The sequence below is a fragment of the Myxococcus xanthus genome (assembly GCF_006402735.1).
Classification (GTDB): Bacteria; Myxococcota; Myxococcia; order Myxococcales; family Myxococcaceae; genus Myxococcus; species Myxococcus xanthus_A.
Map to the genome: position 1 here is coordinate 1,853,372 of NZ_CP017174.1, position 57,671 is coordinate 1,911,042.

Annotated in this window: 38 protein-coding genes (2 of these 38 running past the window's edge); 15 read left to right on the top strand and 23 right to left on the bottom strand. The window is 70.2% G+C overall.

The genetic code is table 11. From position 1 onward, the window contains the following. Positions 1–1,235 carry the 5' portion of a c-type cytochrome gene (locus BHS09_RS07900; RefSeq protein ID WP_140797564.1) on the bottom strand. The gene continues 307 nt to the left of window position 1, outside the view, so the window shows 1,235 of its 1,542 coding nt (coding positions 1–1,235); its start codon is at positions 1,233–1,235; its stop codon lies beyond the left edge, outside the window. A gap of 139 nt (positions 1,236–1,374) precedes the next feature. Between BHS09_RS07900 and BHS09_RS07905 the strand changes: the two genes are divergently transcribed. After that, on the top strand, positions 1,375–2,511 hold the full coding sequence (locus BHS09_RS07905) for an aminotransferase class V-fold PLP-dependent enzyme (protein ID WP_140797565.1): 1,137 nt from the start codon (positions 1,375–1,377) through the stop codon (positions 2,509–2,511). A gap of 11 nt (positions 2,512–2,522) precedes the next feature. Here the strand turns inward: BHS09_RS07905 and cysK are convergent, their stop codons facing one another. Beyond that, positions 2,523–3,443 carry a cysteine synthase A gene (gene cysK, locus BHS09_RS07910; protein WP_140788683.1) on the bottom strand — a complete coding sequence of 307 codons (921 nt, stop codon included), beginning with the start codon at positions 3,441–3,443 and terminating at the stop codon, positions 2,523–2,525. Positions 3,444–3,464: 21 nt separating this feature from the next. Further along, complete coding sequence (gene epsC / locus BHS09_RS07915; RefSeq protein ID WP_140788685.1) at positions 3,465–4,310, bottom strand: serine O-acetyltransferase EpsC; 846 nt, start codon at positions 4,308–4,310, stop codon at positions 3,465–3,467. Between the two features lie 208 nt (positions 4,311–4,518). Here epsC and BHS09_RS07920 point away from each other — a divergent pair, with 208 nt between their 5' ends. Then, positions 4,519–6,168: an AMP-binding protein gene (locus BHS09_RS07920; RefSeq protein ID WP_140788686.1), complete on the top strand. Its 1,650-nt coding sequence runs from the start codon at positions 4,519–4,521 to the stop codon at positions 6,166–6,168. Here the strand turns inward: BHS09_RS07920 and BHS09_RS07925 are convergent. Together BHS09_RS07925 and BHS09_RS07930 are read right to left on the bottom strand one after the other, a co-directional pair. Then, a complete protein-coding gene (locus BHS09_RS07925) occupies positions 6,155–6,556 on the bottom strand; it encodes a TfoX/Sxy family protein (RefSeq protein ID WP_140788687.1) in 402 nt (133 codons plus the stop codon). The two genes, BHS09_RS07920 and BHS09_RS07925, sit on opposite strands and share 14 nt — an antisense overlap. A 57-nt stretch (positions 6,557–6,613) precedes the next feature. Then, positions 6,614–7,549: a LysR family transcriptional regulator gene (locus BHS09_RS07930; protein WP_140788688.1), complete on the bottom strand. Its 936-nt coding sequence runs from the start codon at positions 7,547–7,549 to the stop codon at positions 6,614–6,616. Between the two features lie 70 nt (positions 7,550–7,619). Between BHS09_RS07930 and BHS09_RS07935 the strand changes: the two genes are divergently transcribed. Then, positions 7,620–8,993: an MFS transporter gene (locus tag BHS09_RS07935; protein WP_140788690.1), complete on the top strand. Its 1,374-nt coding sequence runs from the start codon at positions 7,620–7,622 to the stop codon at positions 8,991–8,993. Positions 8,994–9,010: 17 nt separating this feature from the next. Here BHS09_RS07935 and BHS09_RS07940 read toward each other — a convergent pair whose 3' ends face one another. Then, a complete protein-coding gene (locus BHS09_RS07940) occupies positions 9,011–10,201 on the bottom strand; it encodes a serine/threonine-protein kinase (protein ID WP_140788692.1) in 1,191 nt (396 codons plus the stop codon). A gap of 37 nt (positions 10,202–10,238) precedes the next feature. Beyond that, the gene (locus tag BHS09_RS07945) at positions 10,239–11,396 is read right to left on the bottom strand and encodes an oxygen-binding di-iron domain-containing protein (RefSeq protein WP_140788694.1); all 1,158 of its coding nucleotides are present in this window, start codon (positions 11,394–11,396) and stop codon (positions 10,239–10,241) included. 218 nt (positions 11,397–11,614) lie between these two features. Here BHS09_RS07945 and BHS09_RS07950 point away from each other — a divergent pair, with 218 nt between their 5' ends. After that, complete coding sequence (locus tag BHS09_RS07950) at positions 11,615–12,085, top strand: YqaA family protein (protein ID WP_140788696.1); 471 nt, start codon at positions 11,615–11,617, stop codon at positions 12,083–12,085. Between the two features lie 159 nt (positions 12,086–12,244). Then, a complete protein-coding gene (locus tag BHS09_RS07955) occupies positions 12,245–13,978 on the top strand; it encodes a lamin tail domain-containing protein (RefSeq protein WP_140788698.1) in 1,734 nt (577 codons plus the stop codon). Positions 13,979–14,053: 75 nt separating this feature from the next. On the opposite strand, the gene BHS09_RS07960 is transcribed toward BHS09_RS07955, so the two are convergent. Then, positions 14,054–15,241, bottom strand: a complete 1,188-nt coding sequence (locus BHS09_RS07960) for an AI-2E family transporter (protein WP_140797566.1) — start codon at positions 15,239–15,241, stop codon at positions 14,054–14,056. A 121-nt stretch (positions 15,242–15,362) separates the two neighbouring features. On the opposite strand from BHS09_RS07960, the gene BHS09_RS07965 reads away from it, so the two are divergent. Further along, positions 15,363–15,779, top strand: coding sequence for a DoxX family protein (locus BHS09_RS07965; RefSeq protein WP_140788702.1), 417 nt, complete (start codon positions 15,363–15,365; stop codon positions 15,777–15,779). Between the two features lies 1 nt (position 15,780). Here the strand turns inward: BHS09_RS07965 and BHS09_RS07970 are convergent, their stop codons facing one another. The 4 genes from BHS09_RS07970 to BHS09_RS07985 all read right to left on the bottom strand — a co-directional run bounded on the left by BHS09_RS07970 (position 15,781) and on the right by BHS09_RS07985 (position 18,916). Further along, positions 15,781–17,040, bottom strand: coding sequence for a threonine/serine exporter family protein (locus tag BHS09_RS07970; RefSeq protein ID WP_140797567.1), 1,260 nt, complete (start codon positions 17,038–17,040; stop codon positions 15,781–15,783). A 138-nt stretch (positions 17,041–17,178) separates the two neighbouring features. Then, complete coding sequence (locus BHS09_RS07975) at positions 17,179–18,039, bottom strand: hypothetical protein (RefSeq protein WP_140797568.1); 861 nt, start codon at positions 18,037–18,039, stop codon at positions 17,179–17,181. Continuing rightward, positions 18,036–18,464, bottom strand: coding sequence for a phage holin family protein (locus BHS09_RS07980; RefSeq protein WP_140788708.1), 429 nt, complete (start codon positions 18,462–18,464; stop codon positions 18,036–18,038). Before BHS09_RS07980 ends, BHS09_RS07975 begins: the two co-directional genes overlap by 4 nt. A 14-nt stretch (positions 18,465–18,478) precedes the next feature. Then, positions 18,479–18,916 carry a hypothetical protein gene (locus BHS09_RS07985; protein WP_140788710.1) on the bottom strand — a complete coding sequence of 146 codons (438 nt, stop codon included), beginning with the start codon at positions 18,914–18,916 and terminating at the stop codon, positions 18,479–18,481. 186 nt (positions 18,917–19,102) lie between these two features. On the opposite strand from BHS09_RS07985, the gene BHS09_RS07990 reads away from it, so the two are divergent. Both BHS09_RS07990 and BHS09_RS07995 read left to right on the top strand, forming a co-directional pair. After that, the gene (locus tag BHS09_RS07990) at positions 19,103–19,903 is read left to right on the top strand and encodes a pseudouridine synthase (protein ID WP_140797569.1); all 801 of its coding nucleotides are present in this window, start codon (positions 19,103–19,105) and stop codon (positions 19,901–19,903) included. Positions 19,904–19,935: 32 nt separating this feature from the next. Continuing rightward, positions 19,936–21,495, top strand: a complete 1,560-nt coding sequence (locus tag BHS09_RS07995; protein WP_140797570.1) for a hypothetical protein — start codon at positions 19,936–19,938, stop codon at positions 21,493–21,495. An 18-nt stretch (positions 21,496–21,513) separates the two neighbouring features. Here BHS09_RS07995 and BHS09_RS08000 read toward each other — a convergent pair whose 3' ends face one another. The 9 genes from BHS09_RS08000 to BHS09_RS08040 all read right to left on the bottom strand — a co-directional run bounded on the left by BHS09_RS08000 (position 21,514) and on the right by BHS09_RS08040 (position 33,990). Next, on the bottom strand, positions 21,514–22,338 hold the full coding sequence (locus tag BHS09_RS08000; protein WP_140797571.1) for an aminotransferase class IV: 825 nt from the start codon (positions 22,336–22,338) through the stop codon (positions 21,514–21,516). 17 nt (positions 22,339–22,355) lie between these two features. Continuing rightward, positions 22,356–22,925, bottom strand: coding sequence for an anthranilate synthase component II (locus BHS09_RS08005; RefSeq protein WP_140788718.1), 570 nt, complete (start codon positions 22,923–22,925; stop codon positions 22,356–22,358). Further along, entirely contained in the window at positions 22,922–24,376 is a 1,455-nt protein-coding gene (locus BHS09_RS08010; RefSeq protein WP_140797572.1) for an anthranilate synthase component I family protein, read from the bottom strand. Before BHS09_RS08010 ends, BHS09_RS08005 begins: the two co-directional genes overlap by 4 nt. A 225-nt stretch (positions 24,377–24,601) precedes the next feature. Beyond that, positions 24,602–28,075, bottom strand: coding sequence for a helicase HerA domain-containing protein (locus tag BHS09_RS08015; protein WP_140797573.1), 3,474 nt, complete (start codon positions 28,073–28,075; stop codon positions 24,602–24,604). A 20-nt stretch (positions 28,076–28,095) separates the two neighbouring features. Continuing rightward, complete coding sequence (locus BHS09_RS08020) at positions 28,096–29,205, bottom strand: hypothetical protein (protein ID WP_140797574.1); 1,110 nt, start codon at positions 29,203–29,205, stop codon at positions 28,096–28,098. After that, positions 29,192–30,415, bottom strand: coding sequence for an endonuclease domain-containing protein (locus BHS09_RS08025; RefSeq protein ID WP_140797575.1), 1,224 nt, complete (start codon positions 30,413–30,415; stop codon positions 29,192–29,194). Before BHS09_RS08025 ends, BHS09_RS08020 begins: the two co-directional genes overlap by 14 nt. Before the next feature lie 192 nt (positions 30,416–30,607). Continuing rightward, on the bottom strand, positions 30,608–32,185 hold the full coding sequence (mhpA, locus tag BHS09_RS08030) for a bifunctional 3-(3-hydroxy-phenyl)propionate/3-hydroxycinnamic acid hydroxylase MhpA (protein WP_140797576.1): 1,578 nt from the start codon (positions 32,183–32,185) through the stop codon (positions 30,608–30,610). A 39-nt stretch (positions 32,186–32,224) separates the two neighbouring features. Beyond that, complete coding sequence (locus tag BHS09_RS08035; protein ID WP_140788726.1) at positions 32,225–33,172, bottom strand: SDR family oxidoreductase; 948 nt, start codon at positions 33,170–33,172, stop codon at positions 32,225–32,227. After that, entirely contained in the window at positions 33,169–33,990 is an 822-nt protein-coding gene (locus BHS09_RS08040; protein WP_174259221.1) for a 1-acyl-sn-glycerol-3-phosphate acyltransferase, read from the bottom strand. The genes BHS09_RS08035 and BHS09_RS08040 overlap by 4 nt, the downstream gene beginning before the upstream one ends. Before the next feature lie 114 nt (positions 33,991–34,104). Between BHS09_RS08040 and BHS09_RS08045 the strand changes: the two genes are divergently transcribed. The 3 genes from BHS09_RS08045 to BHS09_RS08055 are packed head-to-tail and all read left to right on the top strand — an operon-like array spanning position 34,105 to position 37,594. Continuing rightward, positions 34,105–35,055, top strand: coding sequence for an ABC transporter ATP-binding protein (locus BHS09_RS08045; protein ID WP_140797577.1), 951 nt, complete (start codon positions 34,105–34,107; stop codon positions 35,053–35,055). Further along, complete coding sequence (locus BHS09_RS08050) at positions 35,055–36,080, top strand: ABC transporter permease (RefSeq protein WP_140797578.1); 1,026 nt, start codon at positions 35,055–35,057, stop codon at positions 36,078–36,080. Before BHS09_RS08045 ends, BHS09_RS08050 begins: the two co-directional genes overlap by 1 nt. A 14-nt stretch (positions 36,081–36,094) precedes the next feature. Next, the gene (locus BHS09_RS08055; protein WP_140797579.1) at positions 36,095–37,594 is read left to right on the top strand and encodes a class I SAM-dependent methyltransferase; all 1,500 of its coding nucleotides are present in this window, start codon (positions 36,095–36,097) and stop codon (positions 37,592–37,594) included. Between the two features lie 9 nt (positions 37,595–37,603). On the opposite strand, the gene BHS09_RS08060 is transcribed toward BHS09_RS08055, so the two are convergent. Next, positions 37,604–39,118 (bottom strand): class I SAM-dependent methyltransferase, encoded by a 1,515-nt coding sequence (locus tag BHS09_RS08060; RefSeq protein WP_140797580.1) that lies wholly within the window; start codon positions 39,116–39,118, stop codon positions 37,604–37,606. Positions 39,119–39,208: 90 nt separating this feature from the next. Between BHS09_RS08060 and BHS09_RS08065 the strand changes: the two genes are divergently transcribed. Genes BHS09_RS08065 through BHS09_RS08080 form a run of 4 tightly spaced genes read left to right on the top strand, consistent with a single transcriptional unit; the run spans position 39,209 to position 47,306 of the window. Then, a complete protein-coding gene (locus BHS09_RS08065) occupies positions 39,209–43,126 on the top strand; it encodes an SDR family NAD(P)-dependent oxidoreductase (RefSeq protein WP_261344756.1) in 3,918 nt (1,305 codons plus the stop codon). A 48-nt stretch (positions 43,127–43,174) separates the two neighbouring features. Next, a complete protein-coding gene (locus tag BHS09_RS08070; protein ID WP_140788733.1) occupies positions 43,175–45,223 on the top strand; it encodes an ABC transporter permease in 2,049 nt (682 codons plus the stop codon). Continuing rightward, the gene (locus BHS09_RS08075) at positions 45,220–46,530 is read left to right on the top strand and encodes an ABC transporter permease (RefSeq protein WP_140797581.1); all 1,311 of its coding nucleotides are present in this window, start codon (positions 45,220–45,222) and stop codon (positions 46,528–46,530) included. The genes BHS09_RS08070 and BHS09_RS08075 overlap by 4 nt, the downstream gene beginning before the upstream one ends. Then, entirely contained in the window at positions 46,530–47,306 is a 777-nt protein-coding gene (locus BHS09_RS08080; RefSeq protein ID WP_140797582.1) for an outer membrane lipoprotein-sorting protein, read from the top strand. Before BHS09_RS08075 ends, BHS09_RS08080 begins: the two co-directional genes overlap by 1 nt. A 9-nt stretch (positions 47,307–47,315) precedes the next feature. On the opposite strand, the gene BHS09_RS08085 is transcribed toward BHS09_RS08080, so the two are convergent. Beyond that, a protein-coding gene (locus BHS09_RS08085; RefSeq protein ID WP_140797583.1) for a non-ribosomal peptide synthetase crosses the window boundary here: on the bottom strand, positions 47,316–57,671 show its 3' portion. The gene runs 9,513 nt beyond the window's last position; 10,356 of the gene's 19,869 nt are visible here — the last part of the coding sequence; the start codon falls outside the window, past its right edge; the stop codon is at positions 47,316–47,318.

The window sequence follows — 57,671 nt, forward strand, 5'->3', positions numbered from 1 at the left end:
AGCGTCGAGGGGCCGGGCGCAACGGTGTTGGCCGCGTCGTGATTCGCGGACGGTGCCGATGCCGCGCTCTTGTGGGTGGCGCCGGGCCCTGTGCGCGTGGTCGCGCCGGAATCGGTCGTCGGGGCTGAAGATGTCACGCCGGCATGAGCGTCTTCTCCCGGTGTGTCCTGAGGGATGGCGGGCGTTTGCGCGAGGGGCGCTGGCGGAGCCGAGACTTCTTCCTCTGCTCCCTTCACGGAGGTCTTGGCACTGGGAACATCTCCCGCGCTCTGCTCCTCCGCGACCCAGTCCGGGCGCACCGACGCCGAGGTGAGCCGCGTCCGCGCGCCCTTCACCGCGTTCTTCCTGTTCGGCACCGAGCGCAGGTAGTCATAGAGCGCTCGCGCCTCCACCTCGTCCATTCCCCGGAAGCGAGGCATGGGCGAGCGCAGCACGGAGCCATCCGGTGCCAGTCCGTCACGCACCGCGCGGGTGAAGTCCTCCAACGTCCAGTGCGCCAGCCCCGTCTCGTGGAACGTGATGTTGCTGGAATGAACGTTCCTTCCCTCCGGGTCGACGAACGCCATGCCACCCGCGAATACGTCATCGCCCTCTGTCTTCCGGGGGCTGAAGCCATCCGTGTGACACGAGGCGCAGTCATAGACGTCATGCGCCATGTAGTGGCCGTATTCCCGGGTCGCCGCCTTGGGCGGCACGGGGATGCCCGAGGCGGGCCGTTCCACCGGCTCATTCCCGGTGATGAAGCGGAAGCCGATACCGCCGAAGAAGCTGAACTTCGACGGGGGCGCGGGCACTGAATCCGGCGTGAAGAGCGGGTGCCCGGAGCGCATGAAGCCCAGCACCGCCGCCAGGTCCGCGTCGCCCATGCCGTAGCTGGGCATCACCATCAACCGGCCGTCGCGGCTCACGGCGTAGCGGATGGCTCGCGCCAGCTCTTCATCCGTCATGGCGCCGATGCCCGCCTCGGCATGCGACGTGAGATTCGCCGCGTAGAAGCGCCCCATGTACGAGGGCAGCTCGCGCAGCGGCGCGCCCGACGCCGTCTCCGCGTCGCCCCCGCGGTGACATGACTCGCAGCTCGCGTGGAAGATGGCGGCCCCTCGCTCCAGGGCGGCGGGGGACAGGTCCGCGCGGATGGGCGGGTAGGGCGCGTGGACGGTTCCCGCGCAGCCCGCCAGCAGGGCGGCTCCCACGAACAACGTGTTCCTCATGGCGTCCAGGATGGTGCGGCGCATGGGTCCTCCGCGTCGAGCAAGACCCGACGCATATCGCATCCGCGAGGGGGACGGAAAAACCACCCCGTCTGTCCAGGGCGGACACCCGGCCTTCACGAAGTACGGCGCGGTGCGGCGACGTGGCTACACTCCAGGCACCATGACGCGCTCGCTCGAGTCCTACCGAGACCTCTTCCCCGTGCTGAGGGAGCAGCTCTACCTCAACCACGCCGGTGTGGCCCCCACCAGCCTGCGCGCCGCCGAGGCCGTGCGCGGGTGGATGGAGGACATCGTCCACCACGGAATCAAGCACGAGCGCGGCTGGGAGGCCCACTGCGAGCGCGTGCGGGGCCTGGCCGCCCGCCTCATCAACGCCGAGCCCGGCGAGATTGCCTTCGTGCGCAACACCAGCCACGGCCTGGGCCTGGTGGCCGAGGGGCTGGACTGGAAGCCCGGCGACGAGGTCGTCGTCGCTTCCTCGTTGGAGTACCCCTCCAACGTCTATCCCTGGCTGCACCTGAAGGACCGCGGCGTGACGGTGCGCGAAATCCAGACACCCGAAGGGGGCGTCACGCCGGAAGCCGTGGCCGCCGCGCTCACCCCGAGCACCCGGCTGGTGGCCGTGTCCTCCGTGCAGTTCGCCACCGGTTACCGCACGGACCTGGACGCCGTGGGCGCTCTCTGTGAGCGGGCGGGCGTCCTGCTCTGCGTGGATGGCATCCAGAGCGTGGGCTGCATCCCCGTGGACGTGAAGAAGAGCCGCATCCACTTCCTCAGCGCGGACAGCCACAAGTGGATGCTGGGCATCGCCGGCATCGGCTTCCTCTACGTGGCCAAGGACGTCCTGCCCAAGCTGCGGCCGGTGTTGGTGGGCTGGCGCAGCACCACCGACGCGTGGAACTTCAACCGCAGCCACTTCGAGCTGCGCCCGGACGCGGGCAAGCTGGAGGAGGGCAGCGCCGCGTACACCGGCATCTACGCCCTGGGGGCCGCGCTGGAATTGCTGCACGAGGTGGGGGTGGACGCCATCTCCGCGCGCATCCGCGAGCTGCTGGGTCAACTGGAGACAGGGCTGCGTGGGCTGGGCTGCGACGTGGGGCCCGCGCCGGAGCACCGGGCGGGCATCCTCACGTTCCTGCCTCCGGAGGGCGAGGCCCGCGCGCTCGGCGCGTGGCTCGCCGAACGGGACGTGGCCCTCTCGGTGCGCCGCGGGCGCGTCCGCCTCTCACCCCACTTCTACAACCTGCCCGAGGAGATGGACCGGCTGGTGGAGCTGGTGCGGACGCACCGCGGCTGAGGGGCCCGGGACTACTGGGCCGGGAAGAGCGGCTCGATGGAGAGGTAGCGCTCGCCCGTGTCGTAGTTGAAGACGAGCACGCGGCTGCCGTCGGTCATCTCGCCCAGCTTCTGATTCACGGCGGACAGCGCGGCGCCGGAGGAGATGCCCACGAAGATGCCCTCCTCGCGCGCGGCGCGGCGGGTGAACTCGAAGGCGTCCTCCTCGGTCACCTGAATCGCGCCGTCCAGCGCGTCCTTGTGCAGGTTCTTCGGGATGAAGCCGGCGCCAATGCCCTGGATGGGGTGCGGGCCGGGCTGGCCGCCGCTGATGACGGGCGACTTGGTGGGCTCCACGGCGAAGACCTTCAGCTTCGGCCAGACCTTCTTCAGCTCCTCGGCGCACGCGGTGATGTGCCCGCCGGTGCCCACGCCGGTGATGAGGTAGTCCAGCCCTTCCGGGAAGTCCTTGAGGATTTCCTGCACCGTCGTGCGGCGGTGGACCTCGATGTTGGCCTCATTCTCGAACTGCTGCGGCATCCACGAGTTGGGCACCTGCGACAGCAGCTCGTTGGCGCGAGCGATGGCGCCCTTCATGCCCTGCGCGCGCGGGGTCAGCTCGAAGGTGGCGCCGTAGGCGGCCATCAGCCGGCGGCGCTCGACGCTCATGGACTCCGGCATGACGAGCACCAACTTGTAGCCCTTCACCGCCGCCACCATGGCCAGGCCGATGCCAGTGTTGCCGCTGGTCGGCTCGATGATGACGCTGTCCTTCTTGAGCAGGCCGCGCTGCTCCGCGTCCTCAATCATGGACAACGCGATGCGGTCCTTGATGCTGCCGCCCGGGTTGGCGCGCTCGAGCTTCACATGGACCGTCACGCGGGACGGAAACAGCCGGTTGATGCGCACGTGCGGCGTGTTTCCGATGGTCTCCAGGATGTTGTTCACCTTCATGTGGGGCGCCTCGTCGGTGGGTCAGATGTGGAATTCGAGTGCGTCCATCGAGCCATCCGCGCCGCGCTGACGCACTTCGCTGCGGCGGGTAACCACGGATTGAGAGGGGATGCTCTGCGTGAGCCAGGCGTTGCCGGCGATGATGCTGCCCCGGCCCACCACGGTTTCTCCGCCGAGGATGGTGGCGTTGGCGTACACCACCACGTCGTCCTCGATGGTGGGGTGACGCTTCTTGTCCGTCAGCCCCTTCTCCACGACGAGCGCGCCCAGGGTGACGCCCTGATAGATTTTGACGTTGTCACCAATGAGCGTCGTCTCACCGATGACGACGCCGGTGCCATGGTCGATGACGAAGCGCCGGCCAATGGTGGCACCCGGGTGGATGTCCACGCCGGTTCGCTGGTGCGCGTACTCCGTGAGCAAGCGAGGCAGCAGCGGGAAGCCGAGGGCATGCAGCGCGTTGGCCACCCGGTAGATGGCGATGGCGGTGAAGCCCGGGTAGGTGAGGATGACCTCGTCCACGGTGCGTGCGGCCGGGTCCGCCTCGAAGATGGCGTCCGCGTCCTGTCGCAGCCAGTCGTAGAGGCCGGGCAGCCGCTCCATGAAGCGCGCCGGCAAGTCCCGTTCAATGCCCGGATACAGGGGCGCCAGCGTGTCCCGGATGCGGTGGAGGCTGGCCTCCACGGTGGTGACGTCGCGGTGGACGGCGGCGGCCGTACACTCCAGGCGCTCGGCGAAGTGGGGGAAGAGCAGGCCGAGCACCTGGCCTACGAATTCGGGGGCAGCGCGCCGTACGTCCGCAGGGAAGCAGTGGCGCTGCCGGGCTTCCAGCAGGGCCGCGACCAGCCTGGCGTTGGAGTCATCCATGAGCTCCTGTTTCTAACGCAGTGCGTGGGCTGGCTGCACGGCGTAATGGCTGATTCCAGGGTCGACTGTCGTTTCCCAGGAGGGGACTGGCCCCCGGGGGCCCTCGCTGGCGGTGCATGCCGCCTTCCCCCATGCCCCCCTGGCACGCGTTGGACAGCGGTGTTTCGCGGCGCTTGCCGCGTGTCCGCCTCGGCGGGACGATGACGCCATGTCCCAAAACCCGGTCCCTTCCTATGCCCATGGCACCAGCACCACCCCGCTGCTGGGGGAGACGATTGGCCAGAACCTGCGCCGCACCGTCGAGCGCCACGGCGACCGGGAGGCCCTGGTGGTGGCGTCCCAGGGGTTTCGGGCCACGTATCAACAGCTCTGGGCGCTCACCTCGCAGGTGGCTCGGGGGCTGATGGCCCTGGGCGTCCAGAAGGGGGACCGGGTGGGGCTCTGGTCACCCAACCGCTTCGAATGGGTGGCTGTCCAGTACGCCACGGCCCGTATCGGCGCCATCCTGGTCAACATCAACCCGGCCTACCGCACCTCGGAACTGGAGTACGCCCTCAACCAGTCCGGCGCCAAGGTGCTGCTCCACGCACAGGGCTTCCGGCAGACGGACTACCGGGGCATGGTGAAAGAGGTCCAGCCGCGCTGTGCCGGCCTGGCGACGGCGCTCGTCTTGGAGGACGACTGGCAGCGGCTGCTCGATGGCGCGAAGGATGTTTCAGAGGACGCGCTGGCCACCCGCGAGGCGTCGCTCCAGTTCGATGACGCCATCAACATCCAATACACGTCGGGAACGACAGGCTTTCCGAAGGGCGCCACGCTGTCGCACCACAATGTCCTGAACAACGGCTTCTTCATCGGGGAGGCCTTGCGCTACGGCCCCGAGGACCGGGTGTGCATCCCAGTGCCGTTCTATCACTGCTTTGGCATGGTGATTGGCAACCTGGCCTGTACCAGCCACGGCGCCACCATGGTGATTCCCGCCGAGGCGTTCGACCCGTTGACGGTGCTCCAGACGGTGCAGGCCGAGCGCTGCACGTCGCTGTACGGCGTGCCCACGATGTTCATCGCGGAGCTGGACCATCCGCGTTTCGGTGAGTTCGATTTGTCGACGCTGCGCACCGGTGTCATGGCGGGCTCGCCGTGCCCGGTGGAGGTGATGAAGCAGGTGCAGTCGCGCATGCACATGCGCGAGGTGACCATTTGCTACGGCATGACGGAGACGTCGCCGGTGTCCACGCAGAGCGCGCTGGATGAGCCGTTGGACAAGCGGGTGTCCACCGTGGGGCGCGTGCATCCGCACCTGGAGGTCAAGGTCATCGACGCGGGCACGGGGGAAGTGGTTCCTCGCGGCTCGCCGGGCGAGCTGTGCACGCGCGGGTACAGCGTCATGTTGGGGTACTGGGCCAACCCCGAGGCCACCGCCGCGGCCGTGGACGCCGCCGGGTGGATGCGCACGGGCGACCTCGCGGTGATGGACGACGAGGGCTACGTGAAGGTGGTGGGCCGCATCAAGGACACCATCATCCGGGGCGGTGAGAACATCTCCCCGCGCGAGGTCGAGGAGTTCCTCCACACGCACCCAGGCGTCAGCGAGACACAAGTCATTGGCGTGCCGAGCAAGAAGTACGGCGAGGAGGTCATGGCCTGGGTGCGCGTGAAGCCCGGCGCCACGCTCACCGGCGAGGAGCTGACGCGGTTCTGCGCGGGCCGCATCGCGTCCTTCAAGATTCCCCGCTACTGGAAGTTCGTGGACGCGTTCCCGATGACGGTGACGGGCAAGGTGCAGAAGTTCAAGATGCGCGAGGCGTCCGTCGTCGAGCTGGGGCTGGAGGACGCCGCGGCCATCAAGACGGCTTGACGCGCGAGGTGCGCTTCTTCGCCGGTGCCTTCTTTCGCGGCGTCTTCTTCGCTTTCTTCAACGCAGCCCGGTTCGCCGCGTCCACGGCCTTCCGGGCCCAGGGCAGGAGCGCGTAGGCGTCATCCGCCGCGTCCGCAGGCGGAGTCCAATAGCCCAGCTCCACCGGGGTGCTCATGCCTTCGTAGACGAAAGGCCGGCATCCGGCGGCCTGGAAGTCCGGCTTGGTGACGTCATCCACCTTCAGGAACAGTTGCCCGCCGCCGATGAGCCCGAACATCCGTCCGCCGAAGTAGAGCCCCCAGCCGCCGAACATCGACCGGGACTTCACGGGCCCCAGCTTCTCCAGTAGTTCCACCGTGTACTCAACGAAGCTGTCCGTCCGGGCCATGATGCGTCTCCGTGTCTCGATGGGCCTCGTGAAGGCGGCGCCACCGGCCGCGGCACGCTAGCGCACCCGAGGGCCTGGAGCGGCCTTCCTCGTGCCCCAGGGTTCCGGCATGGCGCGCACGCTCTCCACGATGAAGGACTTGAGCGCCCGCGCCGCGGCCGTGAGGTAGCCCTCTCCCCGGTGTATCAGCGCCACCTGCCGCTTCAGCCCGGCGCGCGCCAGGGGCACCACGTCGAAGCCCCGGGCATGGTGGTCGCGGGCCATCAACTGCGGCACCACCGCCACGCCCAGGCCGCGCTCCACCATGCGGCGCATGGCCTCCGCGTTGTCCGTCTCCACCGCCAGGCGGGGTGTCACGCCCCGCGCCTCACAGGCGGCCTCCATCGCCCGGGTGCCGCTCATGCCGGGGATGATGACCCAGGGCTCTTCCACGACCTCGTCCATCGTCACGGGCTTGCCTGACTTCGTCAGCCGGTGTCCACGCGGGACGGCGAGCACCAGTGACTCCTCCCACAGTCGCTGCGCCACCAGGTCTGCGCGCCGCACGGGGAGGGAGAGGATGGCCAGGTCCAGGGCCCCGCGTGCCACGCCTTCCTCCATGGCCGGTGCCAGTCCCTCGCTCAGCCGCGGCCGGACCTCCGGGAACTGGCGGGCGAAGGCTGGGATGATGTCCGGCAGCAGGTACGCCCCCACGGTATGCAGCGTGCCGAGCGACACCACGCCGTGTGGCGTCCCGGACAGCCGCTCCAGCTCCGAGGTGCCCGCCGTCAGTGCGTCCAGGGCGCGCTGGGCGTGAGGCAGGAAGCGCTCTCCCGCATCTGTCAGCACCGCGCCCCCAGGCGTGCGGACGAGCAAGCGCGTGCCCAGGGCGGCCTCGAGTGATTGGAGCTGCCGGGAGAGGCCGGACTGGGACAGACCCAGCCCACGCGCGGCGGTGCCCAGGCGTCCCGCCCGGGCGACTTCGAGGAAGGCTCGGAGCTGTTCGGAGGTCATGCGGATTCCGCAAGAAGTCTATGCGGAAGATGCGGTTTCCGCATGAGGACTTGGGGCGTACAGAGAGGTGATGGACGGAAGCGGCGTCACAGCGGAGCCCATGGTCAGCGCGCGTCCAGGCGTGGCGCGGCGGACAGCGACGGGCGCGGTGTTGCTGGCCCTGGTGGTCAGCGCGTTCGAGGGCACCGTCGTGACGAGCGCCATGCCCACCATCACCCGGGAGCTGGGAGGCCAGCACCTCTACTCGTGGGTGTTCTCCGCCTTCCTCTTCGCATCCACCGTCGGTGTGCTCGTCTCCGGGAAGCTGGCGGACCGGCTGGGCCGAAAGCCCGTCTTCTTCTCGGGCATGGGGTTGTTCCTGGTGGGCTCGGCGTTGTGTGGCCTGGCCGACTCGGTGCCGGGGCTCATCGCCTTCCGTGTCGTCCAGGGCTTGGGCGCGGGGGCGTTGCAGCCCACCACGCTCACCATCTCCGCCGACCTCTACACGCTGCGCGAGCGCGCCGCCGTGCAGGGGCTGTTCACGGGGGCCTGGGGCGCGGGCAACGTCGTGGGGCCGCTCATTGGCGGCTGGCTGGTGATGCATGCCTCGTGGCGCTGGGTGTTCCTGGTCAACGTGCCGGTGGGGCTGTTCGCCGCGGCGCTGCTGTACCTGTCGTACCGCGACCCGCCTCGTCGTCCCGAGGTCCGCACGGACCGGTGGGGGCCCGTGCTCGCGGGCTCTTCGGCGGCGCTGCTCCTCTTCTCCTTGGAGCCGGGCGCCGCGAGCCTGCGGTGGGCATGCGCGCTGGCCGCCGTGGGCGCGGGCTGGCTGCTGGTGCGGCAGCAACGCACGACGGTGTCGCCGTTGCTCCCGGCGGAGTTGCTGAGAGACCGTGCGGTGCTCAGCGGCGTCGTGGGCGGCATTGCGGGCGGCTCCCTGCTGTACAGCATGGCCGCGTGGGTGCCGCTGTGGATGACGGAGCAGGGCGGTCACACGCCGCTGGCGGCGGGACTGGCGCTGCTGCCGATGCTGTTGGGCTGGTCCGTGGGCTCCACCTTCGGCGTGAAGTTGCTGATGCGCGGGGGCATGAGATTGAGCGCGGGCGTGGGCTTCGCGGTGGCGGCGCTGGGGGCCGGGTGGTTGTCATTGGCCGCCGCGCGGGGCTGGGGTGTGCCCGCTGCGCTGGTGGGGCTGGCGGTGCTGGGCCTGGGGCTGGGGCCCGCCGCGAGCACGTCGTTGATTGGACCGCAGTCGCGCGCGCCCTGGCACCACCGGGGCATCGTCACCAGCGCGCTCTACGCCACGCGACTGCTGGGCGGCTCACTGGCGGTGGCGTTGCTCGCGCTGGCCAGCGGGCACTTCGCCTTGCAGTTCGGCATCGCCGCTGGACTCACGGCCGTCGCGGCGCTCGGGTTGGCGCTGCTGGCTCCGGGAAGGACGGAGCCAGCGGCATCGGGGGCGTGACGGCTGGCACGTTCCGCTCAGCCCGTGCCGCCTCCCGGGGCCGGTGCGCGCGCGTGGGGCGGCGTCGGTGCCCGTGCCGGCGCCGGGGCATCTCCGTTCAGCGCATGGGGCCACAGCTTCGCCAGCGCGGAGCGGAGCTCGGCCGCGGTCCGGTAGCGGTCATCGGGGCGTTTCTCCAGCAGCCGCAGCACGACGCGCTCGAAGGGATCCGGCAGTCCCGGCCGCAACGTGCGCGGCGGCACGGGGCGCTCCTGGACGTGCAGGAACATCAGCGGCACGGGCTCCGGGTGGCGGAACGGAAGCTGTCCGGTGAACAGCTCGTAGGCCACCACGCCGAGCGCGTACAAATCCGTGGCGGGTGACACCGCGGGACTTCCCGTCACCTGCTCGGGAGCCATGTACTCCGGCGTGCCGAGCACCGCGCCCTGGGCCGTCGTCCCCATGACGTGCGTGCTCTTGGCGAGTCCGAAGTCCATCAGCTTGAGCACGCCGGTACGGGTGATGAAGAGGTTGGCGGGCTTCACGTCGCGGTGGAGCACGCCCCGGCCGTGCGCGTGCTCCAGCGCCACCGTCGCGTGGGTGAGCCAGCGCAGCGCCTCCGCCAACGTGGCGCGCCGCTCCAGCAACCGCTGACGCAAATCCACGCCGTCCAGCAACTCCACGGTGAGGAAGTGCCGCTCGCCGTCCACGCCCACATCGAAGACACGCAGGATGTTGACGTGCTCCAGCGCCCGGGCGTGCTCTACCTCCTGGCGGAACCGCGCCACCATCGCGGCATCCGCGTGGGGCACCGCGAGGACCTTGAGGGCCACGCGCAGGTCCTGGTGGAGGTCGATGGCCTCGTACACGGTGGAGCTGCCCCCAGCGCCCAGCCAGCGCTCCACGCGGTACCGCTGGGCCACCGTCTGGCCGGGCACCAGGCCTCGCATGACGCTGGAGGCCGCGGGCACCACAATGCCCTGGAGCAGCGTGCCGTGCGGCGACATGGGGGTCACCGGGCGAAGTGTCTCCCCGAGCGACAGGGCCGGAGGTGGCGTCACCGGATGGAACGTCGCGTCGGGAGGGGTTTCCGTCCGAGGCGGGACAGGGGGGAGGCCGGCGCGGGGCGGCGGCTTCACGATGGCCGGCGGCGGGGTCACCCGCAAAAGTGGCTCCGGCGCGGCGTCCCCAAGGTACGCCACGCCGTCTTCGTCGTCGGTCGAGTGCACCTCGGCCTCCCTCGGCTGCTTCGTCGCGTCGTCGCTATCAGGGGTCGAGCAGCGAAACGTGGGACGGTGCCCCCACGCCCTCGATGTCCAGGTGCGGCGTGGGCAGGTTGTACTCGGACGCGGCGCTGGTGGCCTCGACGATGATGGGGCCGGCAATCTCCGGCGGCTCGCCGTGGCACAGCAGGTCCACCACGTGCTCCACCGTCCACTTGCCCAGGCGGCTCACCACCAGACGCGTGCCGTCGTACTGCGCCGTGTCCGACAGGTCCCGGCTCGCGGCCAGCTTGGCCTCCACGGAGTCGCCCAGGTAGCCGCGCGCCAGCGACACCACCCGGTCCAACACGGAGTTCCAGGCCTGCAGGTGCGTGCGGTCCTGCGCCTCGTCCATGATGTCCAGGCCCACCTGGAGTTTCTCCATGCGGTCCAGGAACTGCTGCACCAGCGGCCCGCGGATGATGCGGCCGTGCTGTGGTGCAATCATCTCCACGCCCGGCTCCAGCTTGCGGATGGCCGCCACCGTGCGCTGCAGCGCCGCGTTCACCGGCATGTAGATTTGATGGAAGGCGCGGATGCCCGCCCAGTCGGACTCATCCGCCCAGATGCCCTTGGCGTTGGAGTCCGTGAGCCCGCCGAAGAGGTCTCCGGTGAAGAGCACGCGCGTCTGCGGGTCATAGAGCATGACGGCGCCGCGGAAGTGGCAGAAGGGCGAGGGCACCGGCAGCAACCGGTGGCCCGTGGGCACGCTGAGGCCCTGCGCGAACTTCTCCGTGGGGATGAAGCGGTGGCGCGGCAGGTTCTGGTGGACGATGAGCCGCCAGGTGTCCTCCGAGCACAGCAGCCCGGCCCGGGGCGCGTAGCGCGCGGAGATGATGCTCGCCGACGAGCCCACGTCCGGGTCCTGGTGGTTGATGAACATGGCCGACAGCCGCTCCATGCCACCAATGAGGGACGTCACCTTGGTGTGGATGGTGGAGAAGTCGCTGCTCGATCCCGGGTCGATGAGGAGGTTGAACTCCGTGGGCCGCTGCGTCTTCTTGTCCGTGCCGCGGAAGCGCAGCAGATAGGGGTTGGCGTAGAAGATGTTGCCGGGCTCGCGCTTGCCCACCCAGAACGTCTCGGGGGCAATCTCCACCGGCACGAGGCGGAGGTCGGAGCTCTGGCTCGGGCTCGGGACTGGGGCAACGGTGCTGCTCATGGGCGCGGCGTTCCTTCCCTTTCGGGTGTATGCCCGTCCCCATAGCAAGCGCTGCGCCGTGGCCTTCTCTCCCCTGGGGCACGTGTCCGCGGGCGGGGATGGGGCGCAATTCCTGCGCGCGGGTGGGGTGGGGCGCAGCCCTTGCGCCCTGGGTGTCTGAGCGCGTGCGCCGCGGCGGGAGGCATGGCAGGCTTGGGGCTCTCACCTTCGAATCGTTGATGCCCGACCCGTCCGTCTTCGCCACCTGGGGCCTCCCGGGGCTGTTCCTCATCGCGATGCTCGCGGGCTCCGTGGTGCCAGTGCCGTCGGAGGCGCTGCTGGCCGCGCTCGTCTACGGCGGGACGGCGCCCGTCACCGCCATCGGAGTGGCCACCACGGGCAACGTGCTGGGCGCGCTGTCGCTCTATGTGCTGGGCCGGTGGGTGGCGGGCGGTGGTGGTGGCGCCTTGGGGCGCTGGTACGCGCGGCGCCGTGAGAAGGAGGGGCCTCGCATGCAGCGCGTGGAGGCCTGGACACGGAAGTGGGGCGCGCCCGCGCTCGTCATGTCCTGGCTGCCCGTGGTGGGTGACGCCTTCGTCATCGCCGGCGGCATGCTGGGGGTTCGCCCGCTGCCCTTCGTCTTCTTCGTCACGCTCGGCAAGGGCCTTCGTTACCTCGCCGTCGCCCTGTCCGCCGCCGCCGCGCTGTAGGGCCCGTCCCGGACGGTTTCACCGATGTCTCACGCAACGTGTCTGCGTTCCGCTCGATAAAGGAGACGGGTGAGCATCGCATTCCCCGTGAATCGGGTAGCGTGTGGATGTCTCATCCGACCACTCAACAGCTCCTTGTCAGGGGCAGGACCGGACATCATGCGTGACGACGCAACTCCTTCAAGCCATGTGCAGTCGAACTGGCGGCGACATGCCGCCGCGCTGTTGCTGGCGGTGCTCGCGGCGTGTGGTGGCGAGGACTCGGCGCTGGAGTCCGTGGGGCTCGACGGCGCGGAAGTCGGGCAGCGGCAGGACGCGCTGGGCGAGGTCCGACTTCGCCTGGTGGCGGCCAACACGTCCAGCGGCAACGGGCAGGACTACGACCCGGGCCACGGCATCCGCATCTTCCAGGGCACGGACGCTGACGTGGTGATGATTCAGGAGTTCAACTACAAGTCGAACTCCGCGGCGGACCTCCGCGGCTTCGTGGACACGGCGTTCGGCACGCAGTTCCACTACTACCGCGAGGGTGGGGCGCAGATTCCCAACGGCATCATCAGCCGCTACCCCATCATCGCCTCGGGCGAGTGGGATGACCCGTACGTCTCCAACCGCGACTTCGCCTGGGCGCGCATCGACGTGCCGGGCCCGAAGGACCTCTGGGCGGTGAGCGTGCACCTCCTCACCACGAGCAGCGGCAGCCGCAACTCGGAGGCCAGCAGTCTGGTCAGCCGCATCAAGGCCAACATCCCCGCGGGCGACTACCTCGTCATCGGCGGAGACTTGAACACCGGCAGCCGCAACGAGTCCGCTTTCGGCACGCTGTCCCAGGTGGTGCGCACGGCGGGCCCGCACCCGGCGGACAAGAATGGCAACACCAACACCAACGCGGGCCGCAACTCCCCGTATGACCACGTGCTGGTGGACAATGACTTGTTCGCGTACCAGACGCCCGTTGTCATCGGCGGCAGCACCTTCACCAACGGCCTGGTGGTGGATACGCGCGTCTACTCGCCGCTGAGCGACATCGCGCCCGCGCTGTCCGGTGACAGCGGGGCCTCCGGCATGCAGCACATGGCCGTCATCAAGGACTTCATCATCCCGGGCGACAGCTCGCCCGGCAACAATGCCGCCGTCACGGTGACGTCGCCCACCGGCGGTGAGAGCTGGGCGGGCGGGAGCGTGCGCAACATCACCTGGACGTCGACCAGCGTCACGAACGTGAAGCTGGAGTACACGCTCAATGGCAGCACCTGGAGCACCCTGGCCGCCAGCACGGCCGCCTCCGCGGGCAGCTACGCGTGGACGGTGCCGTCCAGCGCCACCACCACCGCGCGCGTCCGCATCAGCGACGCGTCCAACGCCAGCGTCAGCAACACCAGCAACGCGGCCTTCACCATCACCACGGCTCCGGCGGGGGGCACGGGCAATGTCATCATCAACGAGGTGATGGTCAACGAGCCGGGCTCGAACGTCGCGGGCGAGTTCGTGGAGTTGGTGAACACGGGCACCGGGGCGGTGGACCTGAGCGGGTGGACGGTGTCCGACGCGGCCAGCCTGCGTCACACCTTCCCCGGTGGCACCTCGCTGGCGGCGGGCGGCGTCATCGTGGTGTTCGGCGGCGCGGCGGGCATCCCGGCCGGCACGCCCAACGCGGTGTCCGCCTCCACGGGCACCCTGGGCCTGTCCAACAGCGGTGACACCGTCACCGTGAAGACGGCCGCCGGCACGGTGGTGGAGTCCGCGGTGCTGTCCTCCGGTGTGAGTGGAACGGATGGCGTGTCCGCCAACCGCAGCCCGGACCTGGGCGCCACGGCGACCTTCGTGTTGCACACCAGCCTGTCCAGCCTGCAGGCCTCGCCGGGCCGTCGCGTCAACGGCTCGGCGTTCTGAGCCTCCCTGCTTGAAGTGTCGCGGCCCTGCTTCCCGTTCGCGCGGGAAGCGGGGCCGTGTTGTTTCAATGGAGCCTCAGTGGTTCTCCGGCGGCGTGGGTGACAGGGGCACGCGCTCGCGCGTCTCCGCCGACAGCACGGAGGGGCGGATGATGAGGCCTTCGCCGCCGCCCGGGCCTCCGGGCGTGGCCGGGTCCCCGGGGCGCGGCGTGGGCCGGCCGTAGTCGCGCTCGTAGATGCGCAGCAGGGCCAGGAAGAAGGCCACGATGAGGGGCCCCAACAGCAGGCCCACCGTGCCAAACGCGGCCAGGCCTCCGAGCAGCGCGAAGAAGACGATGGCCGCGTGCTGGTGCATGCCGCGCCTGGCCAGCAGCGGCTTCACGATGTTGTCCACCAGCCCCACCACCACCGTGCCCCAGATGGCGAGGAACAGCGCCGCCCACGGGTGGCCGCTGAAGAACATCAGCGCCGCGGCGACCAGCACCACGATGGCGGCGCCCACGGCGGGGATGAGCGCCATGAAGAACGCCACGCCCGCGAAGAACAGCGCCGCGGGGACGCGGGCGATGAGGAAACCGACGAGCGCCGCCGCCGCCTGCACGCCCGCGGTGGCCACCGACGAGACGAGCACCGCCACGGAGACACTGCGGAACTCCCGCAGGATTTCCCCCGTCTGGCCGCGCCGAAGTGGCGAGACGCTCTCCACCCACCTCACCAGCCGCGCGCCCTCCGTCAGCAGGAAGAAGAGGGCGATGAGCATCATCACCGTCTGGAACGCGATGGAGCCCGTCGCCGCCACCGCCCCGGTGACGGCCCGCGCCGCTGTGCCGCCCTGGGTGCTCACCTGCTGTTGTAGCGTCTCGTCGAGCTGGGCCTGCTCCAGGGGGATGCGCTCCAGCAGCCTCTCTACCGGGCCTCGCACGGGGCTGGGAAGCTTGCCAATCAGTCCTTCCATCCCTTCCCGCTGCACCGTGTCGGAGACGAACTTCACGCCGTCCGACACCTCGGTGACGACGAAGGCCGTGAGACCTCCCAGGGGGAGGAGCAGGGCCAGGATGACTCCCGAGACGATGACCCCCGCCGCCAGGTTGTTGTGTCCGCGGAGCTTCCGGCTCAGCCGCGAGTAGAGGCCGTAGAAGGTTCCCGCGAGCACCGCCGCCAGGAAGAAGGCCTTGGCGAACGGGCGGACAACCAGGGCCAGCAGGATGATGGAGAGGATGATGAGGCCAGTGAACACCCGCCGGGCGGTCTGCTCGGTTGCCATACCCGTCAAGGTAGGGCTGCCATCACAGAAGGGTAGGGACGGGCGGCGCTTTTGCCTGCCCGCCTGCTGTCCTGCCAAGAAGACTTGGGCCCGGCCCCAAGGCGGCTAGAGTGGCCACGCCATGCCGCCCTTCGAATCCTCCCAATTCACTGTCTGGCTGCTCCAGGCGCTCTGCGCCGTCTTCCTGGCCATCCTCTTCCTCCAGTCTGGCCTCGACAAGGTCATCGACTGGAAGGGCAACCTGGGCTGGCTCACGGGCCACTTTTCCAAGAGCCCCCTGCGCGGCGTGGTGCCGCTGATGCTGGCCACCGTCACCGTGCTGGAGCTGGCGGCGGGCGCGCTCAGCGCCGCGGGGCTGGTGGCGCTGGTGGCCACGGGCAGCGCGACGCTGGCCTTCTGGGGCGCGCTGCTCTCCGCGGTGTCGCTGGTGGCGCTCTTCTTCGGCCAGCGGGTGGCGAAGGACTACGCCGGCGCGGGCGGGCTGGTGCACTACTTCCTGCTGACGCTGGTGGCGGTGTACGTCACCCGCCTGGGCTGAGTCAGAGCACCTTGCGCGTGGGGACCAGGGCGTTGGCGGACAGCAGTCCGGCCACCAGCGCCACGGCCACCATCAGCATGGAGAAGGCCGTGTCCACGCCGGCCACCACGTCCCGCTCCAGCAGGGATGACAGGCTGCGGAAGCCCACACTGCCGGGCACCAGCAGCATGAGCCCGGGCACCAGCGTGGTGATGGAGGGCTTGTTGCGCAGCCGGGCCAGCGCGTTGCTGCCCATGGCCAGCAGCAGCGCGCCCACGAAGGCACCCAGCTGAGCCCCCAGCAGCAGCGAGCCCAGACGGGCCCCCGCGAAGGCGAAGGTGCAGGCTCCGGCAATCCAGCCCCAGTCCCTGGGGCGCGCGCGGAAGAGCACGCACACCGCGAAGATGGCCACCAGCAGCATGGGCAGCTGCGTCCAGTCCGGCAGCGCGGGCGGCAGCGGCGTCACGGGCGGCGCGGGCAGCACCACCGACAGCCGGCTGCCCAGGGCCACGCCGAAGCCCAACTGGAGGAAGACGAGCGCCGCCGCCGTGAGCCGTGAGGTGCCGGAGATGAGGTTGCGGGTGGCCAGCTCGTTGATGGCCACCGTCAGGGACAGGCCGGGGAGCAGGACGATGAGGCCTGCAAGCGTGGCCACCTGCGCGGACAGCGGCCCCATCAGGCTCGCGGCCAGCGCGGCGACGGCGGAGGACAGGATGGCGGCCACCGGCTCCAGCACCCGGGCCGTGGTGGGCTGCTTCCGGGTGAGCACGCCCAGGGTACCGATGAGCAGGCTGCTGAACGCGGCCACCGCCATCTCCTTCAGGCCTCCGCCGAACAACCGCCCCGCGGCGCCGCCCGCGAGCGTCCAGCACAGGAGCTGGAGCGCGGGGCCGAAGCGCTCGGGCTGCGCGAGGATGGCGTCCACGCGCTGGGCCCCTTCCGTCGGGGGCACCTGACCGTGGATGACTTCGTCCGCCAGCGTGTCCAGCAGCGTCAGCCGTTCCAGGTCCATGTCCCCCGGCTCCACGCGGATGAGCGAGGTGCGCAGGGCCTCCGGCGGTCCGAAGGACGAGAAGATGGACGTGGGTGTGGAGAAGAAGCGCCCCTCCAGTCCGAAGCGCTCCGACACCCGCTGCATCAGCAGCTCCAGTCGATGCGCGGGCGTGCCGTAGCGGTGCAGCGCCTCGCCCAGCCGGATGGTGAAGGCGACGGCGGGGCCCGGCGGTGGGGGATGACTGACGGCAGTGAGGAGTTCGGGAGGGACGGCCACGGCGGCGCACATGGCAGAGGCTCCAGGCCGAGTCAAACGGCAGTGGGGCACACCCCTGGCTCCAGGGGGGCCGCCCACCTGATTGGGCCCGGCGCCTCGCACCTTCAACGTCGCGGGTTCAGGTCCGCCTCCTCCTGGGAGTTCCGCCCATCAGAGCGTTTTTCCTGAATCCTCCAAGCGGGTTGTTTCGATGTGGCCCGCGCTGACGCTGGAGGTGTCGGACGCTGCCTGATTCGAGCTCCCTGTGCCGCCAGGCGCTTGCTGTTCCTCTCCCTGGAGCTTTTCCTGGAGTTGCCCACGGAGCTGGGAGACACCTTCTGTCGCGCGGCGCTTCGCGGGCTCGATGAGCTTGCGCTCCTTGCCGGTCACCGGCAGCAGGGCGGACGCCAGAATGCCCAGCGTGAGGCCTCCCACGGCCAGGAGCAGGGGTTGCTCATCCACCGTGCGGTTGAGCCAGTCGGAGGTCTGATGCTGGACGGCTTCACGCGAGGGAACCCGCTCGCGCGCATGTGTCGCCCGCTCCCGGGCCATGTGCACGGCGCCCGTGGTCCTCTCCCGAATCGCGCTGGCTTTGTCGAGCGCCTTGCCCTTCACCTCATGCGCCTTGTCGCTGTCGCTGGCCTTCATGTCGGTGTGGGGGCCTTCGCTGCCAGCCCCGGCGCGCAGGCCGTCATGGCGCCACCGTTCGTCTCTCCTCCATGCGAGCTCGCTGTCCTGGCGCGCCGCGCGTGTGGTGAAGGCCTTGCGCATCAGGGCCGAGCCAACGCCCGCTCCCGCGAGGGCGCCGAGCAGGCTCCAGCCCTTGGGCGAGTCGGCCCGGTCCTTCAATTCCATGCTCTGGTGCATCACTGTCTCCCTGGCCTGCGTCTTGAGTTCCGTGGCTTTCTCCACGGCGGCCTCCTTCGCGTGCTGTTTGAGCGCGGTGGCCTTGTGCGTGGCGGCCTCACGGGCGCGTTCCTTCAGCCGGTCGGGTTCGGCCTTCCGGGCCATTTCGCCCGCGAGTTCGCTCATGCGTGCCCGTGCATCTGCGATTTCATGGAGTGCGCGCTCCTGCTCGCCCATCGCCCATCCTCCTTGAGGGTTTGAATCGTTCGTTCAGGCCCGTGGACCCGCTTCATCCGATGGCGCCCGCTCCAGGCCATGGCGCCGCCCACCGCGAGCAGCACCGCCGCGACGATGAGGAGGGAGGCCCAGAGAGGCAGGGCATCGGCCAGCACCGCCACCAGGAAGGCGACAAAGGTGATGGCCCCTAGCAGCAGCACCCCGCCGCCGCCTGTCAGCAGGCCCGCTCCGGCAGATGCCTTCCTTGCCTCCGTTCGCAGCTCGGCGCGCGCCAGGGACACCTCGGCGCGGACCAGGCGGCGTGCCTGCTCGGTGAACTCGGAGAAGAGCGCTCCGAAGCCGCCTCCGTCCCGGTGGGGAATCGTGGGTTCCATGCTGGACGCTCCCCTCAGGACTTGATGAGCCGGCCGAGGACGAAGCCCGCGGCCACGCACCCCGCGATGAAGAGTCCGGGCCGCTCGCGGACCTGTGTCTGGGCATCCGCGAGCAGCTCTTCGGTGGTTTCGTTCTCCAGTCGGTCGGATGTGCGGCGAAGCAGCCCCGCCGCGCTGCCGAGCAGCGGCCGGGCCACTTTCGCCTCGTCTCTGTCCGAGATGCTCTCCAGCGTGGAGACGAGTCCCCGCATTCCCTTGGCCACGTCACCCCGGCGGCTCTCGACCTGGCGGTAGAGATGCTCCTTCGCGGCGCTGCCCAATTGCTTCGCCTGCTCCTTGCCGGCCTGCCCGATTCCGGACGTACCGGACTCGCCACGGGCGATGCGGGAGCCCTCTTCCGAGCGCTGTCCGTACCCGCTGCCTTGGATGCTGCCGTCAATGACGCTTCCCATGCTGACTCCTTCAGGTTCCGAGGGGGGAAACTGTCGCGGGGGCTTCACAGGTCATCGTCCCCGCGTGCCTTCACCTCAGAAGGTAGACATGCTGCATGGCTGGCCTGGACGGAGACTGGTACGCAGGCAGGGTGGGCGGTGGAGGGCGCGGGCGAAGGTGGGTGGAATGAGAGAGGACGTGGGTGGATGGTGCGCAAGCAGCGGACCCCGAGGTGGCTGGAAGCGGCACGGCGGAGGGGACCGGAGGACGTGCAACCCGCTGGACGGTCGGACTGGTTGGCGAGGGCCCTGGGGAAGGCCGGAGTGATGCCTCGCGCCCAGGCGGAAGCGGCCATCCGAGAGGGACGGGTGACGCTCGATGGGCGGGTGGAGCACGAGCCCTTCGCGCCGGTGCGTCCGGGGATGGAAGTGCGGGTGGACGGGCTGGCGCGGCACCTGGAGGCGCCCGTGTTGGCGCTGATGTTCCACAAGCCAGCGGGGCTGGTGGTGCACGGCTCGGACGCGGAAGGCGTGGGCACCGTGTTCGAGTGTCTGCGTGAGCGGCTCACCCATCCGCTGCGCGACTATGAGTGGCTCGCGGTGGGCCGTCTGGATCGGGACACCACGGGGTTGCTGCTCTTCACCAACGACGAGCGTCTGGTCCAACACGGGACGTCGCCCGAGCGGCACCTGCCCAAGCGCTACGTGGCGGGCGTGGTGGGGCCGCCGCCGGAGGATGCGCTCCGCCGGCTGCGTGAGGGCCTGGTGCTGGAGGACGGCCCGACGCGGCCCGCGGGTGCCCGGTTGCGCGCGCCGGACGTGGTGGAGCTCACCCTGACGGAAGGGCGCAACCACCAGGTGAAGCGGATGCTGGCGGCGGTGGGTCATCCGGTGCGGACCCTGCACCGCGAGGCCGTGGGCGGCGTGACGCTGGACGTGCCCGAGGGCGCGTGGCGGTTGCTGACGGACGAGGAAGTGTCCCAGGGGTTGTCCTTCTCCGTTTCCTGAGGCCGCGCCCGCCGCGTGTAGACTTCGGGGCCATGGACGATTCCGCGGCCCGTGAGCGTGGCGGCTTCCCCGCTCGGGCCTTCTGGCTCGGTGTCTTCGGCGTCACGGCGGCCTTCAGCCTCTTCTGCCTGGGCGTCGAGTACACGCCGGACTCGCTGCACTACCTCTCCGTGGCGCGTGGGCTGCTGTCGGGCTCGGGGTTGTCGGGCACGCTGCTCGCGGTGGACACGGCCATGCCCCGGCCGCTGGACTTGTGGCCGCCCCTGTTTCCCATGGCCTGGGCGGCCCTGTTGTGGCTGGGGCCGGATTCGGCGGTCGTCACCCTGCACCTGCTGTGCTTCGCCGTGCTCGCCGCGGCGCTCTTCTCCATGGCTCCCGAGGGGCAGGGCGCGCGCTACATCTGGACGTGCGCGGTGCTCATCGTCCTCTACCGTCCCTTCGGGCACGTGGCGGCGGCGGCGTGGTCCGAGCCCCTGTGCGTCGCGTTGCTCGCGCTCGCCCTGGCGCGGGAGGTCCGGGGCGCGGACAGTGCCGGCTGTTCCTTCCTGGTGGGGGCGCTGCTGGGCCTGGCGGTGCTGACTCGCTACGCGGCGCTGTTCGTCCTGCCCGGGCTCCTGTTGTGGCGCTTCGTCCGGGCGCGTGAGGCGGGGGGGCCGCGGCGGCATGCCGTGCATGCACTGGCGCTGGGCGCGGGGCTCGGACTCGTGGTGGCGCCGTGGTTCGTCCGGAACGGTGTGTTGTTCGGCAGCGCCATGGGGCCGCCGAGGGCGCCACGTGGCGCGGGGCTCGTGTCCTCGCTGCTCAGTGGGGTGGAGACCCTGTTGGGGGAGGCGTCCTTCGGCGCGTTTGGTGTGCTCTGCGTGGCGGCCACGGTGTGGCTGCTGCTGCCCGCGCTGCGCGGTGTTCGAGGGGAGCGCCTGCCGGATGCATCGCTGGAGCGGCTGCGGCCCGCGGCGCTGATGGCCATGTCGTATGTCGCGGGCCTGTTCTGGACGGCCACCCGCACGCAGATGGACACGCTGGATGGCCGGCTGCTGGCGCCGCTGGGCGTGGGGCTGGTGCCGGTGACGGCGGCGGTGTTGGTGTCGCTCGTGGAGCGTTCCCGGTTGATGTCACCTCCGGTGCTCATCATCACCGGCGTGGTGGTGGTGGCGGGACACCTCTGGGCGCCGCTGCACGCGCGCGTCCGTCAGCCCCGGCAAGGGCTCCATCACCTTCGCGAGCGCATTGCCCCGCTGCCGGCGTGGGTAGAGGCCCACGTCACCGAGCGGGACCTGCTCCTGGGGCCGCAGCTCTGGTGGGTCCATCCCTTCTCACGTGCCCCCGTGGTGGCGGATGGCTACCCCGAGCGAGGCTTCCTGACGCGGCAGACACTGGGGGCCTACCTGCGGCGGCACGGCGCCGCCTACGAGCGCTTCTTCTGGTTCGATACCAGGCCTCCGCCCGTCGACGCGGCTGCCTTCGAGGCCGTCGAGGTCGCCCGGTTGGAGACGAACGCCTACTGGTCCACCGTGTGGAACGCCGTCTGGGAAATCCGTCCCGTGGGCCGCGCGTCTCCCGTGGACGGACGCGAGGCGGTCCCCGCGCCGTAGGCATCCTCCGCGTGGGCCTCAGCGCTCGCGCGCCGCGACGGCCTCGACGAGGCTCCGAAGGCCCTGGGCCAGCGCCAGACTGGTGGGGAGCGGTCGGCCGAGGAGGCTCGGTACGCCGGTGGCCACCTGGGCGGAGTTGGTGAAGACGCAGGCGCTCACCTGCGCGAGCTGTGCGAACGAGAAAGGCCGCTCCACGATGGGCAGCGTCCCCACATGTCCGGCCTCCAGAAGCACTTCGCGGATGATGCCGGGGAGACACGGCGCGGACAGAGGCGGCGTGACGAGTACCCCGCCGCACTGGAAGAAGACGTTGGCCGTGGGCAGCTCGCAGACCTCGCCGGCCTCATTGCCGAGCAGGGGCAGGCGCTCCATCACGCTGTACTGCCGGAAGTAGGCGAGGCCTTTGTGATTCAGCGTGGACTCGCCGCGGCGGTAGGCCCCCGGCTCCTGACTGTCCAGGGCTCGTCCCTCGCGGTGCATCCGCTCCAGGTCTGGGGCGTGTTCGCGGAAGGTGAGCAGCACGTGGCCATCACTTGCCGACAACTTGCCCACACCTCGGAACGTGGGGCCCATCGCGGCGTCGGCTCGCAGGCAGCGCTCAATCGCTTCGCGCACCGCGGCTTCAGCGAGGTGCTCCGGCGGTGGCGAGCGGACGGCGCCGGGGAAGGCGGCCAGGCTCGCGCGCAGCCGCGCCAGGTGCCGGGCGAGGAACCAGGGCTCGCCGGCCTCGATGCGGAAGGTGGTGAAGAAGCCCGCGCCGAAGAAGAAGCCCTGCGCGAAGTCCCGCAGGTGCAGTTCTTCCCAGCGCCGTACCTCACCGTCCACCGCGACCGTGGAGAACATGGCGGCCTCCCGTGCGCTCAGTGCGCCGGCTCCAGGAAGTTGGCGAGCAGTTGGGGCCCCTGGGGCGTGAGGAACGATTCGGGGTGGAACTGGACGCCTTCCAGGCGCGGCAGCTCGCGGTGCTTGAGGCCCATGATGAGCCCATCCTGCCACGCCGTCACTTCCAGGCACGCCGGCAGGCTCTCCGCGTCCACGACCAGGGAGTGGTAACGGGCCGCGGTGAAGGGGGCGGGCAGTCCCCGGAAGACGCCCTGGCCCGAGTGCTCGATGGCCGCCGTCTTGCCGTGCACGGGCACCGGTGCGCGCACCACCTTCGCGCCGAACACCTGGCCCAGGCACTGATGCCCCAAGCACACCCCGAGCACGGGCACCCGCCCGCCCAGGGTCCGGATGACGTCCATGGACACGCCAGCTTCGTGGGGCGTGCAGGGACCGGGCGAGATGAGGATGTGGTCGGGCCGGAGCGCTTCGACCTGCGCGACAGTGATGGCGTCATTGCGCACCACCTTCAGCTCGGCGCCCTGGGCACCCAGCGCTTGCACGAGGTTGAAGGTGAAGGAATCGAAGTTGTCGATGACGAGAATCATCCCGGCCTCCCCACCGATGCCAGGGCCAGGAGCTGCGAGCGCGCCTTGTTGAGCGTCTCCTTGTATTCCTGTCGGGGCTGCGAGTCGTGGACGATGCCGCCTCCCACCTGCGCGTAGGCCTGGCCGTCCTTCACCACCAGCGTGCGGATGACGATGTTCAAATCCAAATCACCCGTGAAGGACAGGTACCCCAGCGAGCCCGTATAGAGCCCCCGCGCATGTGGCTCCAGCTCGGTGATGATTTGCATCGTGCGTATCTTCGGCACGCCCGTAATCGTCCCCCCTGGGAAGAGCGCGCCCACCACGTCCAGCGGCTCCACGCCTGGCGCGAGCTGGCCGACGACCTCCGATTCAATGTGGAGGACGTGGGCGTACTCGACGATGTCCATCAGCTTCGTCACCTCGACCGAGCCATAGGTGCACACCCGGCCCAGGTCGTTGCGCTCCAGGTCCACCAGCATGGCGTGCTCGGCGCGCTCCTTCTCGTTGGTGCGCAGCTCGTGGACGAAGCGCGCTTCCTCTTCGGGCGTGCCCCGGCGGCGCGTTCCGGCGATGGGCCGCGTGGTGGCCCGGCCGTTCTCCACGCGCACCAGTCGCTCCGGTGATGCGCTGACGACGTGGAAGCCGTCACCTTCGAGATAGCTGGCGAAGTGGACGGGGTTGATGGCGGACAGCGTCTCGTAGAGCGCGAGCGGCTCACCGGGAAAGTCCACCTCCAGCCGCTGTGAGAGATTGACCTGATACGTGTCACCGGCGCGGATGTACTCGCGCACGCGCTCGACCGCGTCCAGGTAGGCATCGTGGGTGAAGTTGGAGCGATACGCCGAGGTGGGCCCATCCATCGCGGGTGGCACGCGTGGCGCAGTGGGCGTAGCGGTGCGGACGTGGGCCTCCAACGCGTCCAACCTGCGCTCACAGTCCTCCCAGTCCGAGCCCGTCGCCACCGCGAGCAATTGGCCCTCGTGGTGGTCCACCGTCAGGAAGGTATCGATGAACGCCATGTCGATCTCAGGCAGGCGCAGGTCGTCTCGTGGGTGCCGGGGCAGGGACTCGAAGCAGTGCGCGGCCTCGTAGCCGAAGAAGCCCACCGCGCCGCCGCAGAAGAGCGGCATTCCGGGATGACGGACGCCACGCCACCGGCGCAGCATCGAGCGCAGTACCTCCAGCGGCGTGCCCTGCTGGAGCGCGCCGTCAATGAAGCACTGTCCCTCTTTCGTGGTGAAGCGCAGGAAAGGCTTCGCGCCGAGGAACGAATAGCGCCCCTCGGCGCTGACCCGGGTGCTCTCCAGCAGGAACCGGCTTTCCGCTGGGAGGGCTCGCAGGAGGTCCACGGGACGCAGCGCTCCGAGCGGGAGCCGCCGCACCACGGGCACCTGGTTGTAGCCCTGGGCCACGAACGTCTCGAAGGACGTCCGGTCCGGGAAGCGCGTGGGAGAGGGCGGGCGGCTCATGTCGAGGCGCTTGATACCAGGAACGGCGGCGGCCGCCGCCTGGAAGGAACTTTCCGTCCAGGCCGCCTCGGCGATGGGCCCCCCTTGGGCAGGGCGTCACGGTGGACTGAACGTTCCGTCCATGCCGCCTCGTTCCATGGGCCCCCCTTGGGGAGGGGGGCGCGGTGGAAGGAACGTTCCTTCCACTCCACCTCGTCCGGGGGCGCCCTGTAGTAGGCAGTGCGGTCAGCGTGAGCCGCGTTCCCGCGTGCGGCGTGCCTCCTTGAGGATTTCGTCCTCGGAGAGCTGGTCGGTGCGAATCGCGGAGCGGTCTGCCTTCAGCTGCTGGACCTTCCCCTCGCGCAGGACATGGAACTGGCCCGGCTTCTGGCCGGGGAGGCGGGTTTCGGCGTCGATGCGGGCCTCGGTGAACATGGGCTTGAGCTTCTTCAGGGCGTTGTCTTCCTTCACCCCGCCGACGAACCAGGTGCGCACGTTCTCCCGGCACTTGTAGTCCAGGTCTCCCGGGCTCTGCGTGCCCAGCATGACGCCCACACCCGCCGAGCGCGCGCGCTTGAGCAGGTTCTCCATCGGCTGCTTCGTCGCGGGCTTGCTCGTCGCGGGCAGATAGATGTCGGCTTCGTCGAAGAGCATGACGGCCTGGAGCTTGGATGCGGGGTGCTGGCTGGTCCAGCGGTTCGCCTCCAGCAGCAATTGAGACACCCAGAAGCGGACGCGGCTGAGGTCTCCCAGGTACTTTGTGCTGATGATGCTCAGTCGCGTCTTGCCCGGTGTGCTCGCGGCGCCGAGCCCAAGCAGTTCGCTGATATCCAGACGTTCTCCACCCGTTGCCAGCAGGGGGCGGAGGTCGAGCCGGAGCACTTCGAGGTCCTGGGCGAGCTTGGCGAACGTCTTCGTCGGAAGGCCCCCCGTTTCCTGCCGGAGCGACTCGTCCTGCTCCGCGACGAACTTCTGGACCATCTCCAGGGTCAGTTCAGTGCCCGGAGGCCGCTGGACCAACAGGCGCAAGGCCTGCGTGAGCAGCGCCCTGGCTGCCTTGTCATTGGGGCTGGTCTTGTATTCGAGCATGCCCGCGATGGCGTCCGCGGCCTGCTGCACGCCCTGCTCACGCTCTTCCGGCGACAGGCTTTCAAGGCCGCGTGGAATCACAGGGATGGCCAGCGGCCGTCCGTCGGAGCGGCCCGGCGTGTAGAGCGCGACCTCGACGCGCTCGCGCAGCAGGCGGCGCCGCTCGATGAGGGCGGGGTCGTCCAGATGTTCCTCCCAGGAGAGGTCGCGCGCGTACGCGGCGAGGTCTCCCTTCCGGTCGACGAGGATGGCGGGCACGCCTCGGAGGAGCAGTTGCTCCAGGACGTTGAGCGCTAGCGTCGTCTTCCCGCTTCCCGTGGTGCCCAGGAAGGCGCTGTGGCGGGTCAGCTCAGAGGGGTCCACGGTCACCACCTGGCTGAACACACCTTCCGAGGAGCCAATCCGCAGTGGCCCCGTGAGTGTTTCCGAGAGAGGCGGGGCGGAGGGGCTCTCGTTGCCCCTGAAGCCGATGGGGGGCTTCATTCCCTGGGGCGGTGTCACGGTGCGGCCCGTCAGCATCGGCGATTCGATGGTGATGTCCTGCAACGGGTCATCCGAAAGGGATTCGGCCCGGCCTTGCCTGGCCCCCTGGGCGACGATGGGCTCGCGGGCGGAGCGCACGTCTCTGGCCTCCAGTGCGCTCGTTCCGGCACGGGCGGGAGGGGTGGACTTCGCTCCCGAGAGGACTTCGGCCGGGACAGGCGTTCCATACGGCAACGTCGGTGGGCTGTTGAACAGCTCCGTCTGTGCCTTGGTTGCGGTGCTCCGGGCTCCGACATTGGCCGTCGGGACACCCGTGCCACCCTTGGGCGTGGTGTCCGGCTTCTCCAGCCCCAGGATGTCGCCCACAGACTTGAGCCGGGTGATGGGGCGAGCCGTCCGGCTCCATTCCAGGAGCGCGGCTTCACCCGCATGCCTCTCACGGAAGGTGCGCAGGGCCATGAGGTCCCGAAGCTCCGTGTCTCCGACGACGACCCGGCGCCCGCCTTTGCGGAGCAGCGCGCCCAGTTGCTCGGCGACGACACCGCCGGGGCGGGCCGGAGGGAAGTCGGTGGTCCGCACAATCACAGGTGTCTTTCCAGAGGCTTTCTTGAGCGCTTCGGTCATCTGCCTGCCGAGGCCGCCGCCACGCGAGTCCCTCTCACACAGCGCGACGAGGAGCTTGCTCCCCTCCGGGTGGGCCTGGACGTCCAGCATCTCCTTGTCCTTGGGCTTGACGTCGAAGCGCTTCGCGTCTCCGAGCTCCCTGCCGCCGGCTTCAATGGCCCAGGCCAGCAGTTCCGCGACATCCGCGGGCTCTTCGGGCGGGTCAATTCGCAGGGTGGCGCGGAAGTCCGTCCACAGCTGGTCCATGTCCGGCTTGGAGGCTTGGGGCTGCTGAGCCACATGTGGCTTCGCCATGCCTGGTCCCTGGGGGCGCTGCAGCGGGAAGCTGGCGGGCAGCTTGCCATCTTGGATGGCGCGGTCGCGGTAGCGGCGGCACTCATCCAGGACGTCACGGGCGCGGTGTCCGCCAAGCGCGTCGAAGCCGTTCGCCGGAAGGGGCCAGGTCGGGTCCGACGCGGAGACCGTGAAGCCTCGCTGTTCGAACAGGGCTTGCAGCCGCCGCGCCGCGAGGTCCCTGGCCGTATCGGCCGTCACCGTCCGCTCCAGCGTCACGGGCTCGGGGTCGTTCTCAATGCGATCCACCGTTCCTTGGTTGAGCAGGGGCTTCATCTTCGCCCAGTAGTCGGCGAGGCAGCAGAAGACCACGACAGCGCGAGGCACCTTGCTCGCGATGGCAGCGAGGCTGTTCATCGCGCGCCGGAAGGAGCTCTCCATCTGCGGGCGCTGCTCGAAGTCGCTGACGTCCTCGACCTGGTCGACGCAGAGCACGAGCGCCTGGCCCAGGCCGCCCATCAGCCGTCCCAGGTGTTCCACCATCCGCGCCGGCGCATCGTCGGCGGTCCGGGGGATGAGGTTGCCGATGACGCGCTGGTCCGCCTCGGACAGCTCCTCGCAGCGCAGCCAGTGGAAGATGCGGCGGTTGAGCCGAGGGTCTCTTCGATGCAGGTAGATGAGGGCGCGCAGCAGGTCGACTTCCACTTCCCGGAAGCGAGGGTCCAGCAGCAGCTCGTCCGCCACGGCCCGGATGGTGCCGTGCAGCTCTTCATCCTCCAGAATCTTCTCGTCCTGCAGGTGCAGCACGAACGCGCTGTTGCACTGGGCCATGAGCGCGTCCGACAGGTGCATCAGCCCGCTGTCGTCATCGCCTCCCGCCCGAACGAACGGCTTGTCCAGGGAATCGATGAGGTTGGACAGGATGTAGCGGTCGTACTGTGTCGCATCGACGGTCATCGGCATGTAGCCGACGAAGCCCTTCCGCTGACCATGCGCGAGGTTGCGGAAGGCGCGCACCAGGTGCGTCTTGCCGCTGCCGGATTCGCCGAGCAGGAGCAGCAGCTTGCCGGCGCTCGGGGGCGTGTCCGAGGAAGCCTTGTCGAGCAGCCGCTTGAAGGAACGGCGAGCCGGCGCGTTGAGGGCCTCTACGTCGAACGGGTCCGCCTGCCAGATGTGCTGGCCCTGTTCGACGCTGGTGAAGACCTCGCGAGAGTCATCAAGGAAGATCTCGAGACGGGGGTCGTTGGCCACGGGGCGCTCCTGGGTTCGGGCTAGACGACAACGAAGTGGAAGCTGGCGCCGAAGGACCGGACCTCGGACTCGGCGATGTCTTTCGGATCCATGGCGGACACGAGGTCCGCGCGCGTCAGCGACAACAGGCGGGTCCGGTTGGCCTCCAGGAGCGCCGCGTCGAATGCCTCGCGGGTGCTCCACTCCGGCTGGAGGGCCTTCCACACGTGGGAGATGAAGACCTTGTTCTCGCCGAAGCGGCCCGTGGGAAGGGCGCGGGCGACCGACAACACGCGCTCGGCGAAGGCGGCCGGAGAGGGAGGGGCGCCCGGCTTCGTGTCGGCCCCGTCGTCGCTGCGGCGAGGGATCGCGGTTTCATCCGGCGCGGTGCCCTGTGTGGCAGCGCCTGCCCCAAACGGCGTCGAGGCCGTGGCCGCCGGGCTCGTTGACGCACGGGCTGCTGGCTTGTCCTCGGAGGCGCCGGCGTCCTGTGCAACAGCCCACCGTCGCAGCAGGGACAGGCGCACGGCCTCCGCATCCACGCGGGGGGCGCCAGCCGCACGTGCCGCGAGCTGCTCCACGCCCTTGCGCGGGTCCGTCGTTTTCGCGTCCAGCATCTGCCCGAGCAGGTGGGCCTGCACCGCGCTCAGGGTGAAAGGCCGGTCCGTCTCGACGCCGAGCTGCCGCCACAACAACCGGTCCCGCGTCTGCGCCAGGGTGAGGCCTTCCTCGGCGTCCAGTCCATGCTGGCGCTGAAGCGCGGCGGCGCGCACGCCGTCGGCGCCCTTCATCCGCGCCACCACCGCCTTCGATGGCGGCAGGTCCAAGCTGCGCGCCACCAGGTGCGTGGCCTTCAGCTTCTTCCACGTCAGCCCGCGCGGCGGCTGGTCCAACTGGAGGAAGCGCAGCACCTCTGTCCGGCCCTTGGGCGTCAGCTCCAAGCCGCTGCGCCCGCGCACCGCCACGGTTCCTCCGCCAAGCAGCGCCTCCATGAGCGCCTCGAAACGGAGCTTCCATTCCGCACGGCTGAGCTGATGCTCCACGAAGGGCCGGAGCGCATCATCCAACTCCTTGCGCGTGCCGCGCCGCTCGCTGCGCGTCATGAGCCAGGACAAGGCAATGCCTGACAGCCGGTGGTCAGCGCTTCCCATTCGATGCTTCCTTCCCGGTGAACTCACCCCTGCGGGTGGCAATCAACGTGTCGAGGGTTTCAAGAATCTCTTCCAGTCGCGTCACCACGTCGTCCGCGAGGAAGCGGACCACCCAGTAGCCCGAGCACTGGAGCGCAACGTCCTTGCGCCGGTCTCGGCGGAAGCCGTCGGGGCTGCGGAAGTGGAAGTAGCCGTCGATTTCCACGGCCAGGTTCAGCTCCGTGCAGAGCAGGTCCACTTCCAGCCTCCGGCCACCTCCGACCGGGTCCACGTGGCCATTGAGGACGAAGAGGCCCCGAGTGGAGGCATGGTCCTGGAGCCGGGCGTGCAGGAACTTCTCCGCCTCGCTCCGGGCGCGGCCATTGGCGTCCCGGTAGGCCGAGGCGATGGTGCGCACCGCCGAGTCGTAGAGCGCGACGACCTGTTCGGACGAGCCTTCCTGCTGGAGCCGGACGCGCGTGGACGCCACCGCGGCATCGGGGAGTTCGCGGGTGTCTTCGTCGAGCTCTGGCTCGGGCAGGTCCAGCCGGCCTTCCCGCAGCATGGCGAGGATGTGGGACTCCTCCCTCCGGAGGTGCTCGGCGAGTACCTCGGCGGCGAGCACGCAGCCCGTCGTGAGCGCGGGGGCCGCGGTGCACAGGGCCGCGGCGGTGCGGAGCGCCCGGAAGTCAGAGGGGCCGGCCCGCACGCGCAGGGCCGGCGTGCTTCCGGCGGGGACCAATGCCATCAGCGCCTGGAGGGCCGGCAGCGGCGCGCGCGCAATGGCCTGGCTCACCGCGTCTGGAAGCGCACCGGACGGCGGCGGGGCCGGGCTCTCCAGCAGGGCCCGGCACAGCTCCCAGGTGGCGGACTGTCCCTGCGGGGGCGTCAGGCCTTCCATCAACACCTGCAGTTGGTGCGCCGTCTTGCCTCGGAACTGGAGCGTCCGTGCCCGGTTCGGCGGCTGGGAGCGAACGACGAACGCCTCCGCGTCACCCAGCAGGTCCCGTTCCCTGGCGAGCGCCGCCGCCCACGCGGAGACGACGGCGCGCACGTCATCCCCGTCCACGATGACGACACTCAGCCCCCGGCGGTGAATCCACTCCGTCCAGACGGTCAGCGCCCGTTCCGGCGGCCCGACGAGCGTGCTCAGCGTTGCAATGCCTTGCGCGCGTCTCCGGGCATGCCGGTCCAGTGAGTCGAGAAGCGCTGCATCCAGTCGTGGCTGCAAGCCATTTCCCCCGAGGTCGCGTGGTGGTCTGCCATCGCGGAGGGTTGGAAGCCTGCTCCTCTCATGGACTCCGATGCAACCCCGGGGGGAGGTATGGACAGATGAGAGTGATTGTGCTCGGGCGAGTCAGGCATTACATCCCGAGGTCTTCCGGACCCCCGTGCTTGCAATGTCTGTCGCCCGTGCAACAGCTCACACTTCCTCCACGCCCAGCGCCGCGCGCAGCTCGGGCATCCGGGCCAGGGGCACCGCGCCGAAGACGAAGCGGTCCGGCCGCACCACGGCCACGTCGGCGCCGTGCTCCCGGAACCACTCGGACAGCCTGCCGGTGTGGTCCTCCACGCTGTCGTCGCCCAGTCCCGGGACACCCGCGGAGCGCACGGTGACGGCGCGGGCACCCAGGGACTCGGCCAGCTCGCGGGCCACCTCCGTCCCCGGGCTGCGGCCACGGCTCAGCACGGCGAAGCCGGAGCCCAGGCTGTCGTCCAGCAGGTGCTCCTCACCGGACGCGCGCCGCACGCGAGGTTGGGGAAGGTAGCTGCCTTCAGCGGCCTTCCGGCCCGAGCGGCGGCCGCCCAGCAGCCAGCCTTCCTCGATGGCGGGCGCCGGCTTGAAGCGGAACCCCTCCACGAAGCGGCGCGCGGCTGGAACGGCCTGGAGGCCCCGGAGCACGGTGTCCCGGACCCACGCCATGGGCGTGCTGCGCGCGGTGAACACGGAGCCCAGTCTCGCGGTGGCTTCCAGCAAGGCGCGCACGTGCGGGCGGCGCTCCACGGCGTAGGTGTCCAGCAGGGCCTCGGGGGCGCGGCCCTGGAGGACCCACGCCAGCTTCCACGCGAGGTTCGCCGCGTCGCGCAGTCCGGACACCAGGCCCTGACCCATGAAGGGCGGCAACAGGTGGGCCGCGTCTCCCGCCAGGAAGGTGCGGCCCACGCGCCAGCGCTGCGCCACCACCGAATGAAAGCTGTAGAGCTGCGCGCGCTCCACCGTCACCCGGTCCGGATTCACATAAGGCCCAATCAAGCGGCGAATCGTGCCGGGCTGCGTCATCTCCTCGCCCGTCTCGCCCAGGCGCAGGCGGAACTCCCAGCGGAACCGCCCCAAGGGACCGCGCCCCACGAAGCCGGGGCGGGCCGGGTCGCAGACGACATGACATTCGGCGGGTGCGTCTTCCTCCGCCACGGTGCCGGAGATGGCAATCCACGGCTCCTGGCCGCCGCGTCCTTCCATGGGGATGCCCAGCAGCGCGCGCACCGTGCTCCGCCCGCCGTCGCAGGCCACCAGGTAGCGGGCGCGCACCCCGTGCCGGGCACCGGACGTGCGGTAGCGCACGGTGACGCCCGCGCCGTCCTGTTCCAGCGATTCCACCTCGGTGCCCGTGCGCAGCTCGGCGGCGGGGAAGCGGGAGAGGCCCTCGCGCAGGGCCTTCTCCAGGAGTGGTTGGTGGAAGAACCAGATGGGCGCGTGGCCGTAACCGAAGTCCACCTGGCCCAGTTGGACCTGGGCAATGGGTTGGCCGCCCACGCCGGTGAAGGTGACGTGCCGGCCCTGGCGCAGGTCGGGCTTCAGCGCGTCGAGCAGGCCCGCGGCCTGGTAGATGCGCAGGGCCTCGTCGTCACAGGAGAAGGCCCGGGGTTGGCCATGCGGCGCGGCCTCCCGTTCGAGGACGAGCACTCGCACGCCCTGGAGTCCCAGGAGGTTGGCGGTGAGCACGCCCACCGGCCCGCCTCCCGCGATGACCACCTCCACTTCCTCGATGTCGGCCGACATGGACTTCCCCCCGGAAGCAGGTCCGCTGCGGGGAGAAGTCTAACGTCCTTGGCCGCCCGCGGGGAGGATGGGCGCGGATTCGCGGTAGATGCGCAGCGAGTCCGCCACGCTGTGGCGATATTCGAAGCCCGTGGCGTCCAGGAAGCGGCGGTTGTCCACGACGATGGGGAAGCGCAGGTGGTCCAGTGCGCCCATCGACAGGCGGGGGAGGCCCGCCCGGCCCAGCAGCATCGACAGGAGCGGCGCGGGCAATGGCACCGCCGTGCGACCCGTCTCCCGGACGATGACGGACAGCGGAATCGGCGGAGGGCCCGCCACGTTGAAGAGGCCCCGGACCTGCTTCTCCAGCGCCAGCGTCAACGCCGTCACCACGTCTTCCTCCTGGAGGACGTGGAACAGCGGGTCGTACCCGAGCACCAGCGGTACGCGACGGCCCTTGAGGAAGGAGGACAGCGTGCCGGTGCCGGGAGCCCCCAGCGTGTAGGGCAGCCGCAGCACGGCCGTCGTTATCTTCGGCAGGCGCCACAGCGCGGTGGCCGCGTACAGGTCGGCGGCCACCAGGTCCGCCAGCTCCGGAATGGCCTCCAGCGCGCGGGGTGGCTCGTCCTCGGAGTGGTACAGCGGCGAGTCCGGCGCCGCGCCGTAGAAGGTGTGCCGCCCCACGAAGAGGACCTGCTTCACGCCGTGGGCCGCGCAGTGGTCGAACACCGCCTTGGTGCCGTCCAGGTTGATGCGTCCACGCTCCTTGCCCGGCACCGTGAACGCGGTGACGGTGGCCATGTGCACCACGGCTTCGGGACGCCAGCGGCGGAAGACGTCCTCCGCGGCGCGCTTGCGCACGTCGCCCCGGTAGACCTGGATGCCGGCCTCGTTGGCCTCGGGCCAGGGGCGGGTGTCGATGCCCGCCACCTGATGTCCGCGCGCGTGCAGGTGCAGCGCGAGCTGGCGGGCAATGCCTCCGGAGATGCCTGGAATCAGCACCCTCATGGCAGCAGGTTCCTTCCAATCCGCCGGCTGTGCCGCTGCGCGCGGCCGCGCTCGATGAGCCCCGCGATGCGCTGCTTCACCTTCGCCACATAACCCTCGATGACGTGGTCCTCTTCATCCCCCGTGCCCTGGAAGACGAGCGGCTCGCCGTAATGGATTTCCAACTGCACCGGCAAAGGCAGCGGCAACAGGTAGGGCGTCAACGGGACGTAGGGCACGCCGAGCAGCTTCCCCAGCGTGTACGCGTTGAACACGGTGGGGACGGCCGAGCCCCCGCCCAGGAACGCGAAGGGGATGATGGGCGAGCGCGTCTGCAGCGCCAGGCGGACGAAGCCGGTGCCGAAGTCCACCAGCGAGTAGCGCTCGTTGTAGAGCTTGGCCGTGCCACGCGCGCCCTCGGGGAAGATCATCAGCAGACGGTCATCCTCCAGCAGCCGCTTCGCGTGTTCGGGCAGCCCGATGAACTGGCCGGTGCGGCTGGCCCACAGCGAGGACACAGGGAAGTTGTGGAGGAAGCGCTCCACCATGCCCTGCGCCAGCCGGGGCGGGTCCATCTCCAACATGGTGGACGTCAGCACCATGGCGCCGTCCACCGCCACGCCGCCGGAGTGGTTGCCCACCAGCATTCCGCGGCCCCGCGGGGGGATGTGCTCCACCCCGTAGCAGCGCACGCGGAAGTAGTACCGGTAGATGGCGCCAAAGACGCGCAGCGCATGTTTCACGTGAGACTTGGAGATGCCGTACGGGTCGACGCCGTATTCGTTGAACGGCAGTTCCAGCCGGTCCACCCGGGCTTCCAATGAGTCGGTCAGGGCCACGGGGGCACCGTAGCACCCCGACGTGCCCAGCCCCGCCGCTTTCCACACCGGGTTCGTTGGGCACCCGCCGGGTGTTGAGCGATACTCGCCCGCGCTCCCCCCAGCCCCCCATCCATGACACACCAGGACGAGCTCGCCATCGAGGTGAAGGGTTTGGTCAAACGTTTCGGCGACGTCACCGCCGTGGACGGAATCGACCTGGACATCCGCCGCGGCGAGTGCGTGGGCCTCCTGGGCCCCAACGGCGCGGGGAAGACGACGACCGTGGAAATCCTCGAGGGCCTCCAGACGGCCACCTCGGGGGAGGTGCGGCTCCTGGGTTTGCGCTGGGAGACGGATGCGCCGGTGCTGCGAGAGCGCATTGGCATGACGCTCCAGGAGACGCGGCTGGTGGACCAGCTCACGGTGGAGGAGATGGTGCGGCTGTTCACCTCCTTCTACCCACGCCCCCTGGAGGTCGAGGCGCTCATCGGGCTGGTGCAGCTGGGTGAGAAGCGCCATGCCCGGGTGGGCAAGCTCTCCGGTGGCCAGAAGCAGCGGCTGGCGCTAGCGCTGGGGCTGGCGGGCGACCCGGACGTGCTCTTCCTGGACGAGCCCACCACCGGGTTGGACCCCCAGTCGCGCCGCGCGTTGTGGGACGTGGTGGCGCAGCTCAAGGCGCGCGGGCGCACCGTGGTGTTGACCACGCATTACATGGATGAGGCCGAGGTGCTGTGCGACCGGCTGGTCATCATCGACCGGGGCCGGGTGATTGCGCGCGGGACGCCGCGGGACATCATCACCTCGCTGGGCGCGGAGCAGGTCATCGAGCTGGAGGCGGAGCCGTCGCCGGACCTGGAGCGGCTGCGTCCCCTTCCCGCGGTGGTGGCCGCGCAGCGGCACGCCGGCCGCATCACCCTGCGGGTGCGGGAGCTGCACCTGGCGTTGCCGGAGGTGCTGCGCGAGGTGGCGGCGGGGGGCGGCCAGTTGCTGCACCTGTCCACCCGGCGGCCCACGCTGGATGATGTCTTCATCGACATGACGGGCCGCTCCCTGCGCGAGTCCGCGGAAGAGAAGGCTGCCTGATGAACGCCCTGGGCCAGCTGGTGTTGATGCGGCTGCGCATGTTGATGCGGCAGCCGGAGGTGCTGTTCTGGACGTTCATCTTCCCCGTCGTCACCACGCTGTTCCTGGGGTTGGCGTTCCGGAACGACTCCCTGGGCCCGGTGCGTGTGGCCGTGGCGGAGGGGCCGGGCGCACCGGCGCTGATGGCGAAGCTGGAGGGTGTGCTGGAGCTGTCGGCCGAGGTCGCGGACGAGGCGTCCGCCCGGCGGCGGCTGGCGCGCGGACAGCTCTCCCTGGTGCTGCTGCCGGGCACCGTGCCCGAGGCGCTGGTAGACCCCAGCCAGGCGGAGGGCCGCACCGCGCGGCTCCTGGTGGAGCAGGCGCTCGCCGCGCCGGAAGACACCGCGCGTCCCGCCGTGGTGAAGGCCACGCCGGTGTCGGAGCCGGGAAACCGCTACGTCGACTTCCTCATCCCCGGCCTGCTGGGCCTGTCGTTGATGTCCAGCAGCCTGTGGGTGGTGGCGGGCTCGCTGGTGGCGATGCGCGGAGGCAAGCTGCTGAAGCGGCTGGCCGCGACGCCCATGAGGCGCTCCCAATTCTTCCTGTCCTACATGCTGGCGCGCGCGGGGTTCGCGCTGGCGGAGGTCCTCTTCTTCTGTGCCTTCGCGCGCTGGCTCTTCGGCGTGCCGATGTTCGGCAGCTACTTCACGTTGACGCTCGTGGGGCTCGCGGGTGCGCTGTGCTTCGCCGCGCTCGGCGTGCTCGTGGCCATCCGGGCGCGGACGGAGGAGGCGGTGGGCGGGCTCGTCAACCTCGTCTCGCTGCCGATGATGTTCGTCTCCGGCGTCTTCTTCGCGTCCGGGAACTTCCCCTCTTGGTTGCAGCCCGTCATCCGCGCCTTGCCGCTCACGGCCATCAATGACTCGCTGCGGGCCGTCATGCTGGAGGGCGCGGGCCTGGCTTCACTGGGTGCGCCCATGTTGGTGCTGGCCGCGTGGACCGTGGTGCCACTGCTGTTGGCCCTTCGTTGGTTCCGCTGGACGTAAAGGAGCGCTGCTTCGTGTCACAGCCCGTTTCCGCGCCGTCCCCCGCCTTCGTTCAGCAGCTCAACTTCCACGCGCGAGACGCCAGCAACGAAGCGGCGGCACTCCAGGCCGCCTTCGCGCTCGGCCTCTTCGGACACCTTCCGGAGACGGGCTCGGGCGAGCCGGTGTCCCTGGATGCGCTCGCGAAGCGGGTGGGTGGCACCTGGCGAGGGACGCGCTCCGTCGTCGAGCCGCTGGTCGCGTTGGGCTTCGTCCACCTGGAGGACGGGCGGGGGTATTCGTTGCCCGCGTCGACCGCGGCCTTCCTCCGGGATGAGGCGTTCGTTGCCGGGCTGCGCGAGGCGAGGCGTTGGTGGCACCCGCTGGCGCTGCTGCCCCAGGCCGTGCGCGGTGGCGGCCCCGTGGAGTGGGACGGGGAGACGTGGGACGTGCTCGGGTGGTACCGCGCGCTGTTCCTGTCGCCCCCTCCGTCCACCCCGAGCGCCGAGGCCCGGGACTTCCATGACCGCTTCGCCCGCAACCCCGCGCGCACGCTGGCGTTGGTGACGGCCGCGGAGCTGGACGTGCTGGTGAAGCTGGTGCGCGGGCCTGTGCCGCTGGACGTGCTGGCGCGGGAGGTGGGGGCGTCGGCGGAGGCGCTGGAGGTGCTCCTGGGCGCGCTGGCGGCGATGGGCATCGTCCAGGCACAGGAGACAGGCTGGGGCTTCACGGAGGCCGCGGGCCGGGCGCTGGACGCCCAGAGCCTTCCGTACTTCCAGCGGGCGCTGCCGGCGACCATGGCCTACTGGGAGGCGCTGGGGCACCTGGACGAGGCGGTGCGGGAGCAGCGCTTCCGGTTGGACTTGCGCGACCCGGAGACGGCGCGCCGCATCTACCAGGAGAACGCCTCGCGCATCTCCAGCATCTTCGCTTCGCACCTGCGGCTGAGCCGGCAGGCCGCGGCGCTGGTGCGGTCGATGCGGCCATTGGCACAGGCGCGCGTGTTGGACGTCGGCACGGGCTCGGGCGTGTGGGGCGCGGCCTTCGGGTTGGCGGACCCCACCACGCACGTCACGTACCTGGATTCGCCGCACGTGCTGGACGCGGTGCGCCCCCACCTGACGAAGCTGAAGCTGGAGGCCCGTTCCGAGCTGTGGGCGGGGGACTGCCTCTCCGTGGACTACGGCGAGTCCCGCTACGACGTCATCCTGCTGCCGCAAATCATCCCCGCGCTGCCGCCCTCGGAACTTCCGAGCTTCTTCGCTCGGCTGGCCCGGGCGCTGAAGTCCGGGGGCCTGCTGCTCATCTCCGGCTATCTGCTGACGGACCGGCGCGATGGTCCGCTGGACGCGCTCTACTTCGCGCTGCGCCGGTACGTGACGAACGAGGGCGACGTGCTCTCCCTTCCGGAGTTCCGCGCGCTGCTGTCGCCCGTGGGCCTCACGGAGGCTCGCGGCTTCGACATGCCCATCCAGCAGGTCGTCATCGCTCACCGGGGCGACGTCGCGTGGGCGGAGCCCGTGTCGTCGCGTTGAGCTTCCGCGTCAGGCCGCGCTCTTTCGGGAACTGTCCGGAGGCGGCGCCAGCGTCGTGGGCAGGGGCACGCCAGGGCGCGCGGCCAGCACCAGTTCCTGGGTGGGCAGGGGAATACACACGCTGGAGGACAGCCCCACGTCCGCCAGGAGCTGGCCGTACTCCGAGGCGGACAGCAGGTCCCCCTCATTGGTCATGAAGCGGCGCAGTCCGAAGTAGAGGTGGTCCAACGGGCCATCTCGGCGCTCGTCGAGGACGTACTCCGCGATGACGAGGACGCCGCCGGGCCGCAGGGCGCGCGCCACGCGGGCGAACATGCCTGGAAGGTCTTCGGGCCGCAGCACGTTGAGCACCTGCGGGAGGATGATGAGGTCGAAGTCCGCCTCGCCGAAGTCCTGGGTGAAGAGGTTGCCTGGCCAGAAGCGCGCGCGGTCCGACACCTTCAGCGCCTCCACGTTGCGGCGCACCTGCTCCAGCACCACCGCCTGGTCGAAGTAGGTGACGTGCGTGGTGGGCGTGGCACGCGCGAAGGCCGCGCCCCACACACCCGAACCGGTGCCGATGTCCAGCACCTGGGCACCTTCCAGGGCGCGGGCTTGGGCGACCGTCGCGGCGGCGCGCCGGCTGAGCTGGAAGTGCGAGGCGAACACTGCCGTAATCTGGCTCGAGTTGTCCGCGTAGAAGCGCTGGCTCACCTCCGGGTCCTTCAGGTCCAGGATGAAGCGCTCCTCGCGCACCGTCTCATCCAACCGGCCCAAGGCCTCCCAGTACCGCTCGGACACGGACAGCGAGCGCAGCAGGTAGGGCAGGGCCTTTCCGCCCAGGAGTTGCCGGGCCTCGTCCGTCAGCCGCCACGTTGCTCCTTCCTGCTGGGCGATGCCGAGCTGCTCCAGCAATGCGACCAGCAGCGACAGTCCCTCGCCGCCGAGCCCCGTGGTGGCTCCCAGTGTCTGCTCGGTATGCGCCTGCGAGGACAGGGCCTCCAGCAGCCCCAGCCGGCCCGAGGCCAGCAGCACCTGCATGCGGAGGGCGCTGCGCGCGAAGCGGTCGAAGAAGTCCTCGGCCTCAGGTGAGGGCCCCGGTGCGGGAGCCGTGAGGAACAGCGCGCGGTAGTGGCCGAGCACGTCCCAGCTCGCGCCACCGTGCGCCACCGGTCCGCCTTGTTTCACCGCCTCGTCCAGCCGCCCACCAGCGTCCCACCATGGATGCTGGGCTTCGAGCCGTTTCCGGAAATCCACGTCGCGCAGGAACGCCGCGGCGGTGGGAATGAGCGCCAGCTCGCGCGCGTCGTCGAGATGGACGAAACCCAGGCAGACGAGCAACTCCGTCAGCGCCCGGGTTCCCCGGTGTGTGCACTGGATGCGCCGTGCCAGCTCCGTCATCGACACGGGCGGGGCTCCCCCCTTCACTGGTAGTGCGTCGAAGAGTCCCAGTGACAGTGCGGTGCGGAGCAGGGCCGACTCGTTCGAGGCATTGCGCGCCCAGAAGTGGAGGGACTGCGCCAGGGTGCGACGGTCGACGGTCATCGATACCTCGTCCGGGGGGATTTCAGCTTCGCCCTTCACTGTCCCGGGGCGCAACCCCGGGGCGGCGGGCCCTGCGCTACGATGGCGCCCATGGCTCCTCGAACGACTCCGGTGGACGCGGCCCTTCACCTCCTGCGCGAGGATTCGCGGGTCCAGGACGCCCACGTAGGGGAGCTCTCCGGAACCGCGACGGCATGGGTGGTGCCTCGTCGCGCGGTCCAGGCCTCGGCTCTGGAGTCGCTGCTGCGCGAGCACCTGGGAGACGTCGCTCCGGCCGTGGCGCTGGTGGACGCGCTGCCGCTCCAGGACACGGGGACGCCGGATGAGGCGCGGCTCGCGCGGTGGACGTCCGCCACGCCCGCCATGCTCCAGCAGATGGAATCGCGATGGCGAAGCTCCGGCCGGGAGGTGGCCGTGCTGGCCGGGCCCCGCATGCGGGAGGAGCGCTACACCCCCTTGGATGAGCTCCTGCCCGGGCCGCTGATGCCCAGGCCAGGCGAGGCGTCGGGCGCTTCGTCCCAGACGTCCTCCGCGGATGCTGTCGACTTGGAGCAAGCCCCGCCCGCGCTGCTCGATGGCGGCCCGCCGTGCCGGCCGGAGGGAGAGCCTCGCCTGCTTGGAGAGATGCTCCGCCGGGCGGTGACGCTGCATCCGGAGAAGACGCTGACATTCATCGATGTGGAGGGCCGCCGCGAGGTGCTGCGCTTCGATGCGCTCTGGCGCGAGGCGCTGCGGCTGTGCGGTGGCCTGCAAGCACGCGGGCTGAAAGCGGGGGACCGGGCTGTGCTCGTGTTGGAGCGCCCAGGCGAGGTCATCCGGGCGTTCTGGGCGTGCACGCTCGCTGGCGTGGTGCCGTCGCTGCTGGCCTGGCCCGCTTCGTTCGAGCGCTCGCATCCCACGATGGCGCGCGTGCTGTCGGTGGCGAAGCGCCTGGGCGGGCCGTGGGTCCTCGCGGGGCCCGCCGCGGTCGGCACGCTGGAGGCCGAGGGGCTTCGAGTGGCCACGCTCGCCGCGCTGGACACGGGGGGGGAGGGACAGCCAGCCGCCGTGCCCGAGGGCGCTCCCGCGCTGATGTCGTTCACCTCCGGCAGCACCGGGCTGCCCAAGGGCGTGGTGCTCACGCACGACAACCTGCTGGACATGTGTGACGCGATGATGGCGGGCGGCTGGTACACGCCTCAGGACGTGGGCGTGAGCTGGATGCCGCTGGACCACGTCGCGGGCATCACCTATTCGCACCTGCTCTGCCTGCGGGCGCGCACGTCGCATGCGCTCGTGTCCCGCGACCATGTCCTGGCGGACGTGCTGCGGTGGATGGACCTGCTGTCCGAGCTGAAGGGGACCCATGGGTGGGCGCCCAACTTCGCGTTCGGACTGGTGGCGGACCGGTTGGAGCGCAGCGAGCGCCGTGCCTGGACCTTGTCGCATGTGCGGGTGCTGAGCTGCGCGGGTGAGCCGCTCGTCGCGCGGACGCTTCAGCGCTTCACGGATGCGCTGGCGGGTGAGGGGCTTCGGCGGGACGTGGTGTGTCCGGGCTGGGGCATGGCGGAGACCACCTCCTTCTTCACCAACACCCGGGGCGTCCGGACGCATGACGGAGAGGCCGCCGTGGAGCTGGGACCGCCGCCCGCGGGCTCGGCGCTGCGCATCGTGGATGACGCGGACCAGGTGGTGCCCCAGGGGCGCGTGGGGCATCTCCAGGTGCGGGGCGCCTCGGTGCTGGCGGGCTACCTGGATGACCCGGAGCTCAATGCCCGCTCCTTTACCACCGACGGATGGTTTCGCACGGGGGACCTCGCCTGGGTTCGCAACGGGCAGATGGCCATCACCGGACGCGAGAAGGAAGTCCTCATCCTCCACGGCAACAACGTCTATCCGCAGGAGATAGAGACGGTGGTGGAGGAGGTGCCGGGCGTGTTGCCCACGTACTCCGTGGCATGCGCCACGCGCGTGGGCGGCGCGCAGACGGATGAAATCGTCGTCTTCTTCGTCCCCGCGCCAGACGCGCCTCCGCTGGGCGGACTGCTGCGCGCCATCCGCGAGGCCGTGGGACGGCGGCTGGGCTTCCAGGTGGCATGGCTGGTGCCGCTCGCCCGGCAGCAGGTGCCGCGCACGGAGCTGGGCAAGCGCGGGCGCACCGAGCTGCGCCGACGCTTCGAAGCCGGGGAACTGGCCGAGGAGCGCCGCGTGGCGGAGCGGTTGTTGGGTGGCCGCTTCACGTTGCCCCCGTGCCTCGCCGTGCCTCGCTGGCGGCAGCGGCAGCCCGGCGCTGGCGGCGCGGATGCGGGGGCCGTGCTCGTCGTGGGAGACGCCTCCTGGGCCGAGGCGCTGCGCGCGCGGATGGCTCCTCGGGAGGTGCTGCACGCGGAGCCGGAGGATGGCTCCGCGCTGTCGCGGCACCTGCCCTCCGCCGAGCGCCGGGTGCGCGAAGTCGTCTACGTGGCGGCGCCGTCCACTGGCGCGCCTTCGCGGGACACCCTGGTGCGCGCGGTGGCGCCCCTGTTGGGGTTGGTTCAGTCCCTGGCGCCGCTCGTGGAAGCCGCGCCCTGCCGGCTGCGCGTGGTCGTGCCTCAAGTGGGGGCTTCGCTCGAGACCGGGGCGGGAGCCCACCTGCTGCCGGGGTTGCTCCGCGCGGCGGAGGCGGAAGTGCCCGGCCTGGAGACCTCGCTCCTGTGGGTTCCGCAAGAGCGCCCGGCCGCGGTGGACAGAGTGGCCACCGAGCTGGCGCAGCCGCGTCCGGCGTTCGAGCTGGCCTGGCGGGAAGGGCGCCGCTGGGAGCGCGGGTTCGTGGCCTGGACGCCGTCCCTGGTCCCCGAACCGGTGCGCCTGAAAAAGGCGGGCTTCTACGTGGTGACGGGAGCGCTGGGCGGACTGGGACAGGCCTGGGCGCGCCATCTGCGAAACGGCCTGGGCGCGCGCCTGCTGCTCGTGGGGCGCCGCCAGCGGGACGCCGCCGTGGCGTCGCTGGAGCGTGAGCTGGGGGCGGCGGAGTATGTCACGGCCGATGTCACGGAGCCGGAGGCGCTGCGGCGGGTGTTGGCCGACGCGGAGGCTCGCCACGGCCAGCGGCTTGATGGCGCCTTCCACTTCGCGGGCACGCTGAACTCCGTGCCCCTCATGCGCGAGGCGCCCGCGCCGTTCGTGGAGGGCGCCGCGGCCCATGTGCTGGGCGCGGTGGCGCTCGCGGACGCGTTCCGGGAGCGGCCGGAGGCCTTGCTCGTCTTCGCTTCCTCGTTGATGGGGACGCTGGGGGCAGGGCTCCACGCGGGTTACTGCGCGGCCACGGGCTTCCTGGACCGGTATGCGGAGGCGCTCGTGACAGACGGCCGGCGCGCGGTGTCGGTGGCCTTCAGCTCCGTGCGCGACACGGGCATGGCCCGTGGACTGACGGCGTCGCCCCCAGGCTACCGGATGCTGGAACTACCCCAGGCCTTGGCCGCCCTCGCGTTGGCGGTGGAGTCGGGCGAGGCCCGCGTGCTGGCGGGTGTCGAGGGTTCAGCGCTGCCCTGGCGGACCGTGGGGCTGGGGGAGGGGGAGTCGTTGGACGTGGCGCACGTGTTCCTCGAGGCGGGCGGCTCGGGGGCGGCCGGTGTGGACGGAGCGGGGGCACAGGTGCACGTGCTGGAGTCGTTGCCCAGGCAGGCCAGTGGCGCCGTGGACCGCGAGGCGCTTGGTGCGATGCTGTCGGGCGGCGGCGCGCGCATCCCGGAGGGGCCGCTGGAGGTCGTGGTGGCGGAGGCCTTCCGCGACGTGCTAGGCGTGGATGACGTGGGCGCGCACGCGGACTTCTTCGTGCTCGGTGGCAGCTCGCTGCAGGCCACTCGCGTCCTGGCTCGTGTCCAGGAGCGCACCGGCTTGCGGCTGCCCGTGACGGCGCTGTTCGAACACGCTTCCGTCGCGAGGCTCGCGGCGCACGTCCGGCATCTCGTCGACCCCGAGCAGCTCGATGTTTCACTGCTCACCGATGCGCAGGTGGCCCTGCTGCTCAGCGTCATGCAGGCTTCCTGAGTGCGGCGCTTGTTTTCACGGGACTCGAATCCTTAGGATTCGGGGTTCATGCTTTTCCACTTCGCGCTGCAGAGCGTGCGCTCCCGCCCCCGGAGCTGGCTCGTCGGCCTGCTCGCGGCCAGCATGGCGGCCCTACTGACGCTGGGGCTGTCCCTGGTCGGCAGCATCTACGACGGCACCCGTCTCAGCATGATTGAGAGCGGGGCGGGCCATCTCCAGGTCTACAACGCCAACTCCGCCGAAGGGCCGCAGATGTCGCTGGGGCCGGGCGGGGCTCCGGAGATGGTGCCCCTGCCGGACTACGCCCGCACCCGCGAGCTGTTGCTCGGTGTGGACGGCGTTCGCGACGTCGTTCCCCTGGAGGTGGGAACCGGCCGGGTGTTCCGCGGCAACTATCTGGACGAGAAGCTCTCCGCGGTGCGCGACGTGGCGCGCGCGCCGGTCTCGGCCGAAAGGGACGCGCGGCTGGGCCGCATGGCCGATGACCTCCGGCGCGCGCTCGAACGCGTCGCTCGGGACTCACGTCGCCGCGAAGAGGCCTTCTCCCAAAGTGCCGGGAGCGATGAGGACACGCGCGCGCTGGAGCAGGCATTGACGCCGTCCTTCTGGGAGCGCTTCGTGGCCGAGCCCCTCCCGGTGCTGGAGTTCCTGGAGAACCGGGTGGCCAAGCAGGTGGGCGAAGGCGAGTCCATGTACCTCGACTACGTGGGCACGGACCTGGGGGGCTTCGCGAAGGCGTTCGGCCGTTTCGAGCTCGTCTCCGGCGAGCTGCCTCCACGGGGCACGCGAGGATTGCTGCTGGGGCAGGCCGTCTATGAGCGTTCCTTCAAACTGCCCATGGCCGTCCGGTTGGACGAGCTGAAGCGTGAGCGGGAGCGAGGGGCGACCTTCGCGGGCGACGAGCGGCTGGGCACGCTGGTGGAGCGCAGCCTCGCGGAGATTCCCGACCTGCTGTCGCGCCTGGACGTGGAGCGGGCCACGGCGCTGCGGGCCGCGCTGGAGGCGGTGCTAGGGCAGCCCGGGGAGCTGGAGCCGCTGCTGGAGAAGTTCTGGGCGCTGGATGACGGCAACTTCGACGCGCGCTTCCAGGCGTTCTACAGCACGCTGGCGCCACACCTGCCGCTGTACCGGGTGCGTCCGGGGGACACGCTGGTGCTCAAGGGCACGCTGGACAACGACCCGGGCGTGGCCGTGAAGGTATGGGGCACCTACCGCTTCCGGGGACTGGGCGGGGACGGCAGCCAGGCCAATGGCGCATCGCTCCTGGACCTGGCCACCGTGCGTCATCTGTCCGGGCGGATGACGCGCGAGCAGATGGAGGAGGCGAAGCAGTTGCTGGCCTCCGTGGGCATGGATGCGAAGGCGGAAGCCCCGTCGTTCGACACGTTCAGCCCGCCGCAGATGCTCGACGCGGAACCGTCGGCACCCACCGACGAAGCGCCGGCGCCCACCTTCGCGCGCGCGTCGCTGCCCCCCACCTTCGATGCGGCGGACCTGGAGGATGGCATCTTCCACGCCGCGCTCGTCCTGACGCAGGACGCCGACCCGGACGCCGTGGCGGAGCGCATCCAGCAGCTCGCGCAGGCGAAGGGCGTGCCCCTGGCGACGGCGGATTGGCGCGAGGTGGGCGGCTTCGTCACCGGCATGGTGGGGATGACGCAGGTGCTGCTGGTGGCGCTTGGCGGGATGATGGGGCTGTTCGTGCTGGGCGTCTCGGCGGGAACCTTGTTGCTGCTGGCCCGTGAGCGGGTCGGCGAGGTGGGCACCCTGCGCGCGGTGGGCATGCAGCGCCGGGATGTCTTCCTCGGGCTGATGCTGGAGGGACTGGTGCTGGGGTTGGTGGGAAGCCTGCTGGGCCATGGCCTGGGCGCGGCGCTGCTGTGGGGCCTTGGCTCGGACGGCATCGCGGTTCGGGACGAGGCGTTGCAGTTCTTCCTGGGCGGCGCGGTGCTCCGGCCAGAGCTGGCGGCGTGGCACGCGGCCGTGGTGGGCATAGGGGTGACGCTGGTGGTGCTGGTCGCCACCTGGATTCCGGCGTGGCGCGGCAGCGCGGTGACGCCAGCGGTGGCCATGCGCCTGCGGGAGATGGACGGATGAGGGGCCTTCTTGGCATCGCGTTGCGCAACCTGTTCCTCCGCCGTGAGCAGGGGCTGCTGCTCTTCGCCGTCATCGCCGCCGCCAGCGGCGTGTTGGTGGGAGTGATGTCCCTGAGCGCGGGTGTCGCCGCGACGCAGAAGGACGTCGTGACGACGTTCCTCAGCGGTGAGCTGAACGTGGGCGGGTACTTCAAGGTCCATCCCGACAGCATCTCGCCGGTGGTGGGTGACGCCGCGAAGGTGCGGGCCGTCGTGGAGCCCCTGGTTCCGGGCGGCTGTCTGCTGCGAGAGCGAGGACGGGGACAGGCCACCGCGGGCGCGGGCCGTCACCGGGTGCGCTCCTATGTGGTGGCGTTGGACGTGGAGGGCGAGGGCGCCGCGCTGCGCCGCTTCAAGGTGAAGGACGGCGCGCTGGAGACGCTGGCGCGGCCGCGCACGGTGGCCCTGTCCACGCAGTTGGCCGGGCGGCTCCATGTGCGCGTGGGTGACATGGCGACGCTCTTCACGCAGACGGTGGGCGGCCAGCGCAACGCGCTCGACGTGGAGGTGGTGGCCATCACCGAGCGCGCGGGCCTGCTGGGCGAGAGCGCGGGCATCCTCGTCTCCAACGCGACGCTGCGCGAGCTGGACGGTTACCGGCCCGGCTCCGCGGGCGTGTTGCAGGTGGCCTGCGCCGGCGTGGACGGTGGCGGGCTGGACGTGGACGGGCTTGCGGGCCAGTTCCGTGATTCGTTGCGGCAGGCGGGGTTCGCCGTGCTGCCACCGGCGCGCGAGGCCTACGGCGACAAGCTGTCACCCCTGCTGCGCGAAGGCTGGGCGGGGCAGCGCGTGGACGTGACGACGTGGGAGGACGAGTCCGCCTTCCTCGGCTTCATCTCCGCGGGCCTGGCGGCGCTGACGGTGCTGGTGGGCGCCATCACCCTGGCGGTGGTGATGATGGGGCTGTTCGTCTCCCTGAGCGTCGCCGTGCGGGAGCGGACGCGCGAGGTGGGCACCCTGCGCGCGGTGGGCATGCATCGCCGGTCCGTGGTCGGCATGTTCATGCTGGAAGGCATGTTGCTGGGCGCGGTGTCCTCCGGCCTGGGCGCGGCGGTGGCCGCGGGCGTGTGCGTCCTGCTTCGCGATGCGATTTCCCTCCCGGAGGCCCTGTCCGGCTTCCTCTTCAGCGACACCCTCCCGCTGGCGCCGGGCCCCGGGCATGTGGTGGCCGCCGTCGTCCTGGCCACGGTGGGGGCGACCCTGGCGTCCATCATCCCGGCTGCTCGCGCTTCCTCCCTCTCTCCTCGCTCCGCCATGGACTCGCTCTGATGCGCACTCGAATTCCGCTGCCTTCATTCGTCCTCGCGCTGTTGCTGATACCCGTGCTGGCTGCCGCGGCGGAGGCCAAGCCCTCCGCGGACGAGCTGGTGCGCCAGGTGGACAAGCGCATGTCCATGCAGAGCGACTACCGGGGCGTGGTCCGCATCCGGGAGACGCGCAAGGACGGCATCGAGCGGCTCATCGAGATGCAGGTGTACCGCCGGGACTCGTCGCAGAACTTCCTCATGGTCATCACCCAGCCGCGGAACATGGCGGGGGGCGGCTACCTGCGCATCGGGAAGAACCTGTGGGAGTACAACGCGGCGCTGGGCCACTGGGAGCGCACCACGCGGCGGGCCAACATCGTGGGCACCATCGCCTGCGAAGGGGACTTCGACCGCTCCCGCCTGGCGGAGGACTACACGGCCGTGGACGAGGGGGAGGAAGTCATCCAGGGCACGCGCTACCGCAAGCTGTACCTCTCCGCGCGGCCCGACACTGAGGTGAGCTTCGCGCACCTGCGGCTGTGGCTGGACCCGGACCTCAACATCGTCAAGCGCATCGGCTATGCGCCCTCCGGGCGGGTGCTCCGCACGGACCTGGTCCGCAGCTACCAGAAGCTCAAGGACCCCGTCACCCAGCAGCCCATCATCCACTACCGCGAGGTCTTCGAGCAGGAGGAGGAGGAGGGCACGCAGCTGGTGGTGCGCTACGAGGACGTGCAGCTGGCGCCCCTGAGCCCCAACCTCTTCACGAAGTCGTGGCTGGAGGGGCGCCTGCGCTAGCCGCGCCGGCTACGTCTGGCCGAGCGCTTTCTCCACCAGGTACCGCGCCAGCACGCTCACGGTCGGGGGCTCGATGGCCCCCGAGTGCCCACCCGGCAGGGGCACCACGTCGATGCGCTCGCGCGGCACGTCCTGGCTCCAGCCGAGCGTCTCGTCCAGCGACGGGTTGCCCTCGGCCCGGAAGAGCAGCAGGCGCGCGCGCACGTCGGGCACGCGCCAGGTGCGCACCTGCGGCGGGAGGATTTCTCCGGCCAGGTGCCACATGCGCTTCAGGTCCGCGCCGGTGAAGTGGGGCGCCACGGTGCCCCGCTCCCTGGCACGGGCCGCCACGCGCTCCCATTGCGCGCCCTCCGATGACAGGCCCGCGAGCTCCGCTTCCAGCGCCGCGTCGAGCACCTCGAAGGTCTTCGCGAGTTGGAGCACCGGCGGCAGCGTCAGCGGCGCCACGGCATTGAGCGCCCGGACGGTCAGGGTGTCGATGAGGGCGAGCATGCGCACCTCCTCGCCCGAAGCCTCGAGCGCCGCGGCGACGCCGTAGGCCGGGTACCCACCGAAGGAGAAGCCGGCGAGCAGGTAGGGCCCGTGAGGCTGCACGGCGCGAATGTCCTCCGCGTAGGCGGCGACGCGCGCCTCGAAGGTGTCGAACCCGCGGTGCGACATCGTCTCTGGCGCCTGCAGGCCGTGGCAGCGCAGGTGCGGCGACAGCAGGGGCACGAGGTGGCGGTAGTAGTGCAGCTCCCCATCGCCGGGGTGCATGAGGAAGAGCCGCGGTGCCTCCGCGGAGGCTTCCGGCCCGGACAGGCGCACCACCCTGGAGAGCGGAGGCCCCTGCTCCAGCAGCTCTCGGAGCGCGTCGGTGGTCTCCTTCAGCACGGGGTACTGGAAGAGGGTGGCCAAGGGAACCGGAAGGCCGAATTCCTCCTCCATGCGCGCCAGGAGGCGCATGCCCAGGATGGAGTCTCCGCCGTGCTGGAAGAAGTCGTCGTCGGGCCCCAGGCCGGGCTGGTTGAGGACCTCTCGCCACAGGTTCAACAGCCGCATCTCCAGCGTGGAGCGGAGCTCCAGGGCCGTGGTGGGGTTCGCCGTAGGCTCTGGCGCCTTCGTGGCCGCGGCGTGGGCCTCCGGGTCGGGCAGGGCATGGCGGTCCACCTTGCCGTTGGCGTTGATGGGGAGCGCCTCCATGACGACGAAAGCCGCGGGCACCATGTACGACGGAAGCTGCTCCGCCACGTGCCCGCGCAGTGCCTCGACGGCCACGGCATCCGGTGGCGCCTGGACATAGGCCGCGAGCTGCTGGAGCCCCGTGGACGCGGTGCGGGCCAGCACCACCGCCTCCTCCACGCGTGGGAAGCGGCGCAGGCAGGCCTCGATTTCCGCCAGCTCGATGCGGAAGCCACGAATCTTCACCTGGTGGTCCGCGCGGCCCAGGAAGCGCAGGCGTCCGTCGGGTAGCATCCGGGCCAGGTCCCCCGTGTAGTACATGCGCGCGCCCGGCTCGGCGGAGAACGGGTCGGGGATGAATCGCTCGGCCGTCATGTTCGGCGCTCGCAGGTACCCGCGGGAGAGCGCCGCACCGCCGATGTACACGCGCCCTGGAAGGCCCGGCAGCACCGGCGTCAGGTGTTCGTCCAGGAGGTAGAAGCGCACGCGCGGAATCGGACGGCCAATGGGGAACGTGGCGTCGGTGCCCACGCCTTCCGCGCCGGGGATGTCACACGTGGCGGAGGTAATCGTGCACTCGGTGGGGCCGTAGACGTTGAGCCACGGGGCATGGCCGCCGCCCACGCGCACCCAGGCCTCGTACGTCTCGCGCTTGAGGACGTCACCGCCGGGGGCCAGCAGCCGCAGCCGCGCGGGCACCCGCTGCCCCAGCGCTTCCATCTGACGAATCCACTCCTCGATGTACGTGGGAGGCAGGCTGATGATGGTGATGTCCGTCTCCTCCAGGTACGGCGTCATCGCGTGCGCGGGCACCAGCCCGCTGCGCATCACCACCGTGGCGCCCACCGCGAGCGGCGGGTAGAGGTCCTCCGCCGCGGCGTCGAAGCTCAGCGGCGCGAACTGGAGCATCCGGTCCCCGGGCCGCAGTCCGAAGCGCGCGGCCATGGCGAGGTTGTGGTTGACCACGGAGCGGTGCTCCACCATCACCCCCTTGGGCTCGCCCGTGGAGCCCGAGGTGAAGACGATGTAGGCGAGCTGGGTGTCCGCCACCGCGCGCGGTCCGGGCTCCAGGTCCTCCGCCACGTGCTCGGGCCGAGGCGGCACCTCCACGTCTGGTACCAGCCCCTGGTGCGCGGCCAGGGCCTCCGCGTCCGCCCACAACCTGCGAACGCCGGCGCGCTCCAGCACGGTGCGCTTGCGGGGTTCGGGCCAGTTGATGTCCAGCGGGACGTAAGCGCCTCCCGCCTTGAGGATGCCCAGCAGCGCGGCCATGCCCTGCGCGGAAGGCTCCATCACGATGGCCACCCGCTCCTCGGGACGCAGGCCGCGTTCGAGCAGGTACCGCGCCAGCAGGTTGGCGCGGGCATTCAGCTCCGCGTAGCTCCAGGTCGTCGTGTCATGGGCCACCGCGGGCGCGTTCGGCGTGCGGCGCACCTGGGACTCGAAGAACGTGTGGATGCAGGTGCCGGCGGGCACGTCCTGTGGTCCACCCGCGAGGGCTGACAGCAGCTGGGCCTGCTGGGCCGCCGAGAGCAAGGGCAGCCGGGACAATGGCGCGTCCGGGGCACGCACGGCCTGAGACAGCAGGTGCTCGAACGCATGGGCCATGCGGCTGGACGTCGCGGGGGTGAAGAGGGCGCTGTCGGTGGCGAGCAGCCCCTCCATGCCACCTCCGGGGTGCTCCACCAGACTGAGCACCACGTCGTACGCGGGAATGACGCTGTCGCCGAGCAGCTCCGACGCGGAGAGTCCCTCGAAGGAAGGGCTGGAGAAGCGGTCCAGGACGAGCAGGGCCTGTGCCAGGAGCGGCGCGGTGCGGCTGGCGTCGGGTTGCACGGCGTCCGCGATGCGCTTGAAGGGCACCTCTTGGTGAGTGGTGGCGTGCAGCACCACGCCGTGGGCGCGGCGGAGCAGCTCACGGAAGGAGGGCTGCCCGGAGACATCGGTGCACAGGGGCAGGATGTTCGCGAAGTAGCCCACCCGGTGCTCCGTCTGCGGCAGGGTGCGTCCGGAGGACGGCGAGGCCACGACCACGTGCGACTGGGCGCTCAGCCGGTGGAGCCAGGCCTGCATCAACGCGAGCGTCGCGGTGAAGGTGGAGACGCCCTCCTGGCGCGCGAGTGCTTCCAGTGCGCTCAGGTCCCCGGACGCGAGTGTCAGCCGCGTGGGGCGCATGTTCGCGTTGAGCGCGGGAGCGCGGCGCGGGAAGTCGGTGGGCAGGTCCAGCACCGGCGGCGCGTGGGCCAGGGCCTGCTTCCAGGAGTCGAGGCTCGCGTCCACCTGACGCTGGTGCTCCGGGCTGCGTTGCCAGAGCGCGAAGTCGCCGTATTGGATGTCGGGTGGAAGTGGCGCGGGCGCGCCGGTGCGAGCCGCTCGATACGCCGCGACCAGTTCCTCCATGAACGCCTGCGTGCCCACGCCATCGGTGACGAGGTGGCTGAGCGAGGCGATGAAGGCATGCCGCAGCCCCGTCGTGTCGAGCTGGAGCAACTCGAAGCGATAGAGGGGGCCCTTCTGGATGTCGAAGTGCCGCTGGGCCTCTCGCGTAGCGGCTGCGCGCGCGGTGTGCTGCGCCTCTTCGAGCGGCAGGTGTGACAGGTCCGTTCGCGAGAGGACCGGACGCTGCGGGCCGTGCACCCTGGCGATGACGCGGTCTGCTTCCAGGTGGAAGGTCGTTCGCAGGGTCTCGTTGTGCTCCAGCACGGTTTCGAGGGCGGCTTCGAGCTTCGCCGCGTCGAGTGCGCCTTCGAGCACGAGGGACACCTGCACCACGTAGGGCGGAGCGTCCGGGAGCTGGAGCGCGTACCACAGGCGTTCCTGGACCAGCGACGCGGGGATTCGCGATGGCCTGGGGCTCGCGGGCCGCAGGACGTCTTGGGCCTGCGCCGCCGTGCCGATCACCTGGGCAAGCGCGGCGACGGAGGGAGAGGAGAAGAGAGAGGAGAGAGGAAGCTCGACGCCGAAGGAGGAGCGGATGCGAGCTGCGAGGCGAGTGGCGCTGAGGGAGTGTCCGCCGAGAGAGAAGAAGTCGTCGTGGCGAGAGAGGGAGGAGAGGCCGAGGACCTGGCAGAAGAGTTGAGCGAGGAGCTCCTCGACGTGGCCCTGAGGAGGAAGAGAGGGGGGAGAGTCGTCGGAGGGGAGAGGGAGGGAGGCGAGGGCGCGGCGGTCGACTTTGCCGTTGGGAGAGGTGGGGAGGGAGTCGAGGGAGAGGAGGCGAGAGGGCACCAAGGGTGCCGGGAGAGAGAGGGCGAGAGAGGGGAGGAGGGAGTCGGAGGAGAAGCCGGGGAGGAGGGAGACGAAGGCGACGAGGCGGACGTCGGAGGAGTGGGGAGAGGAGAGAGGAAGGACGGCGGCCTGACGGACGCCGGGGAGGAGGGAGAGGGCGGCCTCGACTTCCTCGGGCTCGACGCGGACGCCGCGCACCTTCACCTGGAAGTCAGTGCGTCCGAGGTAGGAGAGAGTGCCGTCGGGATTCCAGCGGACGCGGTCGCCGGTGCGGTAGAGGCGGGCGCCGGGGGTGGAGGAGAAGGCGTCAGGGACGAAGCGCTCGGCGGTGAGGTGAGGAAGAGCGCGGTAGCCGCGAGCGAGGCCTGCGCCGCCGAGGAAGAGCTCGCCCGGGACGCCGATGGGGACGGGGAGGCCCGCGTCGTCGAGGACGTAGGCGCGCACGCGAGGAAGGGGGCGTCCGAGGAGGGGAGGCGCGCCCGGGGAGAGGAGGTGGAGGGAGGAGAGGCAGGTGGCCTCGCAAGGGCCGTAGCCGTTGAGGAGGCGCACGGGGCCCTGGGAGAGGCGAAGGAGGAGAGAAGGGGGAGGAGGCTCGCCGCCGAGTTGGAGGAAGGAGAGGTTGAGGAAGGCGGCTTCAGCGCCGGCCTCTTCGAGGGCGGCGAGGAGGACGGAGGGTGTGGCGAGGAGGTGGGTGGCGCGGTAGCGGGAGGCGTGGCGGGAGAGTGAGTCGGGGCCAGTGGGGCGGAGGACGACGCGAGCGCCGCGAGTGAGGGGGTAGAGCAACTCGAGGACGTGGACGTCGAAGGCGACGGAGGCGGCGGCGAGGGTGCAGTCGCCAGGGAGAGAGGGGTAGAGGGCGTCAGCGGCGTCGAAGAGGTGAGAGAGGCTGCGGTGGGAGATTTCGACGGCCTTGGGTTGGCCGGTGGTGCCTGAGGTGAAGAGGACGAGGGCGAGGTGGTGAGGCGAGGCTGGGCGCAGCGGCGCGGAGTCGGGGCCGAATGCATCAGGCGAGACGAGGCGTACGCCAGTCAGCGGCTGGGAGAAGAGGCCGTGAGAAGCGACAACGAGGCGCGCTCCCGCCTGCTGAATGAGAGAAGCCCTGCGCGCCTCAGGGTGCGAAGGCTCCAGAGGAAGGTAAGCAGCGCCCGCCTTGAGGACAGCGAGGAGGGAGATGAGGAGCGAAGCAGAGCGCTCGACGCAGACGGCGACGACGGACTCGGGGCCGGCGCCAAGGGCCGAGAGGTGGCCTGCGAGGGCAGACGCGCGAGCGTCGAGCTGCTGGTAGGTGAGGGAGTCGTCGGAGTCGGCGACGAGCAGCGCGGTGGCGGCAGGCGTCCGCGCGACCTGCGCGTCCCAGAGCGAGACGAAGGTAGCGAGGGAGTCGAAGGGCCGCTCAGTGGCATTGAAGTCATGCAGCACTCGCTGGCGCTCCTCGGCGGAGAGCAGCGAGTGTGAGGCAAGCGGGGCCTGAGGAGCGGCGAGCGCGCTTTCGAGCAGCCGCAGGTAGTGCCCGAGCATCCGCTCCACGCTGCCTGCTTCGTACAGGTCACTGCTGTACTCCGCTCCAACATGCAGGCTGTCACCGTCTTCGAAGACATGCAGTGACAGATCCAGCTTTGCACTGGATGGGGAGACGGGGACCGAACGAGAGGACAGGGCTCCAAGGTGAAGCGGAGCGCCAGCGCGATTCCAGACGAAGGCGACCTGGACGAGCGGCGCGTGGTTGGGGCTGCGCTGGATGCCGAGGGCGTGGACAACGCGCTCGAAGGGAGCGTCCTGGTGAGAGAAGGCGTTGAGAGAAGTGGTGCGCGTGCGGGAGAGGAGTGAGGAGAAGGAGTCGTCGGAGAGGAAGCGTGTACGAAGGACGACGGTGTTGACGAAGAGGCCGACGACGTCCTCGGTGGCAGGGTGCGTGCGTCCGGAGACAGGAACGCCAACGCAGACGTCCAGCTGTCCGGAGTAGCGGTGCAGCAGCCCGGCGAAGGCGGCCTGGAGCGCCATGAACGGCGTCACCCCGTGCTCGCGGCAGATGGCTCGCAGCGCCTGGGTGAGGGCTGGTGAGAGTTGCTGTCCCTCAATGGAGCCTCCCCTTCCAGTGAGGACGGAGGGGCGCGGTTTGTCGGTGGGAAGCTGAAGCAGCCGTGGCGCGTCGGCGAGCTGGCGCACCCAGTATTCGCGCTGGCGTTCTTCACGCTCCTGGAGCCGAGGCATGCGCTGCCATACGGCCACGTCGGCCCAGCTCAGGTCCACCGGCGCGAGCGAGGGAAGCGAATCCTGGGTGAAGGCGAGATATGCCTCGGCCATCTCTCGCATCAAGACGGACAGCGACGTCCCATCCACCAGCAGGTGGTGGAAGACGAGCAACAAGACATGCCGCTGTGGCGTGAGCTGCCACAGGCGGAACCGGTAGAGCGGTCCTTCCGCCATCGAGAAGGGGCGATCTGCTTCGTGTCGAAGATGTGCCGTCAGCGTTGTGGCGGATGCGTCTGGCTCCAGATGCTCCACGGACAGCACGCGCGGAGCGGCTGGTTGCAACAGTGGGACGGGATGTCCGTCGCGTGAAGCGGGAACCGCCAATCGCAGCACCGTGTGTCGCGAGACCATCCAGTGGAGCGCGGCTTCCAGTGCCTCGATGTCCAGGGGCCCCGTGAGCTCCAGTGCTTCGGGCATGTGGTAGGCGCTGGAGTCGGGCTGCAACTGGTGCAGGAACCACATGCGCTCCTGCGAGTACGAAAGCCGCGCGCGCTCATCGTCGTGACGAGGCGTCGGCGCTGGCAGTGACGTCTCGATAGCGCCCTGGATTCCCTTCAGCTCACGAGCAAGCGCGGCGACGGAGGGAGAGGAGAAGAGAGAGGAGAGAGGAAGCTCGACGCCGAAGGAGGAGCGGATGCGAGCTGCGAGGCGAGTGGCGCTGAGGGAGTGTCCGCCGAGAGAGAAGAAGTCGTCGTGGCGAGAGAGGGAGGAGAGGCCGAGGACCTGGCAGAAGAGTTGAGCGAGGAGCTCCTCGACGTGGCCCTGAGGAGGAAGAGAGGGGGGAGAGTCGTCGGAGGGGAGAGGGAGGGAGGCGAGGGCGCGGCGGTCGACTTTGCCGTTGGGAGAGGTGGGGAGGGAGTCGAGGGAGAGGAGGCGAGAGGGCACCAAGGGTGCCGGGAGAGAGAGGGCGAGAGAGGGGAGGAGGGAGTCGGAGGAGAAGCCGGGGAGGAGGGAGACGAAGGCGACGAGGCGGACGTCGGAGGAGTGGGGAGAGGAGAGAGGAAGGACGGCGGCCTGACGGACGCCGGGGAGGAGGGAGAGGGCGGCCTCGACTTCCTCGGGCTCGACGCGGACGCCGCGCACCTTCACCTGGAAGTCAGTGCGTCCGAGGTAGGAGAGAGTGCCGTCGGGATTCCAGCGGACGCGGTCGCCGGTGCGGTAGAGGCGGGCGCCGGGGGTGGAGGAGAAGGCGTCAGGGACGAAGCGCTCGGCGGTGAGGTGAGGAAGAGCGCGGTAGCCGCGAGCGAGGCCTGCGCCGCCGAGGAAGAGCTCGCCCGGGACGCCGATGGGGACGGGGAGGCCCGCGTCGTCGAGGACGTAGGCGCGCACGCGAGGAAGGGGGCGTCCGAGGAGGGGAGGCGCGCCCGGGGAGAGGAGGTGGAGGGAGGAGAGGCAGGTGGCCTCGCAAGGGCCGTAGCCGTTGAGGAGGCGCACGGGGCCCTGGGAGAGGCGAAGGAGGAGAGAAGGGGGAGGAGGCTCGCCGCCGAGTTGGAGGAAGGAGAGGTTGAGGAAGGCGGCTTCAGCGCCGGCCTCTTCGAGGGCGGCGAGGAGGACGGAGGGTGTGGCGAGGAGGTGGGTGGCGCGGTAGCGGGAGGCGTGGCGGGAGAGTGAGTCGGGGCCAGTGGGGCGGAGGACGACGCGAGCGCCGCGAGTGAGGGGGTAGAGCAACTCGAGGACGTGGACGTCGAAGGCGACGGAGGCGGCGGCGAGGGTGCAGTCGCCAGGGAGAGAGGGGTAGAGGGCGTCAGCGGCGTCGAAGAGGTGAGAGAGGCTGCGGTGGGAGATTTCGACGGCCTTGGGTTGGCCGGTGGTGCCTGAGGTGAAGAGGACGAGGGCGAGGTGGTGAGGCGAGGCTGGGCGCAGCGGCGCGGAGTCGGGGCCGAATGCATCAGGCGAGACGAGGCGTACGCCAGTCAGCGGCTGGGAGAAGAGGCCGTGAGAAGCGACAACGAGGCGCGCTCCCGCCTGCTGAATGAGAGAAGCCCTGCGCGCCTCAGGGTGCGAAGGCTCCAGAGGAAGGTAAGCAGCGCCCGCCTTGAGGACAGCGAGGAGGGAGATGAGGAGCGAAGCAGAGCGCTCGACGCAGACGGCGACGACGGACTCGGGGCCGGCGCCAAGGGCCGAGAGGTGGCCTGCGAGGGCAGACGCGCGAGCGTCGAGCTGCTGGTAGGTGAGGGAGTCGTCGGAGTCGGCGATGAGCAGTGCGGTGGCGGCAGGCGTCCGCGCAACCTGAGCGTCCCAGAGCGAGACGAAGGTGGCGAGGGAGTCGAAGGGCCGCTCAGTGGCATTGAAGTCATGCAGCACTCGCTGGCGCTCCTCGGCGGAGAGCAACGAGTGTGAGGCAAGCGCGGCCTGAGGCGCGGCGAGCGCGCTTTCGAGCAGTCGCAGGTAGTGCCCGAGCATCCGCTCCACGCTGCCTGCTTCGTACAGGTCACTGCTGTACTCCGCCGAGAGCTCAAAACCCTGCGAGTCCTCGCGCACCAGCAGCGCGAGATCCAGCTTCGCGCTGGAAGACGGAACGGAAAGCGGACGAGAAGCGCTGGCCCCGAGGTGAAGCGGAGCGCCAGCGCGATTCCAGACGAAGGCGACCTGGACGAGCGGCGCGTGGTTGGCGCTGCGCTGGATGCCGAGGGCGTGGACGACGCGCTCGAAGGGAGCGTCCTGGTGAGAGAAGGCGTCGAGAGAAGTGGTGCGCGTGCGGGAGAGGAGTGAGGAGAAGGAGTCGTCGGAGAGGAAGCGTGTACGAAGGACGACGGTGTTGACGAAGAGGCCGACGACGTCCTCGGTGGCAGGGTGCGTGCGTCCGGAGACAGGAACGCCAACGCAGACGTCCAGCTGTCCGGAGTAGCGGTGCAGCAGCCCGGCGAAGGCGGCCTGGAGCGCCATGAACGGCGTCACCCCGTGCTCGCGGCAGAAGGCTCGCAGCGTTCCATCCAGCTCGGCCGAAAGACGGAGACCGGAAACGAGTCCACCCTTGCCCGTGAGCGCGGCGGGACGCGGTGTGTCCGTGGGAAGCTGAAGCAGCGGTGGCGCGTCGGCGAGCTCGCGCATCCAGTACGTCAGGTGTGCATCCTCATGCGCGCGCAGAGGCTCGGTGCGCTGCCAGGTGGCGACGTCCGCGTTGTCCAGTGCGACGCGTGGAGCCGCAGGAGACCCTCCCTGTTGGAAGGACGGGTACGCCTCCGCCAGTTCGTTCAGCAGCAGGGAAAGGCTGTGCCCGTCGACCAGCAGGTGGTGGAAGACGAGCAACAGGACGTGATGCTCAGAAGAGAGCCGCCACAGGTGGAAGCGGTACAGCGGCCCATCCTCCATGGAGAACGGGCGCTCGGCTTCCTGCTGCAAGCACTGTTCGAGTGCCTCTGGCGCGAGCTCAAGCGTCTCCACCTCCAGCACGCGCTCCGGAACAGCGATGAGCCTCGGCGCCGGGTTCCCGTCGGAAGAGGCAGGCACCACCAGCCGCAACACGGCATGCCGTGAGACCAGCCATTGGAGCGAAGCTTCCAGTGCCGCCACGTCCAGCGGTCCCGTGAGTTCCAGGGCCTCGGGCAGGTGATAGGCGCTGGACTCGGGCTGCAACCGGTGCAGGAGCCACATCCGTTCCTGCGCGGACGAAAGCACCGCACGTTCGCCATCCTCACGACGCTCGGGCGCCGGCAACACGAGCCTCGCGGTGCCCTGGACTCGAGCCAGTTCCCGCGCGAGTCCAGCCACGCTCGGCGATGCGAA

Excerpts from the sequence above, each read along its gene's own strand:
- BHS09_RS07905 (WP_140797565.1), top strand. The coding sequence starts at position 1,375 with ATGACGCGCTCGCTCGAGTCCTACCGAGACCTCTTCCCCGTGCTGAGG.
- cysK (WP_140788683.1), bottom strand. The coding sequence starts at position 3,443 with ATGAAGGTGAACAACATCCTGGAGACCATCGGAAACACGCCGCACGTG.
- epsC (WP_140788685.1), bottom strand. The coding sequence starts at position 4,310 with ATGGATGACTCCAACGCCAGGCTGGTCGCGGCCCTGCTGGAAGCCCGG.
- BHS09_RS07920 (WP_140788686.1), top strand. The coding sequence starts at position 4,519 with ATGTCCCAAAACCCGGTCCCTTCCTATGCCCATGGCACCAGCACCACC.
- BHS09_RS07925 (WP_140788687.1), bottom strand. The coding sequence starts at position 6,556 with ATGGCCCGGACGGACAGCTTCGTTGAGTACACGGTGGAACTACTGGAG.
- BHS09_RS07930 (WP_140788688.1), bottom strand. The coding sequence starts at position 7,549 with ATGACCTCCGAACAGCTCCGAGCCTTCCTCGAAGTCGCCCGGGCGGGA.
- BHS09_RS07935 (WP_140788690.1), top strand. The coding sequence starts at position 7,620 with ATGGACGGAAGCGGCGTCACAGCGGAGCCCATGGTCAGCGCGCGTCCA.
- BHS09_RS07945 (WP_140788694.1), bottom strand. The coding sequence starts at position 11,396 with ATGAGCAGCACCGTTGCCCCAGTCCCGAGCCCGAGCCAGAGCTCCGAC.
- BHS09_RS07950 (WP_140788696.1), top strand. The coding sequence starts at position 11,615 with ATGCCCGACCCGTCCGTCTTCGCCACCTGGGGCCTCCCGGGGCTGTTC.
- BHS09_RS07955 (WP_140788698.1), top strand. The coding sequence starts at position 12,245 with ATGCGTGACGACGCAACTCCTTCAAGCCATGTGCAGTCGAACTGGCGG.
- BHS09_RS07960 (WP_140797566.1), bottom strand. The coding sequence starts at position 15,241 with ATGGCAACCGAGCAGACCGCCCGGCGGGTGTTCACTGGCCTCATCATC.
- BHS09_RS07965 (WP_140788702.1), top strand. The coding sequence starts at position 15,363 with ATGCCGCCCTTCGAATCCTCCCAATTCACTGTCTGGCTGCTCCAGGCG.
- BHS09_RS07970 (WP_140797567.1), bottom strand. The coding sequence starts at position 17,040 with ATGTGCGCCGCCGTGGCCGTCCCTCCCGAACTCCTCACTGCCGTCAGT.
- BHS09_RS07975 (WP_140797568.1), bottom strand. The coding sequence starts at position 18,039 with ATGAGCGAACTCGCGGGCGAAATGGCCCGGAAGGCCGAACCCGACCGG.
- BHS09_RS07980 (WP_140788708.1), bottom strand. The coding sequence starts at position 18,464 with ATGGAACCCACGATTCCCCACCGGGACGGAGGCGGCTTCGGAGCGCTC.
- BHS09_RS07985 (WP_140788710.1), bottom strand. The coding sequence starts at position 18,916 with ATGGGAAGCGTCATTGACGGCAGCATCCAAGGCAGCGGGTACGGACAG.
- BHS09_RS07990 (WP_140797569.1), top strand. The coding sequence starts at position 19,103 with ATGGTGCGCAAGCAGCGGACCCCGAGGTGGCTGGAAGCGGCACGGCGG.
- BHS09_RS07995 (WP_140797570.1), top strand. The coding sequence starts at position 19,936 with ATGGACGATTCCGCGGCCCGTGAGCGTGGCGGCTTCCCCGCTCGGGCC.
- BHS09_RS08000 (WP_140797571.1), bottom strand. The coding sequence starts at position 22,338 with ATGTTCTCCACGGTCGCGGTGGACGGTGAGGTACGGCGCTGGGAAGAA.
- BHS09_RS08005 (WP_140788718.1), bottom strand. The coding sequence starts at position 22,925 with ATGATTCTCGTCATCGACAACTTCGATTCCTTCACCTTCAACCTCGTG.
- BHS09_RS08010 (WP_140797572.1), bottom strand. The coding sequence starts at position 24,376 with ATGAGCCGCCCGCCCTCTCCCACGCGCTTCCCGGACCGGACGTCCTTC.
- BHS09_RS08020 (WP_140797574.1), bottom strand. The coding sequence starts at position 29,205 with ATGGGAAGCGCTGACCACCGGCTGTCAGGCATTGCCTTGTCCTGGCTC.
- mhpA (WP_140797576.1), bottom strand. The coding sequence starts at position 32,185 with ATGTCGGCCGACATCGAGGAAGTGGAGGTGGTCATCGCGGGAGGCGGG.
- BHS09_RS08035 (WP_140788726.1), bottom strand. The coding sequence starts at position 33,172 with ATGAGGGTGCTGATTCCAGGCATCTCCGGAGGCATTGCCCGCCAGCTC.
- BHS09_RS08045 (WP_140797577.1), top strand. The coding sequence starts at position 34,105 with ATGACACACCAGGACGAGCTCGCCATCGAGGTGAAGGGTTTGGTCAAA.
- BHS09_RS08050 (WP_140797578.1), top strand. The coding sequence starts at position 35,055 with ATGAACGCCCTGGGCCAGCTGGTGTTGATGCGGCTGCGCATGTTGATG.
- BHS09_RS08060 (WP_140797580.1), bottom strand. The coding sequence starts at position 39,118 with ATGACCGTCGACCGTCGCACCCTGGCGCAGTCCCTCCACTTCTGGGCG.
- BHS09_RS08065 (WP_261344756.1), top strand. The coding sequence starts at position 39,209 with ATGGCTCCTCGAACGACTCCGGTGGACGCGGCCCTTCACCTCCTGCGC.
- BHS09_RS08070 (WP_140788733.1), top strand. The coding sequence starts at position 43,175 with ATGCTTTTCCACTTCGCGCTGCAGAGCGTGCGCTCCCGCCCCCGGAGC.
- BHS09_RS08075 (WP_140797581.1), top strand. The coding sequence starts at position 45,220 with ATGAGGGGCCTTCTTGGCATCGCGTTGCGCAACCTGTTCCTCCGCCGT.
- BHS09_RS08080 (WP_140797582.1), top strand. The coding sequence starts at position 46,530 with ATGCGCACTCGAATTCCGCTGCCTTCATTCGTCCTCGCGCTGTTGCTG.